Origin of the sequence: Methanobacterium congolense, from assembly GCF_900095295.1 — an archaeon.
Classification (GTDB): domain Archaea; phylum Methanobacteriota; class Methanobacteria; order Methanobacteriales; family Methanobacteriaceae; genus Methanobacterium_C; species Methanobacterium_C congolense.
Genome location: NZ_LT607756.1, coordinates 1,067,843 through 1,125,513, shown reverse-complemented (window position 1 = coordinate 1,125,513; position 57,671 = coordinate 1,067,843). Strand labels below are relative to the sequence as shown.

At 37.8% G+C, this 57,671-nt stretch carries 60 protein-coding genes and 1 tRNA gene (2 of these 61 running past the window's edge); 19 read left to right on the top strand and 42 right to left on the bottom strand.

Annotation, left to right across the window (positions count from 1 at the left end; all coding sequences use genetic code 11):
* From MCBB_RS05360 to MCBB_RS05350, 3 genes are all read right to left on the bottom strand, one after another.
* Positions 1-449: the 5' end (the start) of a M42 family metallopeptidase gene (locus MCBB_RS05360; protein WP_071906785.1), read on the bottom strand. 580 nt of this gene lie to the left of the window's left edge; only the first 449 of its 1,029 coding nucleotides appear in the window; the start codon lies at positions 447-449; the stop codon falls past the left edge of the window.
* Between the two features lie 275 nt (positions 450-724).
* A complete protein-coding gene (locus tag MCBB_RS05355) occupies positions 725-940 on the bottom strand; it encodes a hypothetical protein (RefSeq protein ID WP_071906784.1) in 216 nt (71 codons plus the stop codon).
* Positions 941-997: 57 nt separating this feature from the next.
* Positions 998-1,423, bottom strand: a complete 426-nt coding sequence (locus MCBB_RS05350; RefSeq protein WP_084789837.1) for a hypothetical protein — start codon at positions 1,421-1,423, stop codon at positions 998-1,000.
* A gap of 213 nt (positions 1,424-1,636) precedes the next feature.
* Here MCBB_RS05350 and MCBB_RS05345 point away from each other — a divergent pair, with 213 nt between their 5' ends.
* From MCBB_RS05345 to MCBB_RS05315, 7 genes are all read left to right on the top strand, one after another.
* Complete coding sequence (locus MCBB_RS05345) at positions 1,637-2,536, top strand: hypothetical protein (protein WP_071906783.1); 900 nt, start codon at positions 1,637-1,639, stop codon at positions 2,534-2,536.
* 27 nt (positions 2,537-2,563) lie between these two features.
* Positions 2,564-4,660 carry a hypothetical protein gene (locus MCBB_RS05340; RefSeq protein ID WP_071906782.1) on the top strand — a complete coding sequence of 699 codons (2,097 nt, stop codon included), beginning with the start codon at positions 2,564-2,566 and terminating at the stop codon, positions 4,658-4,660.
* An 11-nt stretch (positions 4,661-4,671) separates the two neighbouring features.
* Complete coding sequence (locus tag MCBB_RS05335; RefSeq protein ID WP_071906781.1) at positions 4,672-5,760, top strand: hypothetical protein; 1,089 nt, start codon at positions 4,672-4,674, stop codon at positions 5,758-5,760.
* An 8-nt stretch (positions 5,761-5,768) separates the two neighbouring features.
* On the top strand, positions 5,769-6,200 hold the full coding sequence (locus tag MCBB_RS05330; protein WP_071906780.1) for a hypothetical protein: 432 nt from the start codon (positions 5,769-5,771) through the stop codon (positions 6,198-6,200).
* 9 nt (positions 6,201-6,209) lie between these two features.
* Positions 6,210-6,626 carry a PepSY domain-containing protein gene (locus MCBB_RS05325; protein ID WP_071906779.1) on the top strand — a complete coding sequence of 139 codons (417 nt, stop codon included), beginning with the start codon at positions 6,210-6,212 and terminating at the stop codon, positions 6,624-6,626.
* 67 nt (positions 6,627-6,693) lie between these two features.
* Positions 6,694-7,497 carry a hypothetical protein gene (locus tag MCBB_RS05320; RefSeq protein ID WP_071906778.1) on the top strand — a complete coding sequence of 268 codons (804 nt, stop codon included), beginning with the start codon at positions 6,694-6,696 and terminating at the stop codon, positions 7,495-7,497.
* 219 nt (positions 7,498-7,716) lie between these two features.
* Complete coding sequence (locus MCBB_RS05315; RefSeq protein ID WP_071906777.1) at positions 7,717-8,400, top strand: diphthine--ammonia ligase; 684 nt, start codon at positions 7,717-7,719, stop codon at positions 8,398-8,400.
* A gap of 137 nt (positions 8,401-8,537) precedes the next feature.
* Here the strand turns inward: MCBB_RS05315 and MCBB_RS05310 are convergent, their stop codons facing one another.
* From MCBB_RS05310 to MCBB_RS05235, 16 genes are all read right to left on the bottom strand, one after another.
* Entirely contained in the window at positions 8,538-8,912 is a 375-nt protein-coding gene (locus MCBB_RS05310; RefSeq protein ID WP_071906776.1) for an RNA-binding domain-containing protein, read from the bottom strand.
* Positions 8,890-9,474 (bottom strand): AAA family ATPase, encoded by a 585-nt coding sequence (locus MCBB_RS05305; protein WP_071906775.1) that lies wholly within the window; start codon positions 9,472-9,474, stop codon positions 8,890-8,892. Before MCBB_RS05305 ends, MCBB_RS05310 begins: the two co-directional genes overlap by 23 nt.
* A gap of 2 nt (positions 9,475-9,476) precedes the next feature.
* Positions 9,477-10,226, bottom strand: coding sequence for a 4-phosphopantoate--beta-alanine ligase (locus tag MCBB_RS05300; protein WP_071906774.1), 750 nt, complete (start codon positions 10,224-10,226; stop codon positions 9,477-9,479).
* A 207-nt stretch (positions 10,227-10,433) separates the two neighbouring features.
* Entirely contained in the window at positions 10,434-11,345 is a 912-nt protein-coding gene (locus tag MCBB_RS05295; RefSeq protein WP_071906773.1) for a DUF2101 family protein, read from the bottom strand.
* A gap of 42 nt (positions 11,346-11,387) precedes the next feature.
* Entirely contained in the window at positions 11,388-11,837 is a 450-nt protein-coding gene (locus tag MCBB_RS05290; protein ID WP_084789832.1) for a hypothetical protein, read from the bottom strand.
* 51 nt (positions 11,838-11,888) lie between these two features.
* A complete protein-coding gene (locus MCBB_RS05285; RefSeq protein ID WP_231916418.1) occupies positions 11,889-13,046 on the bottom strand; it encodes an A24 family peptidase C-terminal domain-containing protein in 1,158 nt (385 codons plus the stop codon).
* Positions 13,047-13,200: 154 nt separating this feature from the next.
* Complete coding sequence (locus MCBB_RS05280) at positions 13,201-14,802, bottom strand: CTP synthase (RefSeq protein WP_071908008.1); 1,602 nt, start codon at positions 14,800-14,802, stop codon at positions 13,201-13,203.
* A gap of 255 nt (positions 14,803-15,057) precedes the next feature.
* Positions 15,058-16,263: a cofactor-independent phosphoglycerate mutase gene (locus tag MCBB_RS05275; RefSeq protein ID WP_071906771.1), complete on the bottom strand. Its 1,206-nt coding sequence runs from the start codon at positions 16,261-16,263 to the stop codon at positions 15,058-15,060.
* A 228-nt stretch (positions 16,264-16,491) separates the two neighbouring features.
* A complete protein-coding gene (locus MCBB_RS05270) occupies positions 16,492-17,502 on the bottom strand; it encodes a homoserine dehydrogenase (protein WP_071906770.1) in 1,011 nt (336 codons plus the stop codon).
* Positions 17,503-17,573: 71 nt separating this feature from the next.
* Entirely contained in the window at positions 17,574-18,062 is a 489-nt protein-coding gene (locus MCBB_RS05265) for an amino acid-binding protein (protein WP_071906769.1), read from the bottom strand.
* A gap of 112 nt (positions 18,063-18,174) precedes the next feature.
* Positions 18,175-18,390 (bottom strand): Asp-tRNA(Asn) amidotransferase subunit GatC, encoded by a 216-nt coding sequence (gene gatC / locus MCBB_RS05260; RefSeq protein WP_071906768.1) that lies wholly within the window; start codon positions 18,388-18,390, stop codon positions 18,175-18,177.
* 93 nt (positions 18,391-18,483) lie between these two features.
* Positions 18,484-20,043: an asparagine synthase (glutamine-hydrolyzing) gene (gene asnB, locus MCBB_RS05255; protein WP_231916417.1), complete on the bottom strand. Its 1,560-nt coding sequence runs from the start codon at positions 20,041-20,043 to the stop codon at positions 18,484-18,486.
* 208 nt (positions 20,044-20,251) lie between these two features.
* Positions 20,252-20,647 carry a transcriptional regulator gene (locus MCBB_RS05250; protein WP_071906766.1) on the bottom strand — a complete coding sequence of 132 codons (396 nt, stop codon included), beginning with the start codon at positions 20,645-20,647 and terminating at the stop codon, positions 20,252-20,254.
* Between the two features lie 584 nt (positions 20,648-21,231).
* Positions 21,232-21,945, bottom strand: coding sequence for a serine O-acetyltransferase (gene cysE, locus MCBB_RS05245; protein WP_071906765.1), 714 nt, complete (start codon positions 21,943-21,945; stop codon positions 21,232-21,234).
* Between the two features lie 122 nt (positions 21,946-22,067).
* A complete protein-coding gene (cysK, locus tag MCBB_RS05240) occupies positions 22,068-23,048 on the bottom strand; it encodes a cysteine synthase A (protein WP_071906764.1) in 981 nt (326 codons plus the stop codon).
* A gap of 196 nt (positions 23,049-23,244) precedes the next feature.
* Positions 23,245-23,559 (bottom strand): NifB/NifX family molybdenum-iron cluster-binding protein, encoded by a 315-nt coding sequence (locus MCBB_RS05235; protein WP_231916416.1) that lies wholly within the window; start codon positions 23,557-23,559, stop codon positions 23,245-23,247.
* Between the two features lie 386 nt (positions 23,560-23,945).
* Between MCBB_RS05235 and MCBB_RS05230 the strand changes: the two genes are divergently transcribed.
* From MCBB_RS05230 to MCBB_RS05220, 3 genes are all read left to right on the top strand, one after another.
* Positions 23,946-24,221, top strand: coding sequence for a MoaD family protein (locus MCBB_RS05230; protein ID WP_084789830.1), 276 nt, complete (start codon positions 23,946-23,948; stop codon positions 24,219-24,221).
* Positions 24,222-24,325: 104 nt separating this feature from the next.
* Positions 24,326-24,625 (top strand): hypothetical protein, encoded by a 300-nt coding sequence (locus MCBB_RS05225; RefSeq protein ID WP_071906761.1) that lies wholly within the window; start codon positions 24,326-24,328, stop codon positions 24,623-24,625.
* 185 nt (positions 24,626-24,810) lie between these two features.
* Positions 24,811-25,719, top strand: a complete 909-nt coding sequence (locus MCBB_RS05220) for an ABC transporter substrate-binding protein (protein ID WP_071906760.1) — start codon at positions 24,811-24,813, stop codon at positions 25,717-25,719.
* A gap of 96 nt (positions 25,720-25,815) precedes the next feature.
* Here MCBB_RS05220 and MCBB_RS05215 read toward each other — a convergent pair whose 3' ends face one another.
* Complete coding sequence (locus MCBB_RS05215) at positions 25,816-26,607, bottom strand: hypothetical protein (RefSeq protein WP_071906759.1); 792 nt, start codon at positions 26,605-26,607, stop codon at positions 25,816-25,818.
* 173 nt (positions 26,608-26,780) lie between these two features.
* On the opposite strand from MCBB_RS05215, the gene MCBB_RS05210 reads away from it, so the two are divergent.
* Positions 26,781-27,605 carry a hypothetical protein gene (locus MCBB_RS05210; protein ID WP_071906758.1) on the top strand — a complete coding sequence of 275 codons (825 nt, stop codon included), beginning with the start codon at positions 26,781-26,783 and terminating at the stop codon, positions 27,603-27,605.
* A gap of 809 nt (positions 27,606-28,414) precedes the next feature.
* On the opposite strand, the gene MCBB_RS05205 is transcribed toward MCBB_RS05210, so the two are convergent.
* Together MCBB_RS05205 and MCBB_RS05200 are read right to left on the bottom strand one after the other, a co-directional pair.
* Positions 28,415-28,828, bottom strand: a complete 414-nt coding sequence (locus MCBB_RS05205) for a hypothetical protein (RefSeq protein WP_071906757.1) — start codon at positions 28,826-28,828, stop codon at positions 28,415-28,417.
* Positions 28,829-28,836: 8 nt separating this feature from the next.
* Complete coding sequence (locus MCBB_RS05200; protein ID WP_071906756.1) at positions 28,837-29,031, bottom strand: peptidoglycan-binding domain-containing protein; 195 nt, start codon at positions 29,029-29,031, stop codon at positions 28,837-28,839.
* Positions 29,032-29,266: 235 nt separating this feature from the next.
* Between MCBB_RS05200 and MCBB_RS05195 the strand changes: the two genes are divergently transcribed.
* Both MCBB_RS05195 and MCBB_RS05185 read left to right on the top strand, forming a co-directional pair.
* Positions 29,267-29,617, top strand: coding sequence for a hypothetical protein (locus tag MCBB_RS05195; protein ID WP_145976013.1), 351 nt, complete (start codon positions 29,267-29,269; stop codon positions 29,615-29,617).
* A gap of 1,086 nt (positions 29,618-30,703) precedes the next feature.
* Positions 30,704-32,422, top strand: a complete 1,719-nt coding sequence (locus MCBB_RS05185; RefSeq protein WP_071906753.1) for a beta strand repeat-containing protein — start codon at positions 30,704-30,706, stop codon at positions 32,420-32,422.
* Between the two features lie 226 nt (positions 32,423-32,648).
* On the opposite strand, the gene hdrA is transcribed toward MCBB_RS05185, so the two are convergent.
* The 9 genes from hdrA to MCBB_RS12385 form a co-directional block, all read right to left on the bottom strand.
* Entirely contained in the window at positions 32,649-35,000 is a 2,352-nt protein-coding gene (gene hdrA / locus MCBB_RS05180) for a ferredoxin:CoB-CoM heterodisulfide reductase subunit HdrA (RefSeq protein WP_071906752.1), read from the bottom strand.
* Between the two features lie 211 nt (positions 35,001-35,211).
* Complete coding sequence (gene hdrB / locus MCBB_RS05175) at positions 35,212-36,159, bottom strand: ferredoxin:CoB-CoM heterodisulfide reductase subunit HdrB (protein WP_071906751.1); 948 nt, start codon at positions 36,157-36,159, stop codon at positions 35,212-35,214.
* 358 nt (positions 36,160-36,517) lie between these two features.
* The gene (hdrC, locus tag MCBB_RS05170) at positions 36,518-37,114 is read right to left on the bottom strand and encodes a ferredoxin:CoB-CoM heterodisulfide reductase subunit HdrC (RefSeq protein WP_071908007.1); all 597 of its coding nucleotides are present in this window, start codon (positions 37,112-37,114) and stop codon (positions 36,518-36,520) included.
* Positions 37,115-37,128: 14 nt separating this feature from the next.
* The gene (locus MCBB_RS05165; protein ID WP_071906750.1) at positions 37,129-38,145 is read right to left on the bottom strand and encodes a ThiF family adenylyltransferase; all 1,017 of its coding nucleotides are present in this window, start codon (positions 38,143-38,145) and stop codon (positions 37,129-37,131) included.
* A gap of 107 nt (positions 38,146-38,252) precedes the next feature.
* On the bottom strand, positions 38,253-39,653 hold the full coding sequence (locus tag MCBB_RS05160) for a GMC family oxidoreductase N-terminal domain-containing protein (protein ID WP_071906749.1): 1,401 nt from the start codon (positions 39,651-39,653) through the stop codon (positions 38,253-38,255).
* 345 nt (positions 39,654-39,998) lie between these two features.
* Positions 39,999-41,384, bottom strand: coding sequence for a cysteine--tRNA ligase (gene cysS / locus MCBB_RS05155; protein WP_071906748.1), 1,386 nt, complete (start codon positions 41,382-41,384; stop codon positions 39,999-40,001).
* Positions 41,385-41,711: 327 nt separating this feature from the next.
* Positions 41,712-41,782 (bottom strand) — tRNA-Cys (locus tag MCBB_RS05150).
* 328 nt (positions 41,783-42,110) lie between these two features.
* Complete coding sequence (locus tag MCBB_RS12390) at positions 42,111-42,344, bottom strand: hypothetical protein (RefSeq protein WP_331709803.1); 234 nt, start codon at positions 42,342-42,344, stop codon at positions 42,111-42,113.
* A complete protein-coding gene (locus MCBB_RS12385) occupies positions 42,334-42,504 on the bottom strand; it encodes a pyridoxamine 5'-phosphate oxidase family protein (RefSeq protein ID WP_331709802.1) in 171 nt (56 codons plus the stop codon). The genes MCBB_RS12390 and MCBB_RS12385 overlap by 11 nt, the downstream gene beginning before the upstream one ends.
* A gap of 605 nt (positions 42,505-43,109) precedes the next feature.
* Here MCBB_RS12385 and MCBB_RS05140 point away from each other — a divergent pair.
* The 4 genes from MCBB_RS05140 to nifU all read left to right on the top strand — a co-directional run bounded on the left by MCBB_RS05140 (position 43,110) and on the right by nifU (position 47,806).
* Positions 43,110-44,417 carry an O-acetylhomoserine aminocarboxypropyltransferase/cysteine synthase family protein gene (locus MCBB_RS05140; RefSeq protein ID WP_071908006.1) on the top strand — a complete coding sequence of 436 codons (1,308 nt, stop codon included), beginning with the start codon at positions 43,110-43,112 and terminating at the stop codon, positions 44,415-44,417.
* Positions 44,418-44,613: 196 nt separating this feature from the next.
* Positions 44,614-46,083: a homoserine O-acetyltransferase MetX gene (gene metX / locus MCBB_RS05135; RefSeq protein WP_071906747.1), complete on the top strand. Its 1,470-nt coding sequence runs from the start codon at positions 44,614-44,616 to the stop codon at positions 46,081-46,083.
* A gap of 171 nt (positions 46,084-46,254) precedes the next feature.
* Complete coding sequence (gene nifS / locus MCBB_RS05130; protein WP_071908005.1) at positions 46,255-47,415, top strand: cysteine desulfurase NifS; 1,161 nt, start codon at positions 46,255-46,257, stop codon at positions 47,413-47,415.
* 1 nt (position 47,416) lies between these two features.
* On the top strand, positions 47,417-47,806 hold the full coding sequence (nifU, locus tag MCBB_RS05125) for a Fe-S cluster assembly scaffold protein NifU (protein ID WP_071906746.1): 390 nt from the start codon (positions 47,417-47,419) through the stop codon (positions 47,804-47,806).
* 81 nt (positions 47,807-47,887) lie between these two features.
* Here the strand turns inward: nifU and MCBB_RS05120 are convergent, their stop codons facing one another.
* The 7 genes from MCBB_RS05120 to MCBB_RS05100 form a co-directional block, all read right to left on the bottom strand.
* Entirely contained in the window at positions 47,888-48,613 is a 726-nt protein-coding gene (locus tag MCBB_RS05120; protein ID WP_084789822.1) for a methyltransferase family protein, read from the bottom strand.
* A 68-nt stretch (positions 48,614-48,681) separates the two neighbouring features.
* The gene (locus tag MCBB_RS12100) at positions 48,682-48,819 is read right to left on the bottom strand and encodes a hypothetical protein (RefSeq protein WP_171899047.1); all 138 of its coding nucleotides are present in this window, start codon (positions 48,817-48,819) and stop codon (positions 48,682-48,684) included.
* A gap of 672 nt (positions 48,820-49,491) precedes the next feature.
* Positions 49,492-50,457 carry a M14 family metallopeptidase gene (locus MCBB_RS05115; RefSeq protein WP_071906745.1) on the bottom strand — a complete coding sequence of 322 codons (966 nt, stop codon included), beginning with the start codon at positions 50,455-50,457 and terminating at the stop codon, positions 49,492-49,494.
* Positions 50,458-50,717: 260 nt separating this feature from the next.
* Positions 50,718-51,002, bottom strand: a complete 285-nt coding sequence (locus tag MCBB_RS05110; RefSeq protein ID WP_071906744.1) for a putative quinol monooxygenase — start codon at positions 51,000-51,002, stop codon at positions 50,718-50,720.
* Positions 51,003-51,064: 62 nt separating this feature from the next.
* The gene (locus tag MCBB_RS12090; protein ID WP_171899091.1) at positions 51,065-51,223 is read right to left on the bottom strand and encodes a hypothetical protein; all 159 of its coding nucleotides are present in this window, start codon (positions 51,221-51,223) and stop codon (positions 51,065-51,067) included.
* An 85-nt stretch (positions 51,224-51,308) separates the two neighbouring features.
* Complete coding sequence (locus tag MCBB_RS05105) at positions 51,309-52,277, bottom strand: ARPP-1 family domain-containing protein (protein WP_084789806.1); 969 nt, start codon at positions 52,275-52,277, stop codon at positions 51,309-51,311.
* 302 nt (positions 52,278-52,579) lie between these two features.
* Complete coding sequence (locus MCBB_RS05100) at positions 52,580-53,038, bottom strand: hypothetical protein (RefSeq protein WP_231916415.1); 459 nt, start codon at positions 53,036-53,038, stop codon at positions 52,580-52,582.
* Positions 53,039-53,258: 220 nt separating this feature from the next.
* Between MCBB_RS05100 and MCBB_RS12085 the strand changes: the two genes are divergently transcribed.
* Positions 53,259-53,402: a hypothetical protein gene (locus tag MCBB_RS12085; protein WP_171899046.1), complete on the top strand. Its 144-nt coding sequence runs from the start codon at positions 53,259-53,261 to the stop codon at positions 53,400-53,402.
* 240 nt (positions 53,403-53,642) lie between these two features.
* Here the strand turns inward: MCBB_RS12085 and MCBB_RS05095 are convergent, their stop codons facing one another.
* Positions 53,643-55,706 (bottom strand): Coenzyme F420 hydrogenase/dehydrogenase, beta subunit C-terminal domain, encoded by a 2,064-nt coding sequence (locus tag MCBB_RS05095; RefSeq protein ID WP_084789801.1) that lies wholly within the window; start codon positions 55,704-55,706, stop codon positions 53,643-53,645.
* Positions 55,707-55,709: 3 nt separating this feature from the next.
* Positions 55,710-56,057, bottom strand: coding sequence for a PadR family transcriptional regulator (locus MCBB_RS05090; protein WP_071906742.1), 348 nt, complete (start codon positions 56,055-56,057; stop codon positions 55,710-55,712).
* Positions 56,058-56,170: 113 nt separating this feature from the next.
* Between MCBB_RS05090 and MCBB_RS05085 the strand changes: the two genes are divergently transcribed.
* The gene (locus MCBB_RS05085; protein WP_145976012.1) at positions 56,171-56,419 is read left to right on the top strand and encodes a hypothetical protein; all 249 of its coding nucleotides are present in this window, start codon (positions 56,171-56,173) and stop codon (positions 56,417-56,419) included.
* A gap of 314 nt (positions 56,420-56,733) precedes the next feature.
* On the opposite strand, the gene MCBB_RS05080 is transcribed toward MCBB_RS05085, so the two are convergent.
* Positions 56,734-57,084 (bottom strand): VOC family protein, encoded by a 351-nt coding sequence (locus tag MCBB_RS05080; protein WP_071906740.1) that lies wholly within the window; start codon positions 57,082-57,084, stop codon positions 56,734-56,736.
* 249 nt (positions 57,085-57,333) lie between these two features.
* A protein-coding gene (locus MCBB_RS05075; RefSeq protein ID WP_071906739.1) for a zinc ribbon domain-containing protein crosses the window boundary here: on the bottom strand, positions 57,334-57,671 show its 3' portion. The gene runs 7 nt beyond the window's last position; the window shows 338 of its 345 coding nt (coding positions 8-345); its start codon lies off the right edge, out of view; the stop codon is at positions 57,334-57,336.

The window sequence follows — 57,671 nt, the reverse complement described above, 5'->3', positions numbered from 1 at the left end:
AGTTTAACCATACTTTCAGCTTCTTCCCTGTCTGAAGCCCCAATATCTATAAACATGTCTTCATATGATATAACTTTCTTTCTTTCAGCTTCTTTCATTCTGTGAGGTGGTTTTGAACCTATAACTCCCGTCAATGTTCCATTGGATGTATAAATTGTAACTTCTTGGTTCAGGAGCATCTGGTCGTTTATTCCCCCAATTTTGGAGAATTTTATAAATCCATTCTTGTCGATGTAACGAATCATGAGCCCAATTTCATCCATGTGGGCTGCTAACATCACCCTTTTACCGCCCTCTTTACCTTTTTTAAGGGCTATCATATTTCCCATGTTGTCGACTTCCATCTCATCAACATGGCCTTCAAGTTCGTCCATCATTAAATTTCGAATTTCATCTTCAAAACCGGAGATTCCCGGTGCCTCTGTAAGTTTTTTAAGTAGATCTCGCACTTTATTACCTTCTGACTGTTTTTAAAGTCTGTTTAACAAATCTCATTATGAAATCTGTGATTGATCTATTGATTTTGGTGAATTATATGTTTTTACATTAATTTATAGATACAGTAGAGTACCTTGATTTTATAGAAAAAAGGTTTTTTGTAAGGAGGGGTTATTGGAATCTTCCATTGTATAGTTAAAAAAATGAAAAAGGGATATAATAAATTGAGATATAAAAAATGAATTTCAAAGTAGTTTAAATTAAAAAAATTTAAAAAATAAGAATCCTAAAGGGATTTTATCAGAATTAAAATTCCTATTAAGATTATTAAGATAGGACCGAGCTGTTCCTGAATGTACTGGTAGGGAATGATTCCCACGTTAACGGCGTACCATAAAACACCGACTACGATGAAACATAAACTGATATATACTCCCCATACGTTGATGTTTCGCTTCATTTTTTTACCTTCAGGTTTATTTATTTTGATATCATCATCCATACCATCACCACCCCTAATTGATTATTATATACCTATTTAAACTCCCGTGCCAAAACTTCATACATCCGCAGTTTTAATTAAGTAGTCGTGTCTGGCTTTTTGTAACGTCACGTTACCCTTCAATTTATTGGTGTCTGTGTAGTTAGACTCTGCATCGTATCCCTGGGATATAAGAGAGGTTACAACACCTTCTGCCACGTACTTCTGAGTAGTGTAGTCAACGGATCTTGAGAAGTGCAGGGTCATAACTATTGGGTCGCTTCCTGTTACACTAATACTCGTAACCCGCAGGGGTTCCATGCTCCGATCCAGGAGAACCATGGTTGAAGTGGCATTTTCAGCACCTAATTTTACAGAAGTTTCTATAATGTTTTTTTCATTGGCATCAGCTATGTAAGTGGCGAAAACAAGGATTATTGCCAGTACAAAGGCTAGAAATAATATCAGTTCAACTGAAACCTGTGCCCTATCATCCATTTTCATGTTTCTCTTCTTTATTCATTATACAGTATATTTTTTACTATTCACCATGAATTCCAATGTTTACACCACATATAAAATCTAAATCTAGTACAGCAGAATTTTGTAATAAAAAATATATAAATAATAATAATTCAAAAGGTATATAAATGTTGTCTTGCCATATAGAATATTAAATGGACATATTAATGATTTTAAAAAGTGGAGAGGACTAATTTGAGTATTAAAAGGGATTCAAGGGGCTATATGTTTTCTTTGGATTTATTACTAGCACTCATACCAATCACAATAATCTTGGGCATGGTTGCAGGGGATATTGACAACATGATGTACCAGGTTCAGGACACTGTTTTCAGGGGATCAATGGATCGTGTGGCTTTTGATGCCATGGACACACTCCTTGAAACATCTGGAGAACCTACCAACTGGGAGGAAACAGGAAACCCTTCAGTTGCAGGTCTTGCAATATACGATCCGTCTGATGGGCCATTAGAGGGGACTATAGATACATTAAAATTGCCTGCACTTACTGAGAATGATGTTCAGAATTTAATTGGAGATGATTATGGATTCTTCCTGAACGTCACTTATCTATCAAATAGTAAAACAGTTAAATCACTGGGAACTTACAATGCAAGTGCAAATGATGTTGTGAGAGTTGAAAGGGTTGCAATTTACTCCAACCTTAAAATAGTGTCCCAGGCTAAAGACCTTATAAGGTACACAGGAACCCCAAGGGTTTACTCAAACCCTCCAGATCCTTTCCAAACAAACAAATATTATCTGCAGACGTATGATTATTATGTTCTCCTTGTTAACAGAGGGTACAGCTCTGTAGAAGTCACTATAAACAATGAGAGAGTATTCGATCCAAACGATATTAGAGGCGAACAAGATGAGTATGCCACTTTGGTTAAGCTAATTGATCCAACAGCTTTGAACAACGAAACAGAATTCATGAACAATACCGTGGACGTTAGAGGTACAAGTACCCCTGGATCTTCACTTGATGTTTACATAGTACAGGTTGTTAAGGGCACCCCAAAAGAGGATGTTAACTTGGACAATGTTGTGCCTCAGAAGGTTAAATGTGAACTTTACATTTGGCCCAGATAAGTGTATAAATATAAATGGTGATAAATAATGGATGATAAGGGTTTTATTTTCACAACAGACGCCGTACTTGGTTTAGTGGTTGTAATAGTGTTTACAGCTTCTTTGATTACTTACTTCGCTCTGCCAGCGTACAATGGAGAAGAACATCAACATTTACAAGCCCTTGCAGATAGTGCCCTTAGTGTTATGGAACAGGATGGAAGTCTTCGACTTGCAGCAGTCAAAAAGGCAAGGGGAGATACATCAGGAGCTCAATTAATTCTGAATTCTGAGCTTGAAATATTGATACCCGATAGTACAGCTTACAATATTACTGTGGGTGAGGGTTCAAACACAGTTTCTGCTTCAGATGATAGGGGCCTTCTCTACGCTACTGATACAGTAACCAAAGTTAAAGTCATATCCGGTCCAGAGGAAGGATGGATGGGAAGAGCATGGTACAAACTTGAGGAAGTTCAATTCGTGAATCAACAGCAGAACGTTACAACAACTGTTTGGAACTTCCACAACTGGCTTTCAAATTTCAGTCCTTGGAACTCTAGAAGTAAATTAGCCACTTATGATTATTGGGGAATACAAAATTGGAATCGTTACGGTGGAGATCCATATGCTATACAATTTTCAATACCTGATAATGCAACGATACTTGGAGGAACATTCCTTCTAGGTGCTAACAGTCATCATAATGATTGGTGGTATAAAGGACAAGCATATGGAGCCAATGTTCATGTTAATAGTATAGATCATATCATATCCAGTTCAAATTTCACCTTCCTGAACTTAAGACCAAACTCCTATGAAACTATGTACAACTACCAGGGCAATTTAACTGCTTCTGAACTCCAAAATGGGGCCAACAGTTTTTACATTAACTTCCGAAGTCCTGTTGATAGTTACAGTGATTTGCCATGGTTCTCAATGTTGGCAACTTACACAACAAACTTAGCCCTTCCTCAGGGTATAACAACGAGTATTGATAACTTCACAGATTGTGCGGGAGTGGCAGTACCAAGTGCTCAGGATTTAGATGGAGATGGGGTATGGAATGAGTATGGATTTTCATATAATTTAAAAACAGGCCAAAAAACATTTTTCAACCAGTTAAGAAGTGTTAATTGGAACAGCTATGTAAACAGAAACAGTATCTACTCCGATGGTACTCCCTTCGTTTTAACAGGTATTCCACACGGTGCTTCAAATGGATGTGCAGTTAGTAAAGTGGTGGATATCAATATACCCGATGGATCAAGACTTTTCGATAGTTACGTTGTTATAAATTCCTATGGTGGTGTCGATAATACCCTTGTTGAAGTTTGGGATGGAAGCCAATGGCAAACTGTATTCAACTCATTTGACAACAGCCAAGTTAGCGATGGTTACGGTAACAACCCCGGTATCATTTATCTTAGGGATTATTTAAAGACTGGAAATAATAAGGTAAGAGTAACTGTCTGGGACCAAGCCCCTGGAAATGATTACGATTTCGTTGGATTGACCAACTGTTACGCAGTTACAACATACAGTAAGTTACCAATTAAATGGGAAAACTTCGCTTTTACAAGTGAACAAAGTGATGATAGATATTTATCAAAAACTAGACAATTTACAATAGGTAGCGAAGCTAAACAGGCCTTACTTTTCGTTGGTGTTGGAACAAGCACCAGACATATTACAGTTGATTACAACAACGGGACTGTTCTCTATGACAGTGACACTGTTCCATTTGTTTTAGATCTTGCAGCACTTGATGCTAGCGTTGCCAAAGGCCATGTTATCACTTCAGGTACTTCAGGAAATTATACTCTAAAACCAGGAAACTACACATTAAGGGTTACTGTAACTGGACCAGCTAATGCATGGGAATCTGGTGATAACGATGCAAACGCTGCACTGTTCTCAGGAACAAGAGTTGCAGTGATCTATCCTAAGTTCCTCCAGAACATATGGGAAACTTCGTATGCATCAACAGCATCAGAGGCAGAGTACAATGCAGGAGTAACCTTGAATAAAACTTTAAGAGATGCAGGAATAACTGTGGATCCGAGTTTGATTAGAACAGAGGCAATGTACACTGGTGATCTTCCAAATGCTATACCTGTGAGATTGAATTTATGGAAACAGTAAGGTGATATAAGATGGATGAAAGGGGATATGCGTTCACACCATTGGCATTTTTGCTCTTTATACCTGTAATAGTAATAGCATTATCCTATGGTAGTATAGTAAATGAATTGAATGACTTATCTGCACTTGCAATGGGTGGAGATGTCACATATAACACTGCTACAAATATATACTCTGCAATGGAGAAGGGTGCTGGAGACGCAGGTAGAAATGGAGCCTACAATGCAACGAGAAATGTTATTGATAACAACGCCTTCATGACAGACAGCAGATCCTACATAACCAACAACATACTGAACAACATGAACGATTATGTTATCACTGCATGTCAACGTTTGGAGATTGAAACAGGCCGCCAGATATACATAAATAACATCTCTATTACAAACACCACTTATCAGGTATTTAAGCCTGGAGATGTTAGTATAACACAGGAAGACCCCTTTGGATTTTATGTTAACATCAAGGGAGGAATACCTATAAGGGTAGAACAAAAAGATCAAGTATATGAAGGTTACACTCCTCAGATGAAGGCATATGTTTCTATTGAAGGAATAGAAGATCCTTACATATGGATCAACTCCAAAGAGAGGATAAGTACGGTTATATACAAGTACCCTCATTTCATAAAAGATCCACTGGGTAACGATTACCAGTTCCATTATTCAACAGATTCAGATGGACAACGTTTACACTACATCTGGGAGTGTCTAAATGGTACAGGTAACCCTAGTGAGATTTATCCTCGTCCTTACTATTTCGTTGACCCCATTGATTCAAGTAAAAATCATTATGGTGGATTATCTTTCTTTGACAGGTTAGAGAACAAAACTCCAACCACATCAACCAGTGCTTCCAACACCAGAATGAGCACATTCATAGTGGGTGATCCACTTCAAGAGGATCATGGAACATCAGCGATATCCCGCCTTGATCACGAGTACTTCACAGGTGTGGGTGGAACACCAATATACCTTGGTACTGGTAGCAACCAGATACCCATGAGAGAGCCAGATAGCAATGGAACACCATATGGTGCGATATTTTATCTTTCACCTGACTATAAAACATTCCTTGATTTAACAGCTGCCCATTATTAGGTGATTAAGTGAAAAAATTATACCTCGACAATAAAGGATTTGCAACTGCAGAGCTTCTGTTTGTAACCTTGATAATACTGGTGATAATGGCTGGAATGTTGTCCCTCATATCTGGTGAAATGGATAAAACCCAAACTGGAAATCTTGGACAGGTCCGTGCTGAAGGTGAAATAATAGCAGAAGCCATAAATACAGCATATCTAAATGGTAATGGTTACACGATCAATTTAGATCTCCCAAAATATGATAAAAATGACAGTATCCAGTTTACAGCAGTCACAACAAGTAAAGGAACCACCAACTTCCTCACCATCAACTATGGAACTCAAAGTTTTGACATCCAGCTCATACCAAAAAAGGTTGAAAGTTACACAATGGACAGTGAACAGAAGTACCATATAAAGAATGACAATGGAACCATAACATTTGAAACTTACTGAGGAAATACAATGGATCTTGATTTAACACCAGAAAAGAAAGCATTGATCGCCCTGGGAGTTGTGGTTTTGATCATCGCGGTCTATGCATACAACCCCTTCTTCCAAACCTCCAACAACACAACTATTAACAACACAACAACTTCCAGTCCATCGGTTGTCCCTGTTCCGTTTACACAACAGGGATCCAATAACACAACATCAAACAACACAACTACAAATTCCACAAGCCAAATAACTGCAGGACAGGCACAGAACATAGCTGCCCAGGCAAATTCAGGTTACACTGCAGGTCAGGCCACTCAAAGTTCAATAACAGTCAATGGACAGCAAACTTCTGTATGGGTTGTTCCATTATCTAAAAATGAAGCAGTTAAAAAAACAGTTTACATAGATTCTAATACTGGAAAGATAATACAACAAACATAGATACAAAGATAAATACAGTAACTAAAATTTAAAAAAAATTAGTTCTATAACGAATCACGGTGACACCATGGGAACACTTGCAGCTATATTAATGATAGTGCTATTTTTTGTATTGATGGTCTTCGTATTTTCAATAGCACTTTTGACTCCTTTAATTGGTAAAAGAAATCTTTTATTTGTTGTATTTCTTGGATTCACAGTTGGAGTTATAGGTGGTGCCTTCTTCATATCTCCAATAATGGATGATATCCCTGATATGGCAAGAGCTGTTTACCAGTTCACAGATGACAGTCCTGAGGTTATAAGTGTTGATGTTTCTACAAATACAAATGTAACACAGTTCATTAAAACTACAAAATCTATTGAAGGTGTTAAAAGTGTTGAAAGTAGTGGAATAACCATTAAAACCGATGCCTTTTCAGACACATGGAAGAACATAATAATGGGAAGGGCAAGTTCTATCAATAGTAACGTAACCTCAATCAGCATACCCTCAAACAATACATTAATACTCCAAGTTAAGGAAAACAGTGACCCTCAAACAGTCATAAACAGTCTTGATGAGTGGTTGATGTTTGTAGGGGGAATAAATGTAAAGTACAGTACTGTACACGTTTCTGTGAACGTTGATGCATCCCAAGTTGATTCAGTTGTGTCAAAGCTCCCACAGGATCAAATTGTTATAACTGGAATCAAAGGGCCTGTGGAGGATAAAATCAACTACTTAAACTCTGTACTCCCCAAAAAATCAAATGTGGTTCTGGTCTGTGGATTTTTAGGCATGCTTGTTGGACTTGCAGGTGTTTTCATAGACACCATAATGGAAGGTTTAAGAAGAACAATGAATAAATTTAGAAGAAAGGAAGGATAATAACATTCATTACAATACTTCTTTTATTTACTCCTCTCTTTTTACAGAGTTATCCATCCATAAGATTCAAATCGTTTCAGCAGGATAAAAAACATGAAGGGATTGTTTTTTTTAAAATATAATTAAGTATTTTATAATTATCTAAACAAAATATCACTTAAAATCAATATTGAACTAAAAAAATAAACATGATTTAATTATTAACAGGTGAAAAATATTATGAAAGCAGCTGTACTATTTTCCGGAGGTAAGGACAGTACAATGGCAGCATACAAAGCCGTTGAAGAAGGTTGGGAACTGGAATATCTTGTTTCCATGTTCTCAGAAAACCCTGCATCTTACATGTTCCATGTTCCCAATATAGGTTTGACCGAATTGTCCTCAGAGGCAATGGGTGTTCCACTCCTCAGGGTAAAAACTCTTGGTAAAAAGGAGGAGGAACTGGAAGATCTCAGAAGGGCTTTAGGGGAACTGAAGGAAAGGGGTGTTGAAGCTGTGTTTGCAGGTGCCCTGGAATCTGTATATCAAAAGTCAAGGATAGATGATATCTGCAGTGAGCTTGGACTTGAGTCACATGCTCCACTCTGGCACAGGGATCCACGGGAGTACATGGAGGAGATCATAAACCTTGGATTTGAGGTTATAGTAACCAGTGTTTCTGCAGAGGGTCTGGATGAGTCATGGTTGGGTAGAAAACTTGATATGGAAGTTTTGGATGAAATTGTGAAGCTCAATGAGAAGTACGGCATTCATATAGGATTTGAAGGTGGAGAAGCCGAAACCCTGGTCCTTGACTGTCCTCTCTTTAAAAAACGTATAAATGTGGTTGAGGCCAGGAAGGTATGGGAAAAGGACAGCGGATACTACCTGATAGATGAAGCTGTTTTAGAGGATAAAGATTAAAAGATAAAGGATTTTAAAAAATATTCATTAATAATATGAATATTTAAAAATAAAAAACAGATTTTATTCATATATTTTTTTTCTTACTCTCAATTTTTAAATATAAAAATGTTGAATATAAAAAAATACTCCAAAGATCACTTCTCTGTGATCCACTGGATCAATGTTTCAACTTCGTCTGTTTCTATTTCTACCTCAATTTCTCCCAGTGGAGATTGGTATCCTTCAACGAAGTTGGGCACCTCAACAAGTGCTGCCTGTTTACTTAAAGAGAAGGTAATTATATTAGAGGATGCATTCTTTTCAAGTATTTTACTTGCAGTGTCTCTTATTCTCCTTTCCCTTAGTAAGTCCTTCAGGATCTGTAGCGATTCTATACCTCCAGAAACAATGACGTAATTTTCCCCTATTTCAATATCTTCATAATCGAACATGTTAGAAAGGGCTTCAGTAACCTTTTCAAGATCCTCTGTGGGATTAACCATTGCTCTAGCTTTTATTTTGCATTTCATTTTTTAATACGCCCCTTACAACATTTTTAAGTTTTTTCACAGGCCCCTCATTGACGATCATGTAATCTGCAGTTGCTATGACATTTCCAATTCCAAATTTAAGTTCCCTCTCATCCCGCTTTTTAAACTGGGATAACTCCACGAAATCATCATCCCGCATACGTTTTTTAAGTCTTTTGAATCTTGTTTTAGGAGTTGAATGAACTGCTATTACCTTAAAATCCTTGAAGTTTTTCCTGAATATCTCAACTTCGTAGGGACTTCTTATACCCTCTATCATGTAAACATTATCCACGTTACCTGAAGACTTTTCTGAAGATTTTTCATTTAGATCTTGGTTGTACAGGTTCTTTATGGACTCTACACAGCGTTCTGCAACTACAAACTCACCATGCTCCTCCCTAAGTTTAACTGCAACTTCTCCTGGTGTTGAACCTCTCTTCTCAGCCTCGTCCCGGATCACGTCTCCCATACGTACGATGGGTATTTTCAAAGTCTTTGCCACCCTTGAAACAACACTTTTACCTGAACCAGGCAGTCCCGTAACCCCAATAACCTTCATAATCACACATCACCAGTATAAGCTCTTGAAACTATCTCCAATGATTCTTCAAGATTTTTATCGTTGCTAAAATCTTCCAGTATTCCCTTAAGCTCATTTTCACTGCAATTTTTAAGTTCCATAACTTCCTGAATGAGGTTTGGTAGCGCACGTACAACGTTGTCAACTATGGTTACAGTGGAGGTTGTTGCAGTTCTTGAAAGTGGGTTGAGATCAACCGTTACAACTGTTTTCCCATTTGCAACAAGCGCCTCTGCCCTGTCACCATCTTCAAGGGGTACCAGTACAACATCTGCACTGCAAACACCTTCAAGACTTGCCCTTGCCCTTGGACCTTCAAGACCCTCTATGATTCCTTTTTCCTCATTTTCTACGCCCAGAACCACTTTGGCACCAGCAGCTTTCAGTGCTTCTCCAACCTTTTCAACCCTGGAAGCTGTTCTGTAGAAGAGGTTTATCTCTACCTTTGCTCCAAGGGCTTCTGCAAGTTTCACGACCCATTCTGCTGCAAGGGCTGTTGTGTTACCGTTAACGGATATAACCGGATTTTCTGCAAGGAGAAGTGCCGCTGCACCTGCTCTTTCAGCTTTTCTGGCAGGTTCTGTTGTTTTTTCACCTATGAGGTAGTCGAATGCTTCACCACGGCCGTGGGCTATCATTCCAGAATCAGCTAGTATACCCTTCTTGTAGGCATCCACTATCCTTGCCCTTAACATGAGTGATTCGTATCTTGGATGATCTTTAGGTATCATATGTATCAACTATTGAATTTATTGTATATATTACTTATTAAATAAACTCCTTTTTTTAAAATAACCCTTTTAAGGGGAAATATTTTTATTTAAAATAATAATAAAATGATTTTTAATATTTAACCTGACAAGATATTAAAATAGTAATATAAGCGTAGATCCCATTTTATATGTGTATGCAAAGTAGACGTCAAAAAATGGATGGATTTAGAATTTTGTTTTTACCTTCTCTATTATGTTTGTGGGTTTGTTTCCAGTTAAATTCATGAACTTCTCTTCCAGCTTAACCTTCACAAAATCTCCTTCAACTGCTCCTATGCTGTTTTCCACCATGTAAATATCCGGTTTCACATTTGAACGAATATCATATTCGATCTTTACATAAGCAACGTTTTTACCTGCTTCTACTACCTCACCATAGGTGTAGTTTCTGTAGTACCTGATCCTGAATATCAGGAAAACAGCGGCCACCAGTATCAAGGCGAATATTAAAACCGTGAGGGATGGGAAGAACTGGAATGAGAATGCATTTACAAATGTAGAGTTGGTACCCACAACAACTAGAACCAATCCTATAACGATGTACATCAAAAAGAAGTCACGGTAGGCTGGAAAATCGTTGCTGTACATGAGTTTGATCCTTTTGTAGAGAAGGTAAACTACGTAGCCTACGGTTAAAATTCCCAGAATTCCATAGATGATTCCTGCTATGAAGTTGAATATGTAGAGTATTGAGAATATGATGAAAGCACCAGATAGTATTTGCAGTCTTAGGATGGTGTTTTCTTTTTCCTTATAATTGAAGCTTCCAGATATAAAGATAGTATCCTCTGAACCATCCATCTGCTTACTTAACTCCTCAATATCCTTTGGTATTTCAAGAGGTTCCTCAGATTCACCTTTTTTAGTGGTTATTTTGGATACTCTTTCTTCAATTTTTGTATTATCCCTGATCCGGTTGATATTTTCCTTGATGTTGTCTGTGTCAACTTTAGACTTGAAATCATCAGTTTTTATTGAACGAAGTTTCTCTGGAATCTTTGGTATTGCAAGAATAAGCATTCCCACAAAAGAAAAAACTTTTAAGATTATATCTCCGAATTTATTGAAGAAATTCATTTGTTAACCTTCTGATAATTTATAATCGTTGATTCATTGATATTATGTTAAATTTACTGTTACCACTTTTTCATTTTGCTTCCATTCCACCACAACAGTGTGCCAACCTGCAGATACAGAATTCAAATTTTGGGTGCTTAATTTTGAATCTGTGTCCCTTGTAATGACTTTATTTGTCTTGTCCCATAGAACCACCGTCATTGAGATGCCATCTGTACCTGTTGTGAAGTCCTTGTGCTTTGGGATGTAAACACTCAAGGTTCTTTTTGAACCGGGCCCATTTGCATACACTAGATCAGCTGCGTTTGCAATGGTATCTACAGCGTTCTTTGCATCTGATGATTGGGAAACATCACTACTTGCTTCTATAGAAGGTGTAATTACGTGAGTTAGCAGCATACCAAATACAAGTAGAACCACCAGAATCACAAGCAAATATTCCACAGAAACCTGTCCCTTAACGTCCATTTTTATCACATCTAAATCTATCATCTTACCACAATATAAATTTTGTTTTATAAATCCATGAAATAGGATTTTCATTTATATGATCGTGAAGAGAATCTTCTCAATTATAACAGCCAGATCTCCTATGAAAAGAGATATTAAAAGGCCTATTAAGATAGATGGGGCAAATGGAACTCCCCTCTTTATTCTGAGATTGTCTTCTATTTTTCCTTCCTTCAAAATATCCTTAAGATAGTCTATATCTTTCTTTTGAAGTCCAGCAGCCAGTGCTCCAACTACCAGTTTTCCCCTAGGACCAGAGAGCTTGCTGATATCACCGGTTTTTACAGCTTCTTTGGCTTTGCTGAAAAATCCTGTGTCATCGATTTGGATTTCTCCATCCAGTTCATACATGTTGTAAGCTGGTATCATTCCCTCCTTGAGTTGGCTGATCCTGTAATCATCCTGCAGTGCCTCCCTGCTCACACTGGTCAAAACCTTTCTCACTATGTTAACAAATGTTATTGAGACCAACAAAAAGCCAATACTTATCAGTGTAAGTTCTAATCGACTGTAAAGTGCAAAGGCCACTGCAACAGTTACAACAACTGCTTCCAATTTGTCTGGAAGTTTGGATATGACAATTATCAGAAGGATCGTTAAAATAAGAGACAAAATCATTGGGTAATCTATGAAAAGTCTTATTTCAAGAATTATTGCCGCTGCAGCTGTTATAACCAAGGATAATAATATGTTCTGTTTGTAATCTTTTTTGATTGGGGAGAGAAGTTCGTCCATGAGATGGGGTTTCCTTTTCATGGCTATGTAAAATATGAACATCAAAAGAAATGGAAGTATCGACAGTATACTGTTTATTATAACTGTCAGGGCAAAGGGATAGACTGCAAAAACAGGAAAACTCCATGAACCTATGTTGTAACTTACCATTGATACTGGAAATGGTAGAAGAGCTGCCAGTGCCGTGAACAGTTTAACATCTCCACCAGCCCAGGCACCGAACTTCCAGAACAGGTAACCCACTGCAAAGATGACTCCAGTGTAGATCACACCTAAAACAATGAACATTGGGTTGGAGGTCATGAAGGCATAAACACCGTTCAATAGAATTCCAATACCTATTAAAGGGAAGGTTAGTTTGTTTTTAATAACACCTTCTTTTATATCAGAGTAACTCGCATAAACACATGCTAATATTGCTATAACTGCACAGATAAATGGGATGGTTGTTATCATAAAAATCATTGTTTTTAATTTGTATTTATCATCACTTTTAACTAAAAATCAAATTTAAGGATGGAAAAATCTTTAAATATTGATAAAAAGTTTTTAAGAGGTGAATCTTAAATTTTTTAATATTAAATCATAATTCAACTTGTCCTGAATGAATCTAAACATTCTTAGCCTTTTTTTTGTCAATAGCAGCTTTTATAAATGATCTGAATATTGGATGTGCATTGTTTGGCCTTGATTTAAATTCAGGGTGGAATTGACAGCCTAAAAACCAGGGGTGGTCTGGAAGTTCCACTATTTCAACAAGGAAATTATCAGGAGATGTTCCTGAAATTACAAGGCCCTTATCTTCAAGAAGCTGTCTGTAATCATTGTTGAATTCGTATCTGTGCCTGTGCCTTTCTGAAACGAGATCCTCCTTGTAGGCTTCATGTGCAAGGGTTCCTTCCTTGAGTTTGCAGGGGTATGCACCCAGTCTCATGGTTCCTCCCATGTTCTTTATCTGCTTCTGTTCAAGCATGATATCTATAACTGGATGTTTGGCGTTTTCATTAAACTCGGTACTGTTTGCCCCTTCAAATCCGTTCATTCGTGCAAATTCTATTACCATGCACTGCATTCCAAGGCATATTCCAAATAGAGGTATCTGATTCTCTATGGAGTGCCTGACTGCATCGAGTTTTCCTGAAATTCCCCTTTCACCGAAACCACCTGGTATGAGGAGGGCATCAACGTCACGGATCCTATCGGGGTTAAGGGATTCCTCAGCTTTTATCCATTCAATATCCACTTTAACACCATGATGGGCTGCAGCATGTTTGAGAGATTCCCTGATACTGATGTAGGCATCTTCAAGTTCAACGTACTTTCCAACTATACCCACAGTGACCTTGAAATCGTCTTTCTTGAGGGAATCAACTATCCTGCTCCATTCGTAGAGGTCAGGTTTTCTTGCTTCCATTTTCAACCTTTTGAGTATGTAATCCCCTACATTTTCCCTGTTGAGGTTCAATGGAACCTCGTATATGGAATGGGCATCAGGTGCATTTACAACTGCCTTCACATCAACATCACAGAAGTGGGCTATTTTTTCCTTCAGGTGATTGTCTATTGGAAGTTCAGACCTGCATATTATCACATCGGGAGTTATACCTGTGCTTCTGAGTTCCTTGGTACTGTGCTGTGTTGGTTTGGTCTTGAATTCACCGGCAGCACGCAGATACGGCACGTATGTTACATGGACGAACATGACGTTTTCAGGTCCCTCCTCATTTCTGAGCTGACGAAGGGCTTCAAGGAAAGGCTGGCTTTCTATGTCACCAACGGTTCCACCAACCTCCACCATGACAACCTCTGCCTGAGTTTCATTTGCAATTTTACGTACCATAGATTTTATTTCATCTGTTATGTGTGGAATGATCTGGACACATGACCCCAGGTAACTTCCCTTTCTCTCCTTTTTGATAACAGAACTGTAAACCTTTCCGGTTGTTATGTTGGATTCTCCTGAAAGGTTGACATCCAGAAATCTTTCGTAATGGCCAAGATCAAGGTCAGTTTCCATACCATCTTCCGTTACAAAGACTTCACCGTGCTGGTATGGGTTCAATGTTCCTGAATCCCAGTTCAGATATGGATCTATTTTTATTGCAGTTACATCCACACCGTATGACCTCAATATTCTTCCAATCGATGCAGATGATATTCCTTTTCCTATTGAACTTACAACACCGCCGGTTACAACTATATACTTTGACAGATACACCCTCTCCTTAAAAATATTTTCCTTTAAACTTCGTTATCATTAAAAAGTATCATTTGGATTACAATCTTAATCCTTGATGTTAATTTGTAAATTTTTTATTAAAGAACACATTAACTAAAATATTTTGTTTCAGCTATTAAATAAATATTGACATTGGATCAATAATATGTGGTTTCCATTGATTCTTCAAAAATTAGGCAAACCACTGATAAAATAAATGAAAATTGGATACAATCCTCATTTTAAAGCTCAACTTTTACCTGCGTATTTGATGAAATGTTCCATGAACCTGTAACCATCAATTAACCCTTGAGAACCTTTTTTAGCAGATTCTTCATCATAATACTCTGTTTCATCTGCCTCGGCCAGTGTTGAGAACATCGCATATGGAACTGGATCCATTGTGTGGGTTTTAACGTGTACAGGTGTTGGATGATCAGGTAAAACTGCAACTGCATGTTCACCAAAGTCTGGAAGCTTTTTCAGGAGCTTTCCAATGATCCGTTTATCAATACGTTCCATTGCCTTCATCTTCTCAGGGAGATCACCGGCATGTCCTGCCTCGTCAGGTGCCTCAACATGAACGAAAACAATATCATGGGTTTTAAGTGCTTCAAGTGCGTATTCAGCCTTTCCACAGTAATCTGTATCGTAGTAGCCCGTTGCACCAGGCACATAAATATTGGTGAGGCCAGTGTAAACACCCAACCCCTTTATGAGGTCCACTCCTGTGATGGTGGCTCCTTTCAGACCATATTTCTCCTTGAATGATGGCATTTCTGGTTTGACTCCCTGTCCCCAGAGCCATATCATGTTTGCAGGGTTTTTACCCTCCTGAACACGTTTCTGATTGATTGGATGATTCGTTAGTACCTCCTTGGATCTGTGCATTATTCCATTTAAGATCTCTGCATTTTTGGTTTCTGCAGGTTTCAGGAGGTTTGATTCAACTGGTTCTCCAACAACATCATGGGGAGGTGTTGATACAAGATCTGCAGCACTTTTCTCATGGAAGAGGAAAAGGTGTCTGTAGCTTGTTCCAAGGTAGAATTCACCGTAACCTGGGAACTTGTGGTTCAGAGCCTCTATTAGCTGGGAGCTTTCCTCTGTACTTATGTGTCCTGCGTTGAAATCTTCAAGAATTCCATCCCTTTCAGTTATGAAGTTGCACCTGAATGCAACATCACCTTCCTTAAGTTCTGCACCAATACTGGGAGCTTCAAGTGGACCCCTACCAGTGTAGTATTCCTTGGGATTGTATCCCATTATTGAAAGGTTTGCAACATCAGAACCTGGCCCCATTCCATCAGGCACAGTTTTAAGCATTCCACTAACACCCTTTGATGCTATGTAATCCATGTTGGGTGTTCTGGCACTTTGAAGTGGAGTTTTACCATCCAACTCTTCAAGGGGATAATCCGCCATCCCATCTCCTATCACAACAACGTATTTCATTTTAAAATCCTCTTTATAAATGTTGTAAAATTTATTTCATTAAACGAATTCCATTCATTGTTTTTATTAAAAAAAATTTTCTGTTAAAATTTTTATGTTAGATACCTTTTTATGTATTTTTTATGTTAAATTACATTCATTGAACATTATTATATCTAAAGAACACTCTTTTGAAGTTTTAATAATAAAAAAAGAGTTGATTTTTATGTTGATCTTAAAAAAGATAAATTATTTGGATTTCCAGATGCTTATGAGGTCACTTAAGATTGCTGATGCTGTTTCAACTGATCCTGCACCTTTACCCACAACCGTTACATCATCTGCAAGGTCTGTTTTGAGTGTTGCAACGTTCAGGGTTCCATCAACAGCAAAGGGTGATCCCTTACAAACCAGGCGTGGTGAAACTTCAAGTGAGTCTTCTGATATTTCACCCACGAGTTTTATGAGGTAACCATCCTTCTTGGCCAGGGCTATTGATTCAGGGGTTATTCCAGATATTCCTCTTACCTCAACATCATCGTATGAAACATCCATTCCCATTATGGAATTTGCAAGTATAACAACCTTACATGCTGCATCGATTCCCTCAACATCCTGAGTTGGGTTTGTTTCAGCTATTCCAAGCTCCTGGGATTCCTGGAGTATTTTTTCGTAGGATGTTCCTTCCTTTGCCATCCTTGAAAGTATGTAGTTGGTTGTGCCGTTCAGGATTCCAAGAACTGAGTTTATATCACAGCCTGCAAGGGTTTCATGTGCGAAGTTCAGTATGGGCATGGCGCCACCTACAGATGCCTCAAATTTAAACTGAACACCATTGGATTCAGCTGAATCTGCAAGTTCCCTGAAGCAAAGGGCAAGGGGTCCCTTGTTGGAGGTTACAACATCTTTTTTCTGGTTGAAAGCCTTTAATATGTGGGTTTTTGCTGGTTCCCCATCGTCTATGTTGGTTGGTGTGACTTCAATAAGGCAGTCGTAGTCAACATCATCCATGACATCAACACCTGAAACACTTGGAACTCCATGTTCAGGGTATTCAGATACTTTGCCTTTTTTGATCTTCGTTTCAAGAAGCAGATCAGGATCGAGACCTTCCTGGCATACCGCAGCTCCTGATGTGTCTGTAACAGCCACCAGATTGAGGTTCAATCCATATTTTGCCTTTATCTTGTCTCTTTTTGTGGAAAATACCCTTGCGACTCCCTGTCCAACTGCTCCAAATCCAAGCATAACAATCTTCATTAAATGCCTCCAAATTAGAAGTTAAATAACTTAATTCATATTAAACGCTGATGATTTTCGTTATAATCAGGTTAAACTTCATTGATAACTAAAAATCCCTTTGAACTTCCAATGTCTTTTATCAATTTCATTACATCCCTCTTCTTACCATAATCTGCTTCAACTATTATTTTTGATGCAGATTCCTCTGGATGATCCGACATCTTCAGGTCCAGGTCTGCAACGCGTACACCCTCTTCTCTGTTGAGGAGTGCAACCGTTTCATTGAGATCCTGTTCAACCAGGTTCCCGATTATAACCGTTGTGATCTTTTCCTTCCTCACAACACCGTCAACCTCAATTATCTGAATATCCTGTGATTCTAAAGTTCTTATAACCATTTTAAGTGTTTCTTTATCCCCTTCTATGGTTATGTGAACTGGTACTGTTCCACGTTCTGTTTTCACATCACGCTGGTGTATTACAGCAACTATGTTGGCTCCAAGTTTTCCTATGGGTTCCAGTGCATCTAAAAGTTGACCTGGAACATCCAGGAGTTCCAGTACAAGGTTAAGTCTCATTTTTTATCCCCAACCATTTAACTTCAATTAAAAATTTGTTAACGTTCCATAATTTGTTAACATTTCATTGAATTCTTATAATCAAACTTTATAATCCCAAATTTCATGGAAATTATTTAACCCATTTTCCTTTTTCAGCTATTAAATTGCCTTTTTCATCTAAATGAGCATTTCTAAGGATTTTTTCAGGGTTTTTGTCCTCAGCTTCATCTTCACGTGATAGGTTAACGTTGTCCACTATGTAGTATGTTTCTTCAAGTTCAGGGATGTCCTGAAGTTCCTTTGAAAATTTTTCCAGTATTTTTTCTGCTTCCTTCTCTATCTTCAAATTATATTCCCCCAAATTCTAAAAAGATGCTCAAAATTATAACACATCATTAACTTCAGATAGTAACAATTAAATTTAATTGAGAAATTATGATTAAATCAGGTCTGTGGGCGTGGAGCCTAAAGATCTTTCAAGTTTATTTTTATAGGTCTCATCATTTAAAACCTTCTTTACCAGAATTTTATGAATACCTGAACCGTACTGTGCTGCTTTCTTTGGGCGTTTAACTATGTCATCCATGACACCAATATCTGCTGCAACTTCCCTTAATATTGATTTACGGAGTTTATCATCTTTCCCATCTATTTTGTACTTCATTGGTATCTGCATTGCAAGATCAACAACTTCAATGTCAAGGAAGGGAACCCTGAGCTCCACACTGTTTTTCATTGTAACTGAATCATCCCTCTGAAGGTTCACATGGTAAAGGTTGAGAACATCGTTTTTAAGGTCTTCCTGAGCTTTTTCTCCCTTTTCATGGTAGAACTGGAGGTAACGGTTGTAGCCTCCAAAGAGTTCGTCTGCACCCTGCCCTGAAAGCATGACCTTCAAACCACTGGCATGTGCCATCTCAGATGTAAGGTAGGAGGGCATTCCCACACCTAACTTCATGATGTTGAACTCTTCAATGGCATTTAACACAAGCTCTGTGTAACCTCGAACCAGTGTCTCATCAACTGTTTTGATGTGAAGTGAAAGTGACATATGTGCTGCTGCTTTTTTTGCAAACTTTACATCCTGTGAATTTTTATTGCCCACTGTGTAAAGTTCAGTTTCCACTCCCATGTCCTTGCAGATCTTTGCAAGGATGGTGCTGTCAACACCACCGGAAAATATTATCCCAACCCTTGAGAGTCCTTCTATCCTCTTTTCAACAGATTTTATCAGTGCACATTTCAATCGGGTTCTTAATTCTTCCTTTTTCAATTCTTCCCTGAGAGGTTCACTGGATTTTGAACTTGGATTACTTTTAATTTCCTGAGAATTTAGACTGCTCTCGATTCTGTTGGGATCTAGGTTGATTCTGCTGCCTATTTCAACAGGCTTTCCATTTAGGAGAATTTCATCTGGAGCAAGGGTTTCAACCCTTTCAATTCCAATTTTCCACAGGGCCTTTCTCTCAGATGCAAATGCAGATACCTCACTGTTCTGCCCGTAATAGAGTGGTTTAACACCCAGAGGGTCCCTCACCACCACACAGTCCCTTCCATCGTAGACTGCAAATGCATAATCACCATCAAGATGTTCAATAGTTTTTTTAACAGCTTCTAAAAGAGGATTTTCAATCTTGGTGTTGTAGAACTTTTTTACAAGGTGCAAAATGACTTCACAATCAGAATCTGTTGTAAATTCTCCATCCCAATCTTTTTTAAGATTTTTATAATTGTAGATTTCACCGTTGCAGACAAGGATGAATCCATCAGTTTCAAGGGGCTGAACAACCTCTGATCCAACGATTGAAAGCAAGTTATGGCCCAGTGCAAAGGAACCATCAGGAATTTTAAGGCTGTTTAAATTGCCCTTGATGATGTTACCATTTACAAAAACACCGGATCCATCAGGACCCCTGTGTTTTAAGCTTTGAAGCATCACCTTAAGGCTTTGACCTTTGAAATTTCCATTTAAGCCCACTATTGCACACATAATTATCATTTACTCATAAATTCAATGTTAAATAGCCAATATTTAGTTTTAAAAGATTATCTGGTTTAAAAAGAGTTAATATTTAAATGTTTATGTTCTTTACCTTTAGTGCAACGTTTTTTTCAAGGATAACTAAAATTCTTAGAATTATTTTTAGTTATAATCCATTCTTTTAATTCTTAATTAAATAAAAAAAACCTTTGGGCTCAGGCTCAACCTATCCACAGGGGTGTGAACCATCCTTTGCTTCTGAACCCATGCAGGCATTACAGTTTAGGGGTATGTTGTCTTTTTCCTTGTGGAGCTGGCACACTATCTCTTCAGTTTTAACCTTTCGGCAGACATCACATATTCTGGAGATTATACCACTCTGATCCAGTTTTCCATCCATTAAATCCTTTGCAAACTCCTTTATGAGTTCCTGAGTTTCATCGTTGAACTTGATTCCATGACCCCTTTTATCACTTATGTACTGGGATACTGCAGGCTGGGTTATATCCAGAAGTTCTGATATTTCTTTTTGTTTCATTCCCAGGTTCAGAAGTTCCTTGGCAAGTTCTGACCTTATTGTGGGAATGACGTACCATACAACTATTTCACATGGTGGTCTCATTTTGATCACATCTTCAATTGATTAGATTTAAATTCTATAATTCATTTTCTGCAATTCTTTTTACAATCCTATTTTTAAATAAAGTTTAATTTAAATTAATATATTCTAATATAAGGCCACTTTTAATTTTATTCAGGAGTTTTACCAATAAAATATAGTTTATGCTGATTAACCCTCATTCAATAAAATTTGGTAACCTCAATTTTTTTATGAGTTTCTATGATCCTATTTTTTATGATCTAATACTCTTAACAATTGTTTATTTAAATGTTGTTTTTAAAGTATCTATAATTTGGGATACATTCCAATCTTTCAATTTTTAAGGTGCAAATAAATTGATTATTTACATTAAAAACTCTTTTAAATTGTTCAAATTTTTTTTATAGTTTTTTTAGTTATTCAAAGGAGGTTTTATCTAAATTGAAGTTTTTTTTATAATTTTTCTTATATTATTTGCTTTAAAATTTTATCTTTTCTTTTCAAAGCTTAGATTTTGATTAGTTTAAATTTTAACAGTTAGAAAAATAGTGTTTATAAAATGGAAATTTTATGAAGCGAAAAAGTTTTTATGAAGTTGAAAAAAATTAAATTCCTGCTCCCTCTGAAAATATCTCTTCTATCTCTGATTTCTTGGTCAGGAAACCATTGACCTTCAGTACATCTGAGGATATTCCCAGTTCATTTATCTGTCTTTCAAGTTCGTCCTGGCGCTGCATCAGAAGGTTTATAACCTCTGCAACTGGATCCGGGAGTTTTCCATGATCGAGGTCAATGGCACATTTACGTTTTTCAGGCACGATCCTTCCAGGTATTCCAACGATTGTGGAACTTGGTGGGGCCGACTTGAGTACAACTGAACCTGCACCTATCTTTGAGCAGTCCCCTATTTCTATGTCCCCAATTACCTTGGCACCGGAGCCTATAACAACACCATTACCAATGGTTGGGTGTCTTTTCTTCTTTTCAAGGCTCGTTCCTCCTAGAACAACACCCTGATATATGAGTACGTCATCACCTACTTCTGCTGTTTCCCCAACAACAACACCCATCCCATGGTCTATGAAGACTCTTCGCCCTATTGTGGCTCCGGGATGTATTTCAATACCCGTTAATAATCTGTTGATGGCTGATATGAAACGTCCCATAAGCAGATGATTGCGAATCCAGAACCAGCTTGCAAGTCTATGTAACCATATTGCATGTAACCCTGGGTAGCAGAGTATGACTTCAACTTTGTTCCTGGCTGCAGGGTCTCTGCAGAAAACAGTTTTTATATCTTCTTTTAAACCATCAAACATTGTAGATCACCTAAAAATTTTGATTAAAGACATATGGATAAAATTGGCGTCAAATGTGGCGTCTGATTAAATTCATATGCCCTTTTTTCTTATTTATAGTTCATTCTGTATGGATGAACTTTTTAGATGAAAACTTCTTCGTTTTCTTTGAATATTTCTTCAAATACCCAGTCGATACTGAGGTATCTTTCTCCGGTATCTGGGAGAATTGCAATTATTGTTTTGCCTTTGTTTTCAGGCCTTTTTGCAAGTTCGATTGCTGTCCAGGTTGCAGCTCCAGAGGAAATACCTGCAAAGATTCCTTCTTCCCTTGCGAGTCTGACAAGGGTTTTTCCAGCATCCTCATCCTTAACTGTTACAACTTCATCAATTATGTCTTTGTTCAAGACTTTTGGTACAAAACCGGGGCCAATACCCTGGATTTTGTGGGGTCCTCCCTGTCCTGTTGAGAGTACCGGGGATGTTGCAGGTTCAACAGCTACTGCTTTGAAGTCTGGGTTTCTATCTTTGAGGACTTCTGCAATTCCAGTTATTGTACCTCCTGTTCCTGTACCGGCAACTAGGATGTCCACTTTTCCTTCTGTGTCTCTCCAGATTTCTTCTGCAGTTGTTTTCCTGTGTATTTCAGGGTTGGCCTGGTTTTCAAACTGCTGTGGGCTTACTGCATTTGGTATTTCCTTAACGAGTTCTGCTGCTTTGGCCACAGCTCCCTTCATACCTTCTGATCCGGGTGTGAGCACTATTTCAGCTCCAAAGACTGCTAGAAGCTTCTTTCTCTCAAGGGACATGGTGTCAGGCATGGTCAGTATGAGCCTGTAACCCTTTGCTGCTGCAACGAATGCAAGGGCTATACCTGTGTTACCGCTTGTAGGTTCAACCAGTACTGTGCCTTCCTTGATCTTTCCCTGTTTTTCTCCTTCTTCAATAAGTGCTACTCCTATTCTATCTTTAACACTGCTTACAGGGTTAAATGATTCCACTTTTACTAAAACTTCTGCATCAAGTCCTTCTGTTAGTTTGTTAAGCCTGACTAAAGGTGTGTTTCCTATTGTTTCAGTTATATCGTTTGCTATTCCCCTTGTAAGTTCTGGTATATTTACCATCTTTTCACCTTCTTTTTTCTTATTTAGTTTTACGCATTTATATAACTATCGTTATATAACAATTGTTAATTGATGTTTTGATATAAATAGTTAACTATAGTCAGTTCTTTTAACCAGGAATAATAAAAAAAAATCAATTTTAAAAAAAAACAATATAAAACATTAAAAAAAGTTCTCTCTGAACCCCACTACTTAATCAGTCCTTAGTTAATTTCTCAAGGGCATTATCTATAAAATCCGGAATCATATAGGGTTTTATACCATGGGATACAAGAAAGTTTGCAGCTCCCTGGCCAATACGGCTTACTACAACAGCATCACAGTCTTTTATGATTTTCAATGTTTCCATTCTCTCATTTTCATTTGATTCTCCACCCTTGCATGATAAAACATTCTTGCGAAGCTCAAGAAACTCATATGCTCCATCAAGATCAACATCAAATATTAAAAACTGTTGTGCGTGTCCAAAATGCTGGTTAACATACTTACCATCATTACTTGCAACTGCCACTCTGATTGAAACTAGTACCATCTCCTTTGAATCTTTAACACCATATTTATGGATTATAACATAACAATAGTTATATATATGGGTTTATTGTAATTCATGTTTAAAAATTAGATCGAAGTTTATTATATGCAGTTAATTTAACTAAAGGGAAACTTGCATTACATGATTAAATAAAATTAAACGATTAATAATAGATTAAAAAAATAAATAGATTAAGAATTTTTGCAACCAAAGAATTAAACTTATAGGGTTTCATTGAAATTAACTGCAACTTTAAACAAAACATTTAAAAGATGAATTTTAAACTAGATTAATTCAAAAAAAATAAAAATTATATTTACTGTTCTCAACGAGAATAATAAAAAACAGTACATGGAGATGTAATTTTGATTGAAGTAAAATTTCTAACCCGTTTTTTAGATATAACCGGAGAAAAAGCCATAGAAATAGAAGATGTTAATAATATGGCAGCCCTCATTGACGTACTATCTCAGAAATATCCTGACGGATTTAAAGAAACTCTCCTTGATGATAACGGAGAAATAAGGGATTACCTCAAGGTAGTAGTTAATGGTGATGATGTGAGATCCCTACAGGGTCTTGAAACTCCCCTAAAAGACAACGACCAGGTTGTTATGTTCCAGACCATTGCAGGTGGATAAATACCTAAATTCATTTTTAAAAATCTTAAAAAATAAAAAAATTGTTATTCGTTGGTTTTTATTAAAATTGTTTTTTTATTAAAAAAAATGAACTGGTGATTTTTGTGGTGAACTACCATTACATAAGAGGCCATAAAGTTTGTTTCAGCGAAGAAAATCCTGAAAAAGAGTTTTCTAGGGAGTACTATGAAGACACAGGATCTGAGGTGGGCGACCGCACTCAAAGACCCTGTGTTAGATGTGGTAAAAAACCAGACCCAGAAGGCTACGATGCATGCCTTGGGAAGTTACCAGGGGTTAAATATGCCTGTTGCGGCCATGGTGTGGAAGAAGGCCATATAATCTTTGAAAACGGCACCACATTGAAGGGATGTTTCACTGTAACCTACAGGAGAAAGGAGTAATTCCTTTAAACTGATAAATCCTTCAAAACAATTTTCTCATTTTTTTTATTAATTATTGAACCTGATTTTGAAATAGTATCTCTGAAGTTTCCTAACTTTTCACAGCTCATCAGTATCCTCAACCTATAAACTTAAATATAACAATTGTTATATTAATTTGTTAGTAACATTAAGGTGAGTATAAAATGAACATAGGCTATTTATCAACAGTTTACCACACATCATTCCTCTTAAAAAGTGGTGAATTTAAATCTAAGAGTTTAATGGGAAAAAATGATATTGAATGGTCACTCTTCCCAACAGGCCCTGCCATGATGAAGGCCTTTGAATCCAAGGAGATTGATCTGGGTTACATTGGTCTTCCACCAATGATGATAGGAATATCCAAAGGCCTTAAGATAAAATGTGTGGCTGGAGGGCACGTAGAAGGCACAGTGATGGTTGCACCTGAAGATTACAGATCCTTCATGGAACTGAACAGTTTGGAGGAAGTTTTGAAACAATTTGAAGGCAAAAGTATTGGAACACCTTCAAGTGGTTCGATACATGACGTGATCATCCGCAACTTAATAAAAGGCTATGATATAAACCTAAAGAATTATCCCTGGGCTGATTTTATTCCAGATGCCCTATTAAATGGTGAAATTGCAGCAGGTGTTGGAACACCTTCCCTTGCAACCGTTGCTTCCATGAGGTTTGATTCAAAGGTTGTGGTCCCTCCAGAAAAACTCTGGCTCTACAATCCAAGCTACGGAATAGTTGTGCAGGAAGAATTGATAGAAGAAAATCCAGAGCTCATAATGAACATTTTAAGGGCCCATGAGGATGCCTCTAATTTTATAAGGAAAAGCCCTGAAGATGCAGCGGAAATTGCAGCATCTGAAATGGGAGTTGTTGATAAGGATTTCGTGCTCAAGACATACTGTGTGTCTCCACGTTACTGTGCAAGTCTTCCAGAAGAATACATAAAATCCACACTTGATTTTATACCGGTTTTAAGGGAACTGGGATACATGAAAAAGGATTTGAAAAGGGAAGATATCTTCAACCTTGATTTTATAAGAGAGATCCACATGGAAGATCCACATTACTGATCAAAGTACAGTTATGTGGGTTATATGTGGAATAAAATCTTAAGATTAGGAATTAAGAAAAATTTTGAATGAAAAAAAGATTACGAATGAAGAATTTTATGAATGGAGGATTACTTTAAAATCAAGCTCAAATTGTTTTTCCTGAGAAACTGAGTTAATTAATCGTTCAGCTGCAGCAATCTGTTCAGTATCTCCTGTAACGCCCAGCCATACGGATCCTTCAGCTCCACAAACCCCTCCCCCTGCAATTAGTTCAGCTTCTGCACCAGTTAGATTTGAAATGGCTTCAATTTCTGTGAAGATCTCACCTGGAACAGGCAACAATCTGGGTCCCTGTGCTTCCATGCTGTTGAGCTTCAGGGCGATTTCATTGAGGTCAGCCCATACACGTTTTTCCATACCTACCGGATGGATCAAACTAACTCTACGCCCTATAACAGCCTGAAGTGCCGTGCCTATGGTTCCTCCATGGGGGTCACCTATGTACACCGCAGATTGTCCTCTCTCCCTGTTGAAGGAATTGACACCCTTCAGTATAACATCTCCAGGTCTTAGATCATCTACAACGTCGAAGATCGTGGCTCCTTTATCCCAAACACCATTTTCTATTACAACATCACCGGGAAATCCAGTTTCATCCTTCATTGCCCCTTTTTCACTTAATTTATCTCCCGGTGGTAGTACTATCCCTCTGAAGAACCTTTTTCTTGAAAATCCAGATTCCTGGTGGATACTTGACAATATCTCCTCTGCAATGTAACCATTGGTTGTGCCTGCAATAATCACGAGTCTCCCCGATTCAAGAGATTTCCGAATTAAAGGATGTTTACACATTCCTTTAGCTATTAATCTTTTTCCAGCTGCAGGTGTTATTAAGAACTGTTTCATATCAAACCCCTTAAACGTCGTTTTAATTGATAATAATCTATGTGTAATGTAACTAATCAATTGATGCTTTTAATATGAGTAGTTATTAATAGGTGATGGTGATTTAAATGAAACCATAACCACAACTTAAATAATCCACTTGTACAAAAAGTAAAAATAAACGGCGATGTTAAATGAAAAAATCATTAGAGATCATACTTATAGTATTGGGAATTATTGGCATCGTTGCAGTGTATTCTTATGCAGAGGCTGCAATGGGTCCTGTTGAACCACTTGGAAGAGCTTCATTCGTTAAACTTTTAAATCCTGATTTTTATCCAAACCATCCACATTCTCAGCTTCTTGAGAAGTACGCTGCAGATCGTGGATCTGCATGTGCCCTTGTTGTGCACTACGCAGGTACTTCAAACTACAGGAGTTACCAGGACGGTAATGTTTACATAATTGAATTGGGATTCGTATCATCTGCAGGCCCTGAAACTGAGATAGATTGGGGTCAGGCATTACAGTACGCCATCTTTGGAGTTCCAGATGGCACATGGAAGTTCAGAATAAACGGTGTGGATTATGATAACTTCGATGACGCCTGGGCAGTGGTAATGGCAGAAGCCCAATCACACGGCCAGCAGGGACCTATACCAATGGTTTGGCATGGAAGTGCTAGGGCAGGAAATCCTATTCTCAATCCAGGATGCGGTTTCCCATTGTACTACTACGTATGCTGGAAACAGTACGGCCGTTTTGCTGCGTATTACTACGCAGTTTCTGGATTGATATTCCCATACTTCAACAGTCCTTTCAAAAACTTTGAACTTAAAAACTACAAGGTTCTACAGAGCGCATATACATCTGGCCGTTTAGATTACACAAAGCTCAGTGAAAGTGAAATAGAGGGTATCAATGCTTCGCTATCGGATCCTTCCATATTCACAAGTGTTTACATGAACATCCTATCAAAAAAACAGAATGGGCAGAAGGCTATCTACTTCACAGAGTAAATACGAAAAAAATAGGGGATATCATAGGAGGATGAATGAAAATTACATTAGCCTACACTAACCTTTTCTCATTCTCATTTTTTAGTATGGTCAAAAAGGAGTATATTCTTTTTCATGTTTAAATAAAAACTCGATTATTAATTGAGTCAAGATCACAAGTATGCCTAGTTTTGGTAATATATTATATACAAATATACATTATATACGACTTCCAGGATACCTTGATTACTTACTTAATTATTAATTAATTATTTTATTATTTATTTAATTATTAATTGAATTTTAAAATTTAGTTTTGTTTTAGTTAAGTGTTATTATTTTTTTGTGTTTTATTATGCTTATATAGTATTAACATTAACTATAAATTGACATAAATACCAGATGTCAAATTTTTAAAGATTATATAGTTTATAAATTGGATTGAATTTGGAAAAAAATTTTATATTATATGGGGTGCTTATTCTATCATTGTCATATTACATGACACTAGAATCCCTCCCTTTGATCAAAAGAGATACCGCCTCCAAGTGATAGGGAGGGAGTTTTTAAATAAATTTCTTGTTTTAATGTATTAAAACAAATTTTATAGGGTAATTAAAAATAAATTATGAAATGTGTCATGCCCCAATCATGACACAAAAACCAGACATCATACAATATCCAACATACCCCTCCTATTTATCCTTATTATGCGAGGGGAACTTACTCTTATTTTTAAATCCCATCATCATTCAAGGCATAACCGGGGTTATACTCTTAGTTTTACTGTTCTGACACCATGCTTTACCAATAGGGTATTTACTACCATCTTATGCAGCAGGTGCACCATCAACATCTACTGTGGAGGATCCAAATTCATCACCTATAACTTCCAGGTAAACAAGCCATATCTTAGATACCTCACAATATGCTCGAACATATTTGTATTTGTATCCAAGTTTAGCAACTGCATTTAACTTGTCCATGATATGAGCTAAAAATTGGGCCCAATCAACACAGTTATTGTTACCCTTCAATTCTTCATCCCATTTTTTAACATCCCCAAAATATTTATTATAATCTTCATTAGCTTTAATGAGATTATAAGCATCAGTTACATTATTGAATTTACCACCCAATGAAGATGCAGCTGCTTTTAATTCTGCATCTTTATCGGAATTGTACGAAACTGTGGTTTTTACCTGTGTTGGGCCAGGTTGTTGTTCAATAATCCTAGACTTCATAGTGTTATCTAGCTGCTATTCCATCTTGGACCAATTTTTTTAGATTTTTGATATGCAGTTACAGCTGACCTTGTAATGGGTCCATACTTTCCATCAATGGATCCTTTGTAATATCCTAAGGATTTTAACCTGTACTGTAGTGCTTTTATATTTTGGTTTTCAGTGCTTCCAATTCTTAAAATAGTTTTTTCATTCATAGTCATGTTTTTTCCTCGATTTTGGTGTGGTATTTGAAGATTAAATTATGAAAAATAGTTTTATGGATAAAAATCCTTTTTTAAGTTGTTATATAATTTTTAATGCTTTATTTACATAAAATAGGCCTCATGTGACTCTTTTTTTATTTGTAAAAACAAAAAGTATTAATACTGGTTTAAATAGTTAAATTAAAATTGAGGTTATATAATGAAACGGAACTTAGTAATATTGGGGGTTTTGTTGATAGCTGGACTTCTTTTAGTAGGTCCTGCATCAGCAGCAAAAGTAATTGATAAACATACTCAGACGGTTTATAGTTCTACATTCGGTTACGGGACTCTGTCTTTTACCACCTACAAAATCAACAGCAAATACATCAAAGTAATGCTGAATATACGATATAAAAATGGAAAATCTGGTAAAATGACACTTGACTTTAAAAAGATTAGCAGTAAAAAAATTAAGGTAATAGGAACCTATAGAACAGCCTGGGGAAATGGGAAATACACTTATATCGAGAAAACTAGATGGAGTGTATCCAAATATTATACAAATGATGCTAGATATGAATTAAGAGATTTATCATCATAAAAACTGTCTCTTTTTACTTTTTAACTTTTTTTACCCTAAATCCAAAGGAATTAACTTCATGGCACTGTTATTTTTTTAAAGCGTTTTGTTTTAATTGAAAAAATTTAATAATATATGCGATAATAATCATGGTGAAAAGAAATAGGAATGTTAGATACATATTAATGTCCAAATACAGAATTTTGGTGGGATAAAACCGGTAAAGAAGGGGAAATATGTCCGGAATGTGGATCAAAACTTATAAAAGTGGGGATCCGTGAAGGCTCAAAAATATTGTCTGCAAAAGGAAAATTTAAACAAAATCCTGAGCAAAAATAAATGATTCAAAAACGCGAAGAAGAGATTAAAACAACAAAAAAAGAGGAAAAACAAGAATAATCTTTATTGATTCCTTCATTCTTACTACTTTTAATTAAGGCTTTTAAAGTGTTTTTGTTGTCTATTTCTTCCAGGTTGTGTTTTTTGTCAAAAGTTTTATAGCCTTCGCTAACATTAATTACCATGGATTACACATGCCTCCAGGTTTTAGGTGTGTATTGTAATCCCAGGGATGAGGAGGAAATGATCATCTTAATCTGTTTTTAGGAGATATTAGCCTGGCAGCTCACCTCCTAAAAACCCCTCTTCATCCCCTTTTATTTTCACAAGATTATCTTATACACTCTGTAAATTACCCGGAACACTATCTAAAAAGCAACCCCAATGACAGCACCTGAAAAGTAATAAGAGAAAATAAGGGGAGTCTATGGGAGTTATTATCTGATTCTAACCATTTTTTTATGGAATTGAACAGTTTTAGTATTCATTAATTATTTTTGTGTTCAATTTATCAAATTTTATAGTACTAAATAGGATTTTATCACAATATTAGAGTTAATTTATTGTTAAACTGTTTAATTTTGATCTATTCCACTTAGGGCGAGTAAATTATTTTTAAATTCCTTTCAAAACGCCAGCACTATCTGTATTTTTAAGATAAAATGATAAAAGTTATTATTAAGGAGAATATTACATTAAATCTGGATATGCCAAGAAATGAACATATCACTAAACCCGATTAAAATTAGAAGGAGGTGAAAAAGACCAATGGAAACCAAAAATAAACGTTCAATCCTTAAAATTCCTGTATTGTTACTAATGTGTGTGGTGTTATTTTCTGCTGTTAGTGCTGTTAGTGCAGCTGGCACATCGGATAATTCCACGATCTATGTTAGTACACAAGGAAACGATACATGGGACGGATTAAATGCTACATACAATGGTACAAGCGGTCCAAAAAAGACCATAACAAATGCCACAGGCACCGTTGCAACAAATGGAACAATCTACATAGCACAGGGAACCTACAACGAATCCGGGATAAACATAGACCATAATATGACAATAATAGGTGAAACCCAAACTAACACCATAATAAATGGAAAACAAACTGGAACCTCGATATTCATTATATTACCTGGAATTAACGTTACATTACTCAATTTGACTCTGACAAACAGTACTTCAAGAGATTATGGTGGAGCTATTACCAATTATGGAACTTTGATTATAAACAACTGTACATTCAACAACGACACCGGAACAGAGGGTGGAGCCATCTGCAACTATTTTAGTGCTAATTTAACTGTTGCTAACAGCACATTCACAGATAACATTGGACACGGGGATAGTGGAGCTATAGTGAGTGTTGGAACTTTAACTGTGACTAACAGTATATTCACAGGTAACAGTGCAGCTCTAGGTGGAGCTATCGCAGCGAATAATATTTTAATAGTAACTAACAGTGCATTTTACAACAACACCGCAACAGTTGGTGGAGCTATAGCCGATATGGGAACTACTATCAATTCCAAGGTTAATTTCAACAGTATTGTTGGAAATAGTCCAAATAACAGTCAAATCTACTGCAGTGTAGGTACATTAAATGCCACGCTTAATTGGTGGGGTTCAAACCTTGATCCATCCATCTATGTTTCTAATGGTATTGTTAATGTAACATCTTGGCTGGTTTTAAACATCACAGCAAATTCTACCATCTTTAATGGTGTTAATTCGACTGTTACTGTTGATTTATTGCATGACAACACTGGAACATATCATGACCCCGCAGACGGTCACATACCTGATGGAACACTAGTAACTTTCACAGCCACCAATGGAAGTCTTAATCCAACAACTACCACACTGATTAACGGACAAACGACAACATTATTCACAGCAAACCACGTTGGTACATCAATTATCAACGCAACAGTTGACAAACAAACAGTTACAAAAGAGTTAACAGTAAATCCAGCATCGTACCTATACCTGAACACTACAACATCCAAAGCTAACCCTACTATAGGTGACACATTCATTTTAACCTACAAACTCAGTAACAGCGGACCAGACAACGCAACCAATGTAACAGTCACATTCCAGATACCAACAGGATTAAAATTTGTAAATGCAACTGTGGATAACGGAACAGTTACCTACAACTCCACAACTAGGACAATAACCTGGACACTCGACAACGTGGCAGTGGGAGATCCTTACCTGTACCTCACAGTAAAAGCATTGGGAACTGGAAGTTACACAATCACACCAACAATAACCTCAGAGACATACAACACAAACACAGACCCACTAACACCATTCAACATCAACATACAAAAAGCAAACAACACAAACGGTTCAACAACAGTAAACGCAGCAAGCACAACACAAACAATACCAATGCAAAAAACCGGAATGCCAATAACAGGACTAATACTAGCAGTACTAGCAGTACTCGGTGGAATGTTACCAAAAAGAAAATAAAACCCCTTTTTTCCCATTTTTTTAAATACAAACTCTTTTTAACTCTTTTTTTATAATAACAAATTTTTCAAATCTTATTTTTAGGATCCATTTTGAGGGTCACGATAAAAAAATAAGGATCTGATTAAAAATAAATAAAAAAAGGATTTATAGAGTAAAAAGTGAGTTTACTAAAAAAAAGCATGTATTAAACATGAAGTATCAAGGATTTCTTTAATAACTTCATTCATGTTTTTGATTCAATACAATTTATTATCCTATCGAAGTTGCGGAAGTTCTTTGCAAGGCCCCTGAAGTAGGGTATGTAAACCTTGTAGAAGCCCAGTCTCTTGGGATCAATGCCATGTTCCACTAATTTTTCCTTGAGCAACTCAACCTTCTCCTGGCTCTTCTTGTACATTGGATTGTCAGGGTACTCTCCAAGGATTATACCATCTGCACCCTCCCCGAAGGCATGGAGAATGTGTTCTGGTGTCAGCCTGTTTATGGATGATATTTTAATGATCCTTATTGAATCTGGACATGGAACCTTGTTTATGCCCATGTTATCTGCTGAAACGTATCCAACATCATCCAGAAATGCAAGTATCCTAACCTCGTTCTGTCTCTTGTTTTGGAGCATTCCTGAGATCATTGCAAACATTGCTTCATCACTTTGACCCCTGATGGATACAGCTCCCCTCTCACAGACAGATATACATGCTCCACAACCGTTACAAGATATAGGGTCAACGTGCACTGCATCAGCCTGAATGTAGATCGCCTTGTATTTGCAGACATCCCTGCATTTTCCGCACAGGTTGCATTTGGATCTGTCCATTTCTGCAATGAATGGTTCCGCCTCAAGGCCACCATTCATGAGCTCTGAAACCTTTGAAGCTGCAGCATTCGCCTGAACAATACTATCTGTAATGTCCTTAGGTCCCTGTGCAGTTCCACATACGTATATTCCCTTGATATCCGTGCTCACAGGTTTCATCTTAGGATGTTTCTCCTTAACAAAGAGCTCCTCTGTTAAACCCACGTTGAGTTTATCTGAAACCTCAACTGTTCCCTGTGACGGTTCCATTGCAGTTGATAATACCACAAGATCTGTTTCAACCTCAAGGGGTGTTTTTTCAAGGGTGTCTTCAACCCTTACAATGAGGGTGCCGTTTTTATCAACAACCTCACCTGGACGTCCCCTTATGAACGTGACCCCGTTGGACTGACCGTATTTGTAGTACTTCTCGTACATTCCAGGGGTTCTCATATCTGTGTAGCAGATTATTACCTCTGTATCAGGGTAGTGGCTTTTTATTATGTTTGCATTTTTCATTGCAACCATGCAGCAGACCTTGGAGCAGTAGCGTCTTCCATCTGGTTTTTCATCCCTTGATCCAACACACTGTATCATGACAACCCTCTCTGGAACTTCTCCATTAGATGGTTTTTGGAGTTTTCCATTGGTTGGTCCGTTAACACCCATGATCCTTGCAAGCTCCATCTGAGTTATGACATCAGGGTATCGGTTGTAACCGTACTCTGGCCTTTTTTCCATGTCAAAAAGTTTATGGCCAGTTGCAATGATCACAGAGCCCACTGTGAGTGGAATGATCTCAGTCTCCATCTGAAGGTCTATTGCATCCATCCGGCAGACCTCACTACATTTTCCACATTTTTTACAGTTCTCCTCATCGATTGTGTACATATCCGGAACTGCCTGTGGAAATGACTTATAAATAGCTTTTCTTATGGTCATTCCCTCGTTCCAGGAGTCTGGAACTTTCACTGGACAAACATTTGCACAGCTTCCACAGCTTATGCATCGATCTTCAATCACACACTTGGGCTGTTTTTCAAGGAGTACGTTGAAGTTCCCAGCCCTTCTCTCTGCCTTCTTTAATCTGGTGTTTGTGAGGATTTTTATGTTCTTGTGCTGTACCGCTTCATTGACTATTGGATTTAAGAGGCACATTGCACATTCTTCGGCCATCTTCTCAGGTGAGAATACCTTGCCCACTTGAACCATTGAACCTCCAACTGTGGGTTTTTCCTCAACAATACAGGTTTTTATTCCCTGCTTTGCAAGTGAAAGCGCAGCAGTTATACCTGATATGCCTCCACCAACTACAAGTGCACTTTTTTTCGTTTTTCGAAGTACAGGATCAAGGGGTTGGGAATATTTAACCCTTTCAACAGCTGCATTAACAAGAGAAATTGCCTTGTCAGTTGCCTTTTCCCTATCACTGTGCACCCATGAGCACTGTTCCCTTAAATTGGCCATCTCCATTAAATAGGGATTTAAGGGTGTCATGTAATTTTGGAAGGTTTTTTCGTGGGTTATGGGTGAGCATGCTGCCACAACTACCCTTTCCAGTTTGTTCTGGATTATGTTGTCCCTTATAAGTTTTCGTCCGTTTATTGAGCAGAGATTCTCAAATTCTTCAATGACCGTGGCATCGATGGAAGATTTGAGCTGTTCCATGTCTATTTTATCTGATATATTTCCACCGCAGTGGCATAGGAACACACCTACCCGCGGTTTTAAGGTGATCTCAGCTTCTTTGGAAGCTTTTGAAAGAGAATTGTCCTTCATGGTGTAACCTTCAAAAAAATGATTGTTTTAATGACTTTTAATGACCTTCAATTTTTTTTAGTAATTTTTTAAGTTAATGAATTATTAATAAACCTTCTTTAAAATTAAAGTTTGGATTAATAAACCTTTTTAAAACAAAGTTTTCGGGTAGCGATTATTCTTAAAGTTTTCTTAAAGTTTTTATTGCTAAAAATAATCCTTTTCCATCCTTTTATTGAGGTTCATATTCTATTCCAAGTTTATCAAGAAGTGGTTCTATTGGTACTGTGTGGGTCTGGATACCCAAGACCTTGTAGGGGTCTGCACCCATTGCAAGGGCTAAAAACTGGGCGATGTTCAAGTGGAAGATGTTAAATTTCGTACCTAATTTCTCCTCTATCTTTGGCTGGTACCTGTCAAACTGCATATGGCAGTTGGGACACATGTGAATGAGCACATCAACATCTTTGTCCTGTAATGCCTGGAGCTTGTCTCCTGTTACTTCAAGGGACTTTTCGTTGTTTGTGAACCTCTGCCTGAAACCTGCACCACAAGTAACCCTTTTGTGATCGTACCAGCCAATTGTTTCAACACCACATGCCTTTAAAAGTTCATCAAGAAGATTGGGATCCCTCACTCCACCAATGGTGTCTTTGTAATGAACCTTACAGTAGTGGCAGGCATGGTGGGATGCAATCCTGAGGTCCGAGAAATCAACTTTGACAAGGGGTGCAATGTCATCTCTTTTGTTGAAGAGGATCTCAGCCACGTGGAATATGCTGTTTCTTGGATCAACTGTTCCCCTCTCATACTCCATTTTCTGGAGTCCTGCATCCTGAAAAATGCCGTTTATCTTTTCTCTGACTTCATCGTTTTCATTGAGGATTTTGGCTGATTTTTTGAGTATTGCGTAACATGTTGAACACATGGTTGCTATGTTGTGATGACCTGAATCAGCTGCTACGTAAAAATTCCGGGCTGCAAGGGCTGTTGTTGAAAGCTGGTCAAATAAATCGTAGTAATGGCCAAGTCCTGTGCAGCATGACTGCCTTTCATCCACATGGTACTCCACACCAATTCTATCGAATACATATTTGGTTGAGGATTCAACACCAGGATATTCCACATTCACAAGGCAGGTTCTGAAGAGTAGGATTTCTTTATCGGGTATCTTCTTCATTTATTACATCTCTTTACAGATTTTATAAAATAAAATTATTTAGAGTTATTATTCATTGAAATACTCTTTTAGAAAGTTTTGCTGTCGATCCTTTATATTGGGGTATTGATGTTTTTTATATTTTTTTGAAATTTGGTTTTGAAAAGGTTTTGAAAAAAATTAATTAATAATTTTAATTGTACGTTTTAATTGGTTATACGTTTATTTTAAAAGTATGTTCTATTTAAAACACAAGGAATTATTTATGTTTTGGATATAATGAACTATTTATGATTATTTGGATAGAATGAAGTATATTCCTATTTTGAACTGGAAATACTTCTATTTTTAAATAGTGATTATTCAATTCTTCTATGTCCTACTTTTTATATTTCTTTATCTCATTAAGCCTGTCTTTAAAGAGTGTTCCTTCAAGTATGTCTCCAACCTCTTTCAGGGACTCTCCTTTTAGTATGTAACCACCAAGTCCCAGATCTGAACGTATGTCATCAAGGTTTATCTTCAGATCGAGGTACTCAGTTCCAATGTCCTTTATGAGGTTGTCAAAGAATTCGTTGGGTATGGCTCCCATCCCAAATTCAAGGAAGCTGTCGCCGTAGGTTGTAAAAGAAGCTATTTTTTCAGCACCCTGACCCTCATCAATTGCCATCTGCCTCAGTATCTGGTTCACCTCACAGGCGCTGTTTCCTGATGGGCAGATGCTCTGGCAGGTGTAGCAGTAAAAGCAGTTCCATATTTTATCATCAAATATAACATCTCTATCATTTTCAAGGACTCTTTTAACCATTTCCCTTGGGTCGTAGTCTGTGTGCCTTGCTCCAGGGCATGTGGATGTGCACATTCCACATTGAACACATTTGAAGAGTCCAAGGTCTGGAGATGCTTTTAGATTAGCTAATACTTCCTTTGAAAGGTTTTTATTTTCTTCTGAACCTTTTTTTTCGGATTTGCTCATAAGTTGAATTTTTTTCATGTACCGATATACCTCGCGTAGATGGATCTTGCAACTTTTTTATCATTCGTACCCTTTACTATTGCCCTTCCATCCTTAAATACTGATATTTCAAATTCACCTATTTTAAAGATCATGATGAAATCTGCACACCTCACATCCCCGAGTTTCTCGAGTTTTGAAGCTAATTCCCGAAGTGACATCTCCTTTGGATCTGCAGGAGTTATTTGTATGGCATTTCTTCCACAAAGCGATGTTATGATTTCTCTTTCTTCAGATTTCAGGTATTCAAAGTCTTCATCAACACAGCAACCACAGTTATCATTCTTCTTAACGGTTATACCATCGTAAGAGTTGTTCCATCCATCGTAGACTATGAGCTCACTTTTTGTATCCTCAAGATCATCGTACTTACCCAGAAGTATTTTTAGGGCCTCTGTACTTTCCATGGACCCCATGATCACGGTTATGGTATTGAGCACACCCATTGTATCACAGGTTGGAAGGGATCCTGGCTTTGGGACGCCTGGGTATAGGCATCGAAGGCAGGCTTTATCTGGAAGTATCTTCATCATCATTCCAGAGGTTCCTATGGCTCCTGTGTACACCCATGGAACACGGTTTTTAACGCATACATCGTTGACAAGCATTCTAGTCTGTATGTTATCTGTACCGTCCAGTACAACGTCCACTCCACTTAAGAGTTCCTCAACGTTTGTGTGGTTCAGGTCCTTTATAAGTGGAACCACCTCTATCTCTGAATTTATTGCACTGGCTTTCTTTGCTGCAGCCAGGGCCTTGGGTTCTCCAACATCGTTTTCATCAAAGAGCATCTGCCTCTGGAGGTTGTTGAGCTCAACAAAGTCCCTGTCGATTATGTTTATTTTACCAACCCCTGCACGCGCAAGGTTGTTTGTAACAACTGTTCCAAGGGCACCACACCCCACAACAGCCACACTACTATTTAAAAGCTTTTTCTGACCTTCTTCTTTGATATTATTCAAGATTATCTGTCGTGAGTATCTGCTCTGCATGTTTACATCTCTAAAATGATTTTTAAAAGTTGATGGTAAATTTTATTACTTAAATCGTTTAATATTCTTTTAATTTTAGATTTATTAGAATTATTCATTCTTTTTCTTTACTTGGAACACTTCTCTGAGGCTTTCTCCTGATTCATGTATCCGTTGTCCAGACTTTTGAGTAGTTTCTTTGAAAGCCGCTTTGCAATGGCTGTTATTGTGAGTATTGGAGGCCTTCCTGGTGCCTGGGGAATGACGCTTGCATCTGATATGTACAATCCCTTGATACGTGTTTCAAGGTTTGAATCAACAACAACCCCTATTGCAGCTGTTCCTCCAGGATGTGCACCTCTCATTGCTGTTGAACTGATTGATTCCTGGGCAACACCAAGTTTTACAAGTATTTCAACTGCTTTCTTGTATCCCTCCTTGAGGAGATTCAGATCCCTTACTGTGAGGGTTTTCTCAGCACTTCCATCATCATGAAGCTTGCCGTTGGCTTCATCAGCAATTTTAACCATGAATCCAACGATGTCCTCGTAACCTGCGTCAAATCCCCTTTCCCTGATTGAGTGGAGTATCTGGGTTGAGAAGTGGGGAGATATGAAGTAGGGGCCGAATTCTAATTTAACAGCCATTGGAATTTCTTTATTCAACTTGGCACCCTTCAGGTAACCTCCAACCGTTATGAAGAGATCCGTGAACAATCCTTCACCAACCCCCTCATTTATACCTGAATTTTTTAGTATCACTGGTGTGTTCAGGGATCCTGCTGCAAGAACAACCCTTCTGGCTTTGAACTCCTTTTTGTTTCCACCTTCATCAATGCCCTCAACACCTTCAACTATCCTGCCTTTGTGGAGTACCCTTGTAACTTCAAAATCAGTGATTATTGATGTTTCACCCTCATTTAATGCATTTGGAGAATTATGAGAATTAATTAATTCATCTATAAAATCTGTTGAATCCCATTTTACTCCTCTTTTACACCCATTTATGCATTCTCCGCATTTGTTGCATTTTTCAAAGTCTATGAACTTGGGCATTGGCTCCATGAAGTGTCCTAGTTTCTCACCGATCTCAACGATCCTGCGGGTTGTGGGTCCCATCATGTCTGCAGGGAGTGCACCCACATTTAGGTCTCTACTGGCTTCAATGAGCTCCTCAAAAAGGTCCAGGTCGTGCAGCTTGAACTGGGCTGTCACTGAATTTGCATAACAGCTCGTACATGCATAGCATGCATTTGCAAGGGACACTGGGGTTGTCCCTCCAATTGCATTCACCTGCATGAGTTCTGCAGGTTGATGCAGGAAATCATAGCGTTCATCTCCCTTTTCTGCATGTTCTTCATTCTCTATTTTAAGGTCTAACTTTGAATTTAGGATATGGTTAATTGCAGTTCCCCTTGGATAGAATGAACCCTTTTCAAGGATTAGAATGTTCAAACCCTTGTTTGTAATCTCTCGTGCAGCAGTTGCCCCACCTGCACCTGTTCCAACCACTATTACATCGTAGATCATATGCTTCACTTTTCAATTTATCAGTCCGGGATAACAATTGTTATAAGAATTTTTATATAAAGTTTGTGTTTAATGTGGAATCAGAAAATGGAATGAAGTTATAAAAGGTTATAATTTTAATAGATTGGCTTCAATTTATCCAAAATTTAATTGATTTTTTTTCTTTGATTAAAATTGAATTCAAATACCAATTCAAATGCTATACATACAAATGAATTTATTTACGAATTTATTTTATAAATGAAAGTTAATAATAACCCTAATTCAAATCTTCAAAGTTTAATTCAATGTTAATGAAGTTGTAGCAACGAAATGCAACATTTTTATAAAGGTTTGAATGGGGATCTATTTATCCTCAAGGTTTATACCCAGATCTCCTAATTTACTTCTTATATCATCTGCAAGTTCCCATTCCTTCTTCTGGCGGAGTTTTTCACGTGTGTCCTTCAGGATCTCAATGAGGCCATCCTGAACATCGCTACCCCCTATTTTTGTATCGTAGAAGTTGAATCCCAGAATCTTTCCAAATTCAGTTATGAGATTTTTAATTTCTTTAACCGACTTTTTTGACAGATTTTTATGGTTTATTTCCCGGTTAACATCTCTTATAAACTCAAAAAGGGAGGATAATGCCAGAGGTGTGTTGAAGTCGTTGTCCATTGCATCCAGGAATTCTGCTTTGAATTCATAGAGTTTCCCAATGTTATCCTCGTCTGAATCAAGCGTATCTGGAACTGTATCTTCAAGTTCATTCAGGGTTTCAACGAGTTTGTGTATCCTCTCAAGGCCACTTCTGGATTGCTCCAGTATCTCTGAACTGAAGTCTATTGGGCTTCTGTAATGGGTTGACAGTACGAAGAACCTGAAAACCTCGGGATCATAATCCTTAAGAAGTTCCTTGATTGTTATGAAGTTTCCAAGGGATTTGGACATCTTCTCTCCTTTAACGTTCAGGAATCCTGTGTGCATCCAGTAACGTACCATAGGCTTCTGGCCAGATGCTGCCTCCATCTGGGCGATTTCTGCCTCATGATGGGGAAATATAAGGTCCAGACCTCCACCGTGTATATCGTACTGGGGTCCGAAGTAGTTTTCTGTGATTGCAGTGTCTTCAATGTGCCAGCCTGGTCTTCCACATCCCCATGGGGATTCCCAGTTTAATCCTTCATCATCATCCCGTTTTTTCCAGAGTGCAAAGTCGCCAGGATTCCGTTTCTGGCTGTCCGGCCCTATTCTGTGAACCGTCAGATCCTCCAGGTTGCGGTTTGAAAGTTTTCCAAAGTCTGGAAACCTTGATTCATCGAAGTAAACCCCTTTATCTGTCTCATAGGCAAATCCTTTTTCAATTAGGGTCTCTATTTGAGATATGATCTCATGGATGTGTTCTGTTGCCCTGGCATAGAAATTGACGTTTTCCACTCCAAGGGTCTTCATATCTTCAAGGTATTTCAACTCAAACTCCCTTGCAAGTTCTAAAGGATCTCTTCCTGTTTCTTCTGCCCTTTTAAGTATTTTGTCGTCCACATCTGTGATGTTCTGCATGTAAAAAACACTGAACCCCCTGTACTTGAGGTAGCGGGCAATAACATCGAAGGATATGTAGGTTCTTGCATGGCCTATATGGGAGTTATCATAAACAGTTGGGCCGCAGACAAATATTTTTACCCTGTTTTCGTTTCGAGGTTCGAATATTTCCTTTTTGCGAGTCATGGTGTTGTAGATCTTTATCATACGGCATTACCTTTCATAATTTTCATAGTTACATCCATAATTTTTATAAATATTTGTAGTGCTTTAATTTCTGTATCTAAGGTTTAATTTCTGTAATAGTTTAATTAATTTATAAAAATTTAATTTAATCAATTTTAACCAGCACTCTAATTTCAGTATGTCCATAGATATCTGCAAAATTTCTAAAAAAACATGAGAATATTCAAGAGAATATCCCATATTGAGAATATCCAATATTGGATTAAACTGGATGATTGAAAGATGGAATGATGTTAAAATTCCATCGAAAATCAAACATTCCTCTACAATGGATCTTAAATAAATTGAGGCCAAGATTGGGATTTGAACCCAAGTATCGTGGTCTGCAGCCACGCACCTAGCCGCTCGGTCATCTTGGCATGAAAATCGCTGAATTTCAGCTCACACTACATAGGTTAACAATTGTTATATAAATAGTTTGTGTATGTTGTGCAGACTCGCTGCAGTCTTTAATATTATGTAAATTCATTTAAAATATATTTTTCGATTTATTAACCTATTAAATTATTTAAATTACTTAAAAAACCTTTATTTACATTTAAAAATTGGAATTAAAGAATATTAATGAGATTTAACGCGGAACTACTTTTTTTCCATCAATCTCACCATATCCACTCGTTGATTCCAATTTAGGTATTGAATGTATTGAAGTTCCAATTTTAAATTCTATTGAAAGTTCCAATTAATTTATTCCAATTTTTTACCTGCTTCAGGTCCTGGCTGAATCGAGTAGATCTCTTCAACCTTCACAAGCACTGCAGCCTTTGGACTGAGCTTTGTCATTGCATTCTGACCCCATTCCGTTACTGTATCGAAGTACTTACCCTCTGTAAATATCTCAACACTACCCTTGAACTGGTATGGACATTTTGTTGAGTCTTTGGTTACAAACGATATTTTTGGGTTTGCTTCAAGGTTCACGGGTCTTTTTCATGAAATTGTCTGCTATGAGTATGGTGTTCTCATCCAGGGGCCTTGCAAATCCTATTGGAACAACGTTTGGTATGCCCTCCCTATTTACAGTTGCAACGAATACAAGATCGTTATTTATAGCTTCAATCATTTCCTTTGTCATTGACATTTAATCACCAAAACCTATATAACAATTGTTAATTAATATAAGTATTGTGTTGGATTAAACACGTTTACATGAAAAATCTTGAATATTTCAAAATAATAATTCCAAAAACAATTCCAAAATATTTCATTAAATACAATCAAGGTACACCTCAAAAATGTTTAAATATCCATCTCAAAAACAGCTGGTTTTTGAATTTCCAAGGAATTTAGGGAGAACCCTGAACAAAAGTATAAATAGTAGAAAAATATAACAATTGTTATATTTTCCTGAGCATGTTAATTTCATATAAATATGACTTAAATGAACTTTTTATACAGAAATTACATGTAAACATCCTTAGAAAAATATGAAACATTCCACAATCCATTATATGAATTAAACATCCATTATAAAATATTTTAAGGTTTTATTAAAACGTTAAAAAGCATTATAATAAAATTACAATGAATTTAAGGGATGATTGTGGAACGTTAGAAATTCTAAAAACCAAAAAAACTGAAAAAAATGTGAGATGAATGGTCAAAGTCAAAGACTTGCTTAGAAGAAATAAAGAAGAAAAAAATGAAAATATAAAGAGTGAAGAATTGTATGAAGGAGACGATAACGTGACAGAAGAAAATAAAAAAGAAATTGGATTAAAAACAATAGGATTGCACGCGGGACAGGAAGAACCTGACCCAACAACAGGCTCCAGAGCCGTACCAATTTACCAGACATCGTCCTACGTTTTCAAAGACACCGAAGAGGCAGCAAATCGTTTCGGACTTAAGGAGTTTGGAAACATATACACCAGGATCATGAACCCAACCAATGATGTCTTCGAGAAGAGGATAGCTGCAATAGAGGGAGGTCACACAGCACTTTCAGTATCCTCCGGACTGAGCGCAATATTCATTGCAATACTGAATGCAACTGAACTTGGAGACAATATAGTATCAGGCGACAACCTCTACGGAGGAACCTACGAATTATTTAACTACACATTCCCACGTCTCGGACGTACAGTGAAATTCGTGGACTCAAGAAAACCTGAAGAATTCAGGAAAGCCATTGATGAAAAAACCAAAGGCGTATACGTTGAATCCATTGGAAACCCCAAGATCGATGTACCTGACTTTGAAAAACTGGCAGAAATTGCCCATGAAGCAGGAATACCTTTGATAGTAGATAACACCTCTGCTGTAGGACTTGCAAGACCAATAAAACACGGGGCAGATGTTGTAGTACTTTCTGCAACCAAGTACGTTGGAGGACACGGAACATCCATAGGTGGAGTTATAGTGGATTCAGGTAACTTCAACTGGGGCAACGGTAACTTCCCACAGTTCACAGAACCAGATCCAAGTTACGCAGGCCTGAAATACTGGGAAACCTTTGGGGACTTCCCTGAACTTGGAAACATCGCATTCACAATCAGGGCAAGAGTTTTACTCCTAAGGGACTTAGGACCAGCACTCAGTCCATTCAACGCATGGCTGTTCCTGCAGGGACTTGAAACCCTCGAGTTAAGAATGGAAAAACATTCCAGAAATGCACTTGAAGTTGCAAACTACCTCAAAAACCATGAAAAAGTTGAATGGGTTTACTACCCCGGACTTGAAGATAATCCAAGCCACGAACTTGCGAATAAATACCTCAAAGGAGGTTACGGCGGACTCGTGAGTTTCGGTATCCAGGGAGGACTTGAAGCCGGTAAAAAATTTATAGAAAGTGTTGAATTACTGTCCCACCTTGCAAACATCGGAGACTCAAAAAGCCTGGTTATACATCCAGCATCAACAACCCACCAGCAGCTCACCCCTGAAGAACAGGCATCAACAGGTGTTACACCTGACCTTGTAAGGTTATCAGTTGGAATAGAAGATGTTGAGGACATTATTGCAGATATAGACCAGGCACTGTCCAAAGTATAATCATAACTTCAAGGGTTCTTGAAATACTTAACGAACCCATCAAAGCCCTCAACTTGAAACCACAAACTTGAGTGAAATGAATGTCACTAAAACTGAAAAGAACTTCAAAGGATGAATTCAGCGCTTTATCCTTTGATTGTAGACTATTGAACTAAAATCAATATGAACGATATCAAAAGATTTAGGAGACTTGTAAATGAAAAGCGAATCAATCGGAGACATTAAAACAAAAGAATACACACTATCCGATGATTTGATCCTTGAAAGTGGAGAGAAGCTTGTAAAACCAACCATCGCCTATGAAACCTACGGTAAACTTAACAGAGAAAAGAGCAATGCCATTCTCATCTGCCATGCCCTCACAGGAGATGCACATGTTGCAGGATGGCATGAAGGAGACAGAAAACCCGGATGGTGGAACATAATAATAGGTCCAGGTAAGTGTCTGGACACCAGGAAGTACTTCATAATATGTTCCAACGTCATAGGTGGTTGTAAAGGGTCAACAGGTCCCTCTTCAATAAACCCTGAAACTGGGAAAAAATATGGGTTGAATTTTCCAATAATCACCCTGAAGGACATGGTCAATGCCCAGAAAAAACTCGTGGATCACCTGGAAATTAAGCAGCTCTTTGCAGTTATAGGTGGATCCATGGGGGGAATGCAGGTGCTTCAATGGTGTGTGTCCCATCCAGAGATGGTAAGATCCGCCATTCCCATTGCAACAACTGCTTACTCATCACCACAGCAGATAGCCTTCAACGAGGTTGGTAGAAGGGCCATAGTATCAGATCCCAACTGGAATCATGGTAACTACTATGGTAAAGAGCTTCCAGATGACGGCCTTGCCCTTGCAAGGATGATAGCACACATAACCTACCTCAGCAATGAATCCATGTACCAGAAGTTCGGTAGAAGACTGCAGGACAAGGAAGAGTATAGTTTCGACTTTGAAACAGACTTCCAGGTTGAAAGCTACCTCCACCATCAGGGAAACTCCTTCACAAAAAGATTCGACTCTAATTCTTATCTATACATCACCAAGGCAGTTGACTACTTCGATCTCTCAGGGGGAGGATCCCTTCAGGATGCATTCAAAGAAGTTAAGGCCAAATTCATGGTCATATCAGTGGATTCAGACTGGCTCTACCCACCATCACAGTCAAAAGGGATAGTTATGGCTTTAAGTGCCAACGATGCTGAAGTACAGTACTGTGAAATAAAATCCAGCTACGGACACGACGCATTTCTACTGGAAGCAGGCCAGCTCAACTACCTCATTGGAGGATTCCTCACAGACACAACAGTTGAGGACGTTATGACACGTGAAGCTGCAGTTATAAGTGAAAGTTCCAGTATAGTGGAAGCTGCAGAGATGATGCTCAAAGAGAAGGTAACACATCTTCCTGTTGTTGCAGAGAACAACACCCTGAGGGGTATTGTAACGGCGTGGGACATTTCCAGGTCCGTGGCATTGAAGTACGATAAACTGGATGATATAATGGTCAAAGACGTTGTTGTGGCAAAGCCAGAAGACCCCATCGAAAATGCAGCCCAAAAAATGAAGGAATACAATATTTCATCCCTTCCAGTCGTGGACGATGCTGAGAAGGTTATAGGCATTGTTACAAGCGATCATATGAGCACTTTAATTGCTAATGACTGATATAAGAAGTACACAAAGTGTTTTAAATTAAAAACAATATAACTAAGTGCAGTAATGGATAAATACCCCTAAAATTTAATTTATTAAAATTTTATTTAATATTTATTTCATTTCATGGAATTCAAGATTATAAAAAAAATAGTACATGAGAAATCAAGAGGTGGAAACATGATTTACATGGATCATTCAGCAACATCCCCTGTGGATCCAGAGGTTTTTGAGGCAATGAAACCATACTTCCAGGAGGAATTTGGAAATGCCTCAACACTTTACAAACTCGGAAGAGACGGTAAAAGGGCAATGGAAAATGCAAGAGCCCAGGTAGCATCAATCATAGGTGCAGAACCTAAAGACATTATATTCACAAGTGGTGGAACAGAATCTGATAACATCGCAATCAAAGGTACGGTCTACAAACTCAAAAACAAAGGTAGACACATCATCACCTCCAATATAGAACACCCTGCAGTGCATGAAACATGTAAGTACCTTGAAAAGAATGGATTTGAAGTCACATACGTCCCAGTAGGTACAGATGGACTTTTAAAGGCTTCAGATGTTGAAGCTGCAATCAGGGATGACACCATACTCATAACTGTGATGCACGCAAACAACGAAATTGGAACAATACAACCCATCGCAGAGATAGGAAAAATAGCCCATGAAAATGGAATACTCTTCCACACTGATGCAGTTCAGTCCGTTGGAAAGATTCCGGTTGATGTGAATGCTTTAAACGTGGACATGCTCTCAATATCATCACACAAGCTCTACGGACCCAAGGGTATTGGAGCCCTCTACATAAAGAAGGGTGTTCGCCTTGAACCCATAATTCACGGTGGAGGTCATGAAAGGGGGCTGAGACCAGGTACAGAGAACGTTCCAGCTATCGTAGGATTTGGAAAAGCCTGCCAGCTTGCAGAGGAAAACCTAGATGAGGAATCTGCAAGGCTCACAAGGCTCAGGGACAAACTCGTGGATGCAGTTTTAGAACAAAACGAAGAAGCTTACCTCAACGGTGACAGGGAAAAACGTCTGCCTGGAAATGCTAATTTCCGTTTCACAGGTATAGAAGGAGAATCATTGATACTTCACCTGGATTTCAAGGGAATTGCAGCATCAACTGGTTCAGCATGCTCATCAACCAAACTTGAACCATCACAGGTTCTCATGGCAATAGGGCTTGAAGAGGTGGAGGCCCACGGATCCCTGCGTATCAGTCTGGGGCGTGAAAACACAGAAGAAGATATAGATCATGCAATAACATCAATTAAGGAAGTTGTTGATACTTTAAGAAAGATGTCACCATTATGGTGTAGTAAGGGGGAATAATATGTACAGCGAAAAGGTTATGGACCATTTTCAGAACCCAAGGAACGTTGGAGAAATAGAAGATGCCGATGGTGTGGGAACTGAGGGAAACCCAACCTGCGGAGACCTCATGACCATATACATAAAGGTTGAGGACAACATCATCACTGATGTGAAGTTCAAAACCTTCGGCTGCGGTGCTGCAATAGCCACAAGCAGTATGATAACAGAGATGGCAGTTGGAAAAACCATAGAAGAAGCCCTGAAGATAACACGTAACGACGTAGCTGAGGAACTTGAGGGACTGCCACCCGTTAAGATGCACTGCTCCAACCTGGCTGCAGATGCCCTTCGCGCTGCAATTGCAGATTATAAGATGAAACAGGCTGAGAAAGAACAGGTAGAAAGTTAAATCTTTATTAAAAAGCTAAAACCTTCTTTATTTTCTTTTTTATTATTTTTCATCCAAAACTTTCTTTTTAACTTTTTTTATTTACCAAACCCATGGTATCAAACGATAACGCGTTTTTTTGGTGTATTCCTTATACCCTGGTAACTCTTTTTGTAATGTAAGGTCTTCTAATGCCGTGCGGGTAACTAACGCAATTGTTAGCATAGCACTGGGCACAAGACCCCACCATGACCCTAAAATAATGGGGACAGCTAAAAAGGAGATTATACCTGCGATATATCCGGGATGTCTTACAATTCCATAAGGACCAGTGGTAATCACTTCCTGATTTCTATCCTCTTGAATACGAACCGTGCACTCAAAATATGAATTAACATACATCGCCCAGAATGAAAAGAAATAAGAGGCTATAAACATAACTACTCCAAAACCTACAACCCATAATGGCATGATCGTCCATTCATATCTTCCTGCGTCAATTCCAGAGATAATCAAAATAGAAAAATAAAGAGGTATGTAAAGAACTGCAAATATCTTATCAAAAAGTTTACTCCCCTCTGGAACCAATTTGGCCCTTTCATTGAGCAATCCAGGATTTACTTTGAGGAGGAATCCCACATAGATTAGTTCATAGGTTAACATCAAAGTGAAAAAAAGCCATTCATTCATCCAATTGATTCTACCTGATGAAATCAGGAGTATTATTAAGCCAGCAAAAATTCCAATAAAGCCCGTAATAATACCCTTTACCCCTTGGCGATTGATTTTATTTTCAGATTGAATTGCAGTTTCTTTAACTGTATCCATGAGATAATCCTCACCTTCAAAGGCTCATTTTTAAAATTTAATTGCCTAAAAAAAATAAATTAAAAGGATCATCCGAATCTCTTTTTTAAGGCCTTTATAATGGCTATCATGTCCTCTCTAGTCATGCCTGCAAGTGCATCGTCCACATCATCCCACAACATTCCTTTGAAGTTCTCAACAAAGTCGTTTATTTCGCTCTCACTCATACAGGTTTCAACCATTACCCTCATCCTCCTTTTTATTATTTATGTTTGTTCTGGATGTGATTTATTATTTTTCGTTAATCAAATTACGAGGGAAATATTGATAATTAAGAATTTTGGTTTTTCAATTTTTGATCCTCATTTTTTTGGATTTTTTATAAATAATGAGTTACATTCACAAACATATCAATATGTTTATTAGGGAGAGGAGTTATAACCTTTTATTAAAATTTATAATTAAATCAAGTAATTTAGATTTAAATTCTATTAAAAAATTAAAAAAACCTAAAATATACGGAAATAAATACCCAAATACTTTCTCTGGAACTCAAAGGATTAATAAAGCCGTAAATCTTGAAGAATATACGATATGAGTTTTTTAACATAACAACCACTTGAGGCCCATAATTTTTACAGTGAAAAGCTTACCACAGACAAGACATGCAAATTTAATCCATTTCCTCCTTATATGGATAAAAAATGTGGTAGGTTCATGTCCCTGGACTCATCACCAGGGACTTCACATTTATTTTAAGAATACATTAAATCAAAGATTTAGATAAAATTCCAATACCTAAAAAAGATGATTTTAAACTCTAAACTGATTTTTAACTTGAATTAAAATAAAATTAAAAATAAAAAAATGTTGTTTCATCGTTAGATGAAATCAACGTTTTATCCTGGGAATCCAAAGTATTTACATGCAGCTTTGATCATTTTGAGCTCGACTGCTGCATAATTTGCTGTTGATCCATAGTCCCTTTCAACTTCAAGGGTTATGGTGCTGATACCGTAGTGATGTCCCTGGTTTCTTACCATTCCATCTTGACCAGAACCATACTCAACTGCACAGCCTGTTACACTCTTAACGTATTTGGCCCAGTTGCTCTCACCAGAATATGAAGATGTTGGTGTTGATGTTGTGGCGTATATAACTCCCTTGGTGTATGAGGTTAAACCTCCACCAGAGTGAACATCTAATATGTTGGTTATACCATGGTTTTTAGCGAATTGAACAACGTTCCATCCTGGAGTTCCCTGAACATTGGCAACCCTGTTTGGATCCACATATTTGTAGCCTGTTTTCTTCACGTATTTGTAGAGCCACTTGTAGGTCTTTTTGTAGTAGGTTTTTTTAACCCATTTGTAGTACTTCTTTCCATGGGATCTGTAAACCTTTTTGTACCATTTTGTGTAGGCCTTTTTGTACCATACCTTTTTGTATTTAACTTTTACAGTGTAGGTGTATTTCATTGGGCCGTAGTACCTTGAATTCAGTGAAGTATCCTTTGGAATTGCAAATGGAACAACGTACAAAGTTCCATTGAAGTTCTGGTTTTTGATGTACTCCAGGTACTGCATGGTTGCTATGTTGGCTTCTTCTTCATTTCCATGGATTCCAGCCCATATCAAGAGTTTTTTACCGTTACCATTTCCAAACTGAATAACAGTTGAACCTTGTTTCTCTTTTTCAAGTATTTGAGTTGAAAGAGTAGTTTTAGGTACATTAGTTGTTATTTCAGGGTTTTTACTCAGATCAGCACCAACATGGCTGTCTAATGTGGAGATGGTATAGGGTGTTGCGTTTGTGGTGTTGTTTGCTGCAAAACCTGCAGGCATCACAATCATTAACATTGCCATTAAAGCAAGAAAACCTATTATTATGGACTTCCCCTTAATATCTAAATTTTTATCGCTATTTCTAATTAAATCATCCCCCGCCTCAAGAAAGATTTTAAAATATGTAATACGTATTTATGATTTGGTGGTAGTCACTAATAATGTTTTTCTTTTGGTGGTATAAAATAAAGTTGTTTAAGTTTTTATTAAGTAAAAAAAGTATATTCCAAACTTTAAATGTAAAAAAAGAAGTGAACTATGATTTAAAAGGTATAATTATTTTATATCTCCCTGTAAACGTTGATTTCACCTTCTCTTTCATAGAATTCATTTAAACTTGGCACGATCCTCTTAAAGTGTTCTGAAGCCTTGTGGTTGTCAAGAGCAGCCATGTCTTTCCATTCCTCAATCATGGTAACAACCTCAGAATCGTTCAAATCCTTGTAGAGTCCGTAGCTGATACACCCCTCCTCTTTCAGGCTTGCTTCAATGAGTTCATTTGCACGTTCTAAAAATTCATGGATCCTATCAACCTTCATGAAGTGTTTGGCAACAACTTTTATCATGGTTCTCCTAATTGAATCCTATTGATCTGAATTTTAATATTTCTTTTGGTAAAATCAATTCATTAGGAGACTGCCTTTACCACTAGGACGATTATCAGAACCAACAGTATAATCAACCAGACGTAGGCCAATGTAAATGCTCCAATGATGAATATGGTTGCCCCAACTGGAACCATGATGATCCCGGCAATTAAAGTCCTTAAAAGTTCTCCAAAGTCCATATCATCTTTTATACGTTTTATTTGAAACTTCTAATAAAAACAAAGTTTAATAAGAATTTATTATAAAAATGGAAGATAGAAATAATTATATTCTGTCCCTGAAACTCCTCCTCTCCCTGTAACCAGACATACTCTGTTTCTCTTCACTTTTACAGAAGAATGCCGAATGCAAAACCCTGTCTTCATGGATGAGAGCTGAACCCAGAGTTTTCGGACTTTCAAAGCGGTGATCGTAGCCGTAACCAACTGATTTATGTGTCTCCTCCAGGGAGGACTTCAAATCCTCCAGAAACACGTCAACAGCTTCAGAAATATCCTCTTCACAGTTATCTTCTTTTTCATCAAGAAGGGCCTCTATGGCGTAGCTTTTCACAAGCTTCTCATGCAGGAGTTTGTAGGCTGCAGATGAGGACACTCTGTCCATACCTGCAACTTCTCCCTTTATGATAACCAGTATTCCTTTCTGATCATCCATGAGTGGGAATGCGTCCATGTATCCCTTCAGATCCTTCTCCCTTGAGCTGTAAACATCACGCATCGCCCCGGTTTCTGACATCACCATTGCCTCATGGGACAGTTCATTTATCTCGTCCCAGACCTCCCTCTGGTTGGAGCGGTAACCCTCGTGATTTCTGAGTGACTGGCACACAGATGCAGATTTGCTGCGACGAACACGGTTTGCTGCCACGTGTCCAGAATCAGCGAAACGATCCGAGGTGTAGCTCCATCTTCCATGTTCTGTGCAGCTTACAGGGATTACGGTTTCAGAACCCTCTTTCAGGAGTATGGTGGTGTTCAGGACCCTGTTCTGTTTTGCACCGACCAGTTCCTCACCGTCAAGGAGCAGAATAGGAACATCCCCCAGATTATGAACCTTTAACTCAGGAACTGTACCATGTTCATTTAATTCTGTTATAACGAGTAATTCTGAGTCCAGTGCTTCTTTCAGGGTAATGTAACCTGAATCTTCCGTACCGTTGAAGAGTGGGATCACAGACATTCCCCCGTGCACCTGGGTTTCCCCCATATCCATATCATACATATACTCAACCATTATAGCGTTCACATTATCGCCTCACATATATATTGCAACTTGTCATTAATAAATATATCTATGTTCAATAAATATTAGAATTTATAATGTTTGATATAGAATAAATGGAAGTAAAGGTGGGTTTAATGAAAAATTTCTAGGGAGTAATGAGGTGTTTTAACTGAAAAAGAACTCATAAATAAGTTTTCAAATCTCATAAAAGAAGTATTCCTAAAAGAATAAGAATTAATTTATTTAAAAAAAGTTTAAGGTATAAAAAAAGAGTTTAAGGAAAGGTATATTTCTTTCCGTGCTTTTTTTACTCAATAAGACGTGAGTATCTGGATAAATCCCTTGGCGTTTACGTTGACAATTAGAATGCCCTTTGTCTGTGTATTGTCGAATGTAAAGTTTTGTGATAGTGGACTGGTTTCATTGGCTAAATTAATGCTCTTCTCTTCAACAACACTTTTGTTGTAAGTTGCCACAATGTTTGTGTTGTTCCCAGTTAAGGTAACAGTCACTGGAACCGTGTTTAATAAGTATATGTTCACATACGAGGTATTCAAATTAGAATTGAGTCTGGTCAGATTTTCGCACTGAACCTTAACAGTGCTTGTTCCATTGGGCACTGTAATGTTCTGTGCGCCTACATAATTTGGAGATTGGCCCGATGATAATTTGTATTGATACAGTACTTTTTCATTGCTTGTGCAACCTGAGGCAAAAACAACAACCATCAATAGACATATGGCTCCTAAAACTGTTATTCCAGCTTTCAAAGAATCCCTCCTTTTATTATTACTTATTGATCTATAAAATAATTGATAAATATTTTTTCATAAAATTTTATTAAAAAACTATAAAATAAGCCCGGAAATAACTTTTTTTTACTTAAAAAACTTTCTATTTGCGCTTCAAAATAAATATATTTCCTATTGTATGACATAAAAAGAGTTAGGGATTAAACTGTATGGAGGTGAAGCAATGGAACCTGCAAAAATGAGCGGTAGCGCAATGCTAATACTGGGTATCATTATTGCAATCGTTATCTGGTTAATTCCAGCCTTTATATACATCTATGCCTGGTTAGCAGCAATATTCCTCATCATTGGTGGCCTTGTTACAATGCTGTCAGGAGGTTAACCTAATTGCTAACCGTGAAAAAAATAAGATTTTTTTCTATTTTTTAGGTATTAAACTGGATTTAATAGAAATTCTATTTTGGCCTTTGAATATTCTAAATCCAATTTATTACCAAATTTGTTACTTATCTTCATCATTCTTATCAAAGGATGTCATGAGCTGGAAATAGTGATAATATTAAATTTGAATAAATAATGAAAAATAAAGAAATAATTTAAAAAAAGTAGGTTTTAAGGGTTCTCACTCTTCAAGACCCTCTTTAACCTCGTTGAGGAATTTTGTCTGGCCAACACGTTTCATGGTTGCGGCCAGCCTTTCCCGTTGTGGTTTGTCTGCGTACCTATCGTAAACCCTGAGCACACTGTCTATGTAGGATGTTATTTCATCAACCGTTTGCACCTTGGTACTGACACCTTCAACAAGTTCTCTTCCAGCTTTACCTCCAATGTAGAGCATGAATCCGTCTTCTTTAACTTCCCTTGCACTGTGTGGGCAGGCCTTCAGGCATTTTCCGCAGCCAACGCAGATGTCGTAGTTGGTGTAGGATGTTTCTCCCCTGATGTTTATGGCCTCAACCTTGCAGACCTCCGAACATCTTCCACAGCCGTTACATTTGTCTTCGTTGGTTCGGGGGAACTCTATACCTGCAACACCTGCATCATGTATCTGGGGCCTCATGCACTTGTTTGGACAGCCACTGACTGCAATTTTGAACTTGTAAGGTGTTGGTCTTTCCCTGAATCTGTCTTCGATAATGCTACATATCTCCGTTGTGTTTATAAGTCCGCTGCCGCAGTTCTCCTTACCTGGGCAGGCGAGTGTTGCCCTTACAAGTGGTCCCTCTGAACCTGTTACAAGGCCCATGGAGTTCAGCCTTTCAACAACATCCTCAACATCAAAGCCGCTGATGCCATGAAGTTCGTAGGCTCCCCTGTTTGTGAGTTTGATCCTTGCATCGTACTTCTCTGCAACATCAAGAACCTCTTTGATTTCCTCTGTATCGTACCATCCTGCAGGTTTTGCCCGTATCCTTATGAAGTAAGTTCCGTCAGCCCTCTTTGAAACACCTGCATAGTCTGAGGCCCAGTAAAATGATATGAACTCATCATTTTCTTTTCTCCTTTGAAGTTCCCTCTGGAACCTTTTAAGCTTGAATCCCTTGAGTTTTTCCACTTCACTGGCATCAACACCTTCTTCAAGTTCCATGGCTTCCTTGATCTCTTCACCTTTCCTGGTTCTGATGACAACGGTTGAGTAGCCCTTTGGACTTCCAACGGATCCAATTGAAACATCTGCAAGCTCTGCATCGAAGTCCCTGCACATCTTACATCCAGCACAGAGTTCTATCTTCTTGAGATCTATCTTTTTCTCTTCCCCATCCACGTAGACAAGGAGTTTTCCCTTTTTAACGTTGAACTTCTCAACATCCTCCAGTTTTATGTGGTTCTCCTGCAGGATCTGCTTCAGGTTTCCGTAGTCAAATTTTTCTGTACAGAAAAGGCCTATGAGGTATTCAATTTTTGGGAGTTTCACTGGTTTGCCTGTTCTTCCAAGTTCCTCCTCGTGCTTTGCAAGGTAGGGGAAGTACTGGAGTTTACGAAGGCCGTTTATCTGACATGGGAGGGCTACTATTGCAACCCTCTCAATCCCCATTTCACCGGCTGTTTTAAGGGCTTCAAGTGTGGATATAGTGTACTTTGACTTGGAGGTTTGAGCCAGGTCATCTGCACTCTGAACTATGAGTGAAACTGGTTTCCAGTACTCATCACCAACAACTATGGCTCCATCTATTTTATCCTTTTCAAGGAGGTGTTTTAGGAAAGTTGTGACTGCTCCACCGTCCTGTCCATTGGATGATCCCCTTCCATAGTACATTTCCTCCTTGAAGTTCTCCCTTATCTTTATCTGGTACTTTCCAGAGGAGACACGTGGACAAACCTCAAAACACATCCCATGACCGTTTCTAAGGCATTCTTCGGTTAGTTCAGGTTTGCCGTCAAAGGAAAGGATGTTGTTGGGACATATCACAGCACAGGTACCGCATTTTGCGCACATGTCGCTTTCAACTATTTCATCAAGTTTCCATAGGTGTTCTAAGTTTGGGTACATTCTGGCAAGCTTTTCTGGAGTTCCCATCCTTGAGATAGCTTCCTGAACCATTTCCTCATCAACTTCAACGTTTCTCTCAAGGGCAATGGCATCTGCACTGTCCAGAATGTGAGTTTTGAGTTCTCGAGCAACTTCTTTTTGCTGATCTGGACCCATATTCTTTGTTACTTCTTTTATATAATCATCTATGTGCATCTTTCAGTCACCTTTTCCATTTTTTAGGTTGGTTTCAAATTCTTCAACTGATCCATTGATTGATTTAAAAAATTCCAACCAGTTCTCCCTGACTCCTTTACCATATTCGGTTACTGCGTAGTATTTTCTGGGTCTTGAATCCCCAGTGTCCCATCTGCTCGAGAGGAGTTCATCCTTTTCAAGACGTCTGAGAAGGGGGTATAAGGTTCCTTCTTCCACTTTTAGCCCAGAATTTTTAAGGCTCTTTGTGATCTCATAGCCGTAATGCTCTTCTTCAAGCAAACACATCAATGCTACTTGTATGGCTCCCCTCCTCATTTCCTTCTCGAACCTTTCAAAGATACTGCTCATTTTCACTATCCCCCACATACCATGTGGTACAATGACTTATGTTACACACATTACTGTGTGGCACACAGTATATAAGTTTTGTTAATGAAGATAATGAGGGAGGAGTTAAAAAATTGAGTCGTAAAAAAATTATTTCAGCCCCGAGATACTTTCGGATGATTTTAAATAAAAAAAGAGGGAAAAGGAAGGCCAAAATTCTTTATTATTTCCTTCGAATGCCAATAAATCCGCCAAGTATCATTATGAAAGATATGATTACTCCTGCTACTGGCATTCCAGTGTTTTGCATTGGGATAGTTTGTGCATTTACCTTTGATTTTGCTGATGGGTCTCCTGATCCAAGAATAGTTACAAAGGTTTGAACCCTTTGATAATCACCGGCAGTTATTTCAGCAACACCCGAGGCCCCACCAGTTCTTAAAATTGCCGTAGCAAGGCCGTTAATCCAGACTACTACAATGGTCTATTTGATTTATTCAGCATTTTATCATTCCTATTTCCAATTTTAGGTGTTTTAGTACTTAGAATTTATAAAAATGTATTAACTGATAAATCAAAGTTGTTAAAGTTAACTTTGAAAAATGAAGGTTTTTTTTACTGATCTTGTAAAATACAGTTACCATTGCAGAAAAAACCAGTACAAGTACTAAAAATAGGCAGTAATTTTAAAAAAAAATTAGTGATGTTGAATCAATGCTATTTTGACGCCGTTTGGATCTTCTATGAAGGCCAGGGTCCCCACTGTTATTGGTGTGGGTTCCATTGTGACTTTAGCACCCTTTGATTTAAGTTCTTTCACTGTGGCGTTTACGTCTTCAACATCCATCCCCACCGAAAACAGCCCAGTCTCATCCACAGGATTTTTAATGAGTTCCACCATAGTTTCTCCTTCACCTTTAAGTAGTGTGATGGTTCCTGCGGGTCCTAGATCGTATTGACTATCTACCTCGAATCCCATAACATCTCTATAGAATTTAACTGATTCATCCATATCCTTAACTATCATGGTAGTGTACTTAATTTTCATATTTTATCACCAACCAATACTTCTATTTTCATTTCCAATCTTATAAAATAGAAGCAGACTTATAAGTATAATGGAGAGCAAAGGCCCATAAGTTAAAAGTCGCAAGTGGAATTATACTAATTATGCTCAGAGTCTGTTCTGGAGATTCAAATTATGGAACGAGCTAACCTTACGTTTAATGTAAGTTAACCTACAATAAGTATTACGAATGTATTTGATGGGATTCTTTAATATAACAAGGGTAACCTTTTACTGTGTTATTGATGAGTTGATTAGATTAAAATTCAAATACTTAAACAATAAACCCAAATTAAATTTAAGATTATAGATGTAAGGCCAAAAGGCAATTATTAAGTTTATAACTGCCATGAACAGGCCGAAGTATAGGACCATAGGGGCATTTTTATATCCTTTTCCCCAGTAGTACATGCCTCCAAGTATGCCCATTAAGGGGATAAAAAATGTTACAAGGTACCAGAGGTTGCTCATTTCTTTAACAGGTTTATTTAAGGCAGTCTTTAGTTCATTTCCGCACTCAGAACAGTATTTACTCCCTTCAGGATTTTCAAATCCACATTCTGAACACT

Bases quoted from the DNA above. Each gene is read 5' to 3' on its own strand.
- hdrC (WP_071908007.1), bottom strand. From the start codon at position 37,114: ATGAGCAAATCCGAAAAAAAAGGTTCAGAAGAAAATAAAAACCTTTCA.
- MCBB_RS05270 (WP_071906770.1), bottom strand. From the start codon at position 17,502: ATGAAGATTGTTATGCTTGGATTTGGAGCAGTTGGACAGGGAGTCGCA.
- MCBB_RS12385 (WP_331709802.1), bottom strand. From the start codon at position 42,504: ATGTCAATGACAAAGGAAATGATTGAAGCTATAAATAACGATCTTGTA.
- hdrB (WP_071906751.1), bottom strand. From the start codon at position 36,159: ATGAAGAAGATACCCGATAAAGAAATCCTACTCTTCAGAACCTGCCTT.
- MCBB_RS05305 (WP_071906775.1), bottom strand. From the start codon at position 9,474: ATGAAGGTTATTGGGGTTACGGGACTGCCTGGTTCAGGTAAAAGTGTT.
- nifU (WP_071906746.1), top strand. From the start codon at position 47,417: ATGTACAGCGAAAAGGTTATGGACCATTTTCAGAACCCAAGGAACGTT.
- MCBB_RS05090 (WP_071906742.1), bottom strand. From the start codon at position 56,057: ATGAGCAGTATCTTTGAAAGGTTCGAGAAGGAAATGAGGAGGGGAGCC.
- MCBB_RS05160 (WP_071906749.1), bottom strand. From the start codon at position 39,653: ATGATCTACGATGTAATAGTGGTTGGAACAGGTGCAGGTGGGGCAACT.
- MCBB_RS05115 (WP_071906745.1), bottom strand. From the start codon at position 50,457: ATGGCAATGTTAATGATTGTGATGCCTGCAGGTTTTGCAGCAAACAAC.
- MCBB_RS05350 (WP_084789837.1), bottom strand. From the start codon at position 1,423: ATGAAAATGGATGATAGGGCACAGGTTTCAGTTGAACTGATATTATTT.
- MCBB_RS05275 (WP_071906771.1), bottom strand. From the start codon at position 16,263: ATGAAATACGTTGTTGTGATAGGAGATGGGATGGCGGATTATCCCCTT.
- MCBB_RS05355 (WP_071906784.1), bottom strand. From the start codon at position 940: ATGGATGATGATATCAAAATAAATAAACCTGAAGGTAAAAAAATGAAG.
- MCBB_RS12100 (WP_171899047.1), bottom strand. From the start codon at position 48,819: ATGAGTGAGAGCGAAATAAACGACTTTGTTGAGAACTTCAAAGGAATG.
- MCBB_RS05120 (WP_084789822.1), bottom strand. From the start codon at position 48,613: ATGGATACAGTTAAAGAAACTGCAATTCAATCTGAAAATAAAATCAAT.
- MCBB_RS05265 (WP_071906769.1), bottom strand. From the start codon at position 18,062: ATGAGACTTAACCTTGTACTGGAACTCCTGGATGTTCCAGGTCAACTT.
- MCBB_RS05325 (WP_071906779.1), top strand. From the start codon at position 6,210: ATGGATCTTGATTTAACACCAGAAAAGAAAGCATTGATCGCCCTGGGA.
- MCBB_RS05165 (WP_071906750.1), bottom strand. From the start codon at position 38,145: ATGCAGAGCAGATACTCACGACAGATAATCTTGAATAATATCAAAGAA.
- MCBB_RS05310 (WP_071906776.1), bottom strand. From the start codon at position 8,912: ATGAAATGCAAAATAAAAGCTAGAGCAATGGTTAATCCCACAGAGGAT.
- MCBB_RS05185 (WP_071906753.1), top strand. From the start codon at position 30,704: ATGGAAACCAAAAATAAACGTTCAATCCTTAAAATTCCTGTATTGTTA.
- MCBB_RS05335 (WP_071906781.1), top strand. From the start codon at position 4,672: ATGGATGAAAGGGGATATGCGTTCACACCATTGGCATTTTTGCTCTTT.
- MCBB_RS05315 (WP_071906777.1), top strand. From the start codon at position 7,717: ATGAAAGCAGCTGTACTATTTTCCGGAGGTAAGGACAGTACAATGGCA.
- MCBB_RS05250 (WP_071906766.1), bottom strand. From the start codon at position 20,647: ATGAGACCACCATGTGAAATAGTTGTATGGTACGTCATTCCCACAATA.
- MCBB_RS05295 (WP_071906773.1), bottom strand. From the start codon at position 11,345: ATGAATTTCTTCAATAAATTCGGAGATATAATCTTAAAAGTTTTTTCT.
- cysS (WP_071906748.1), bottom strand. From the start codon at position 41,384: ATGATAAAGATCTACAACACCATGACTCGCAAAAAGGAAATATTCGAA.
- MCBB_RS12085 (WP_171899046.1), top strand. From the start codon at position 53,259: ATGAGCGGTAGCGCAATGCTAATACTGGGTATCATTATTGCAATCGTT.
- MCBB_RS12090 (WP_171899091.1), bottom strand. From the start codon at position 51,223: ATGGACTTTGGAGAACTTTTAAGGACTTTAATTGCCGGGATCATCATG.
- MCBB_RS05215 (WP_071906759.1), bottom strand. From the start codon at position 26,607: ATGAAACAGTTCTTAATAACACCTGCAGCTGGAAAAAGATTAATAGCT.
- MCBB_RS05290 (WP_084789832.1), bottom strand. From the start codon at position 11,837: ATGATAGATTTAGATGTGATAAAAATGGACGTTAAGGGACAGGTTTCT.
- cysK (WP_071906764.1), bottom strand. From the start codon at position 23,048: ATGGTAAATATACCAGAACTTACAAGGGGAATAGCAAACGATATAACT.
- MCBB_RS05105 (WP_084789806.1), bottom strand. From the start codon at position 52,277: ATGGTTGAGTATATGTATGATATGGATATGGGGGAAACCCAGGTGCAC.
- hdrA (WP_071906752.1), bottom strand. From the start codon at position 35,000: ATGAAGGACAATTCTCTTTCAAAAGCTTCCAAAGAAGCTGAGATCACC.
- MCBB_RS05210 (WP_071906758.1), top strand. From the start codon at position 26,781: ATGAAAAAATCATTAGAGATCATACTTATAGTATTGGGAATTATTGGC.
- MCBB_RS05220 (WP_071906760.1), top strand. From the start codon at position 24,811: ATGAACATAGGCTATTTATCAACAGTTTACCACACATCATTCCTCTTA.
- MCBB_RS05300 (WP_071906774.1), bottom strand. From the start codon at position 10,226: ATGATACCTAAAGATCATCCAAGATACGAATCACTCATGTTAAGGGCA.
- metX (WP_071906747.1), top strand. From the start codon at position 44,614: ATGAAAAGCGAATCAATCGGAGACATTAAAACAAAAGAATACACACTA.
- asnB (WP_231916417.1), bottom strand. From the start codon at position 20,043: ATGATAATTATGTGTGCAATAGTGGGCTTAAATGGAAATTTCAAAGGT.
- MCBB_RS05320 (WP_071906778.1), top strand. From the start codon at position 6,694: ATGGGAACACTTGCAGCTATATTAATGATAGTGCTATTTTTTGTATTG.
- MCBB_RS05340 (WP_071906782.1), top strand. From the start codon at position 2,564: ATGGATGATAAGGGTTTTATTTTCACAACAGACGCCGTACTTGGTTTA.
- MCBB_RS05110 (WP_071906744.1), bottom strand. From the start codon at position 51,002: ATGATAAAAGTTGTTGCCAAACACTTCATGAAGGTTGATAGGATCCAT.
- MCBB_RS05200 (WP_071906756.1), bottom strand. From the start codon at position 29,031: ATGACTATGAATGAAAAAACTATTTTAAGAATTGGAAGCACTGAAAAC.
- MCBB_RS05205 (WP_071906757.1), bottom strand. From the start codon at position 28,828: ATGAAGTCTAGGATTATTGAACAACAACCTGGCCCAACACAGGTAAAA.
- cysE (WP_071906765.1), bottom strand. From the start codon at position 21,945: ATGTTTGATGGTTTAAAAGAAGATATAAAAACTGTTTTCTGCAGAGAC.
- MCBB_RS05285 (WP_231916418.1), bottom strand. From the start codon at position 13,046: ATGATAACAACCATCCCATTTATCTGTGCAGTTATAGCAATATTAGCA.
- MCBB_RS05095 (WP_084789801.1), bottom strand. From the start codon at position 55,706: ATGCACATAGATGATTATATAAAAGAAGTAACAAAGAATATGGGTCCA.
- MCBB_RS05080 (WP_071906740.1), bottom strand. From the start codon at position 57,084: ATGAAAATTAAGTACACTACCATGATAGTTAAGGATATGGATGAATCA.